The 57,671-nt window shown below is 70.0% G+C and carries 48 protein-coding genes, 1 tRNA gene and 2 pseudogenes (2 of these 51 cut by a window edge); 31 read left to right on the forward strand and 20 right to left on the reverse strand.

What is annotated here, in order from left to right; translation table 11 throughout:
* The 10 genes from E4N62_RS39245 to E4N62_RS39290 form a co-directional block, all read left to right on the forward strand.
* Positions 1 to 1,511, forward strand: the 3' portion of a protein-coding gene (locus E4N62_RS39245) for an FAD-dependent monooxygenase (protein WP_230222363.1). It extends 268 nt beyond the left edge of the window; the window shows 1,511 of its 1,779 coding nt (coding positions 269-1,779); the start codon falls outside the window, past its left edge; the stop codon is at positions 1,509 to 1,511.
* Between the two features lie 18 nt (positions 1,512 to 1,529).
* Complete coding sequence (locus E4N62_RS39250; RefSeq protein WP_230222365.1) at positions 1,530 to 2,426, forward strand: intradiol ring-cleavage dioxygenase; 897 nt, start codon at positions 1,530 to 1,532, stop codon at positions 2,424 to 2,426.
* Positions 2,427 to 2,431: 5 nt separating this feature from the next.
* Entirely contained in the window at positions 2,432 to 3,499 is a 1,068-nt protein-coding gene (locus E4N62_RS39255) for a maleylacetate reductase (protein WP_230222865.1), read from the forward strand.
* A 106-nt stretch (positions 3,500 to 3,605) separates the two neighbouring features.
* A complete protein-coding gene (locus tag E4N62_RS39260) occupies positions 3,606 to 4,517 on the forward strand; it encodes a YceI family protein (protein ID WP_230222867.1) in 912 nt (303 codons plus the stop codon).
* A 64-nt stretch (positions 4,518 to 4,581) separates the two neighbouring features.
* Positions 4,582 to 4,758 carry a hypothetical protein gene (locus E4N62_RS39265; RefSeq protein ID WP_230222367.1) on the forward strand — a complete coding sequence of 59 codons (177 nt, stop codon included), beginning with the start codon at positions 4,582 to 4,584 and terminating at the stop codon, positions 4,756 to 4,758.
* Between the two features lie 47 nt (positions 4,759 to 4,805).
* Positions 4,806 to 4,879 (forward strand) — tRNA-Pro (locus E4N62_RS39270).
* Between the two features lie 293 nt (positions 4,880 to 5,172).
* A complete protein-coding gene (locus E4N62_RS39275; RefSeq protein WP_374117200.1) occupies positions 5,173 to 6,417 on the forward strand; it encodes an ABC transporter substrate-binding protein in 1,245 nt (414 codons plus the stop codon).
* 70 nt (positions 6,418 to 6,487) lie between these two features.
* Positions 6,488 to 7,447, forward strand: a complete 960-nt coding sequence (locus E4N62_RS39280; protein WP_230222371.1) for a carbohydrate ABC transporter permease — start codon at positions 6,488 to 6,490, stop codon at positions 7,445 to 7,447.
* A complete protein-coding gene (locus E4N62_RS39285; protein ID WP_184902218.1) occupies positions 7,447 to 8,280 on the forward strand; it encodes a carbohydrate ABC transporter permease in 834 nt (277 codons plus the stop codon). The genes E4N62_RS39280 and E4N62_RS39285 overlap by 1 nt, the downstream gene beginning before the upstream one ends.
* A gap of 96 nt (positions 8,281 to 8,376) precedes the next feature.
* Positions 8,377 to 9,570: an ABC transporter ATP-binding protein gene (locus tag E4N62_RS39290; protein ID WP_230222373.1), complete on the forward strand. Its 1,194-nt coding sequence runs from the start codon at positions 8,377 to 8,379 to the stop codon at positions 9,568 to 9,570.
* Between the two features lie 76 nt (positions 9,571 to 9,646).
* On the opposite strand, the gene E4N62_RS39295 is transcribed toward E4N62_RS39290, so the two are convergent.
* The 3 genes and pseudogenes from E4N62_RS39295 to E4N62_RS48340 form a co-directional block, all read right to left on the reverse strand.
* Entirely contained in the window at positions 9,647 to 10,381 is a 735-nt protein-coding gene (locus E4N62_RS39295) for a peptidoglycan-binding protein (protein ID WP_230222375.1), read from the reverse strand.
* 421 nt (positions 10,382 to 10,802) lie between these two features.
* Positions 10,803 to 10,958 (reverse strand): annotated as a pseudogene (locus E4N62_RS39300) (helix-turn-helix domain-containing protein); the annotation flags it as partial.
* A gap of 48 nt (positions 10,959 to 11,006) precedes the next feature.
* The gene (locus E4N62_RS48340; protein ID WP_268270315.1) at positions 11,007 to 11,132 is read right to left on the reverse strand and encodes a hypothetical protein; all 126 of its coding nucleotides are present in this window, start codon (positions 11,130 to 11,132) and stop codon (positions 11,007 to 11,009) included.
* A gap of 94 nt (positions 11,133 to 11,226) precedes the next feature.
* On the opposite strand from E4N62_RS48340, the gene E4N62_RS39305 reads away from it, so the two are divergent.
* On the forward strand, positions 11,227 to 11,769 hold the full coding sequence (locus E4N62_RS39305; RefSeq protein WP_230222377.1) for a peptidoglycan-binding protein: 543 nt from the start codon (positions 11,227 to 11,229) through the stop codon (positions 11,767 to 11,769).
* Positions 11,770 to 11,825: 56 nt separating this feature from the next.
* Here the strand turns inward: E4N62_RS39305 and E4N62_RS39310 are convergent, their stop codons facing one another.
* Positions 11,826 to 12,860: a glycoside hydrolase family 43 protein gene (locus E4N62_RS39310; RefSeq protein ID WP_374117185.1), complete on the reverse strand. Its 1,035-nt coding sequence runs from the start codon at positions 12,858 to 12,860 to the stop codon at positions 11,826 to 11,828.
* A 113-nt stretch (positions 12,861 to 12,973) separates the two neighbouring features.
* Between E4N62_RS39310 and E4N62_RS39315 the strand changes: the two genes are divergently transcribed.
* On the forward strand, positions 12,974 to 13,957 hold the full coding sequence (locus tag E4N62_RS39315) for an aldo/keto reductase (protein WP_230222379.1): 984 nt from the start codon (positions 12,974 to 12,976) through the stop codon (positions 13,955 to 13,957).
* Here the strand turns inward: E4N62_RS39315 and E4N62_RS39320 are convergent.
* Entirely contained in the window at positions 13,954 to 14,448 is a 495-nt protein-coding gene (locus E4N62_RS39320; protein ID WP_308186125.1) for a MarR family transcriptional regulator, read from the reverse strand. The two genes, E4N62_RS39315 and E4N62_RS39320, sit on opposite strands and share 4 nt — an antisense overlap.
* A gap of 225 nt (positions 14,449 to 14,673) precedes the next feature.
* Between E4N62_RS39320 and E4N62_RS39325 the strand changes: the two genes are divergently transcribed.
* The gene (locus E4N62_RS39325; RefSeq protein WP_230222382.1) at positions 14,674 to 15,642 is read left to right on the forward strand and encodes an alpha/beta hydrolase; all 969 of its coding nucleotides are present in this window, start codon (positions 14,674 to 14,676) and stop codon (positions 15,640 to 15,642) included.
* Between the two features lie 104 nt (positions 15,643 to 15,746).
* On the opposite strand, the gene E4N62_RS39330 is transcribed toward E4N62_RS39325, so the two are convergent.
* The 3 genes from E4N62_RS39330 to E4N62_RS39340 form a co-directional block, all read right to left on the reverse strand.
* The gene (locus E4N62_RS39330; protein WP_230222384.1) at positions 15,747 to 17,966 is read right to left on the reverse strand and encodes an NADP-dependent isocitrate dehydrogenase; all 2,220 of its coding nucleotides are present in this window, start codon (positions 17,964 to 17,966) and stop codon (positions 15,747 to 15,749) included.
* A gap of 200 nt (positions 17,967 to 18,166) precedes the next feature.
* On the reverse strand, positions 18,167 to 19,249 hold the full coding sequence (locus tag E4N62_RS39335; RefSeq protein ID WP_230222386.1) for a mechanosensitive ion channel family protein: 1,083 nt from the start codon (positions 19,247 to 19,249) through the stop codon (positions 18,167 to 18,169).
* Between the two features lie 268 nt (positions 19,250 to 19,517).
* Entirely contained in the window at positions 19,518 to 20,480 is a 963-nt protein-coding gene (locus E4N62_RS39340) for a lysylphosphatidylglycerol synthase transmembrane domain-containing protein (RefSeq protein WP_230222388.1), read from the reverse strand.
* Positions 20,481 to 20,629: 149 nt separating this feature from the next.
* Between E4N62_RS39340 and E4N62_RS39345 the strand changes: the two genes are divergently transcribed.
* Positions 20,630 to 22,528, forward strand: a complete 1,899-nt coding sequence (locus E4N62_RS39345; RefSeq protein ID WP_230222873.1) for an ABC transporter ATP-binding protein — start codon at positions 20,630 to 20,632, stop codon at positions 22,526 to 22,528.
* A gap of 22 nt (positions 22,529 to 22,550) precedes the next feature.
* On the opposite strand, the pseudogene E4N62_RS39350 reads toward E4N62_RS39345, so the two are convergent.
* The 6 genes and pseudogenes from E4N62_RS39350 to E4N62_RS48985 all read right to left on the reverse strand — a co-directional run bounded on the left by E4N62_RS39350 (position 22,551) and on the right by E4N62_RS48985 (position 26,341).
* A pseudogene (locus E4N62_RS39350) lies at positions 22,551 to 23,240 on the reverse strand (DUF6766 family protein).
* Between the two features lie 87 nt (positions 23,241 to 23,327).
* A complete protein-coding gene (locus tag E4N62_RS39355; protein ID WP_230222391.1) occupies positions 23,328 to 23,708 on the reverse strand; it encodes a hypothetical protein in 381 nt (126 codons plus the stop codon).
* Positions 23,709 to 23,868: 160 nt separating this feature from the next.
* Positions 23,869 to 24,624 (reverse strand): metallophosphoesterase, encoded by a 756-nt coding sequence (locus E4N62_RS39360; protein WP_230222393.1) that lies wholly within the window; start codon positions 24,622 to 24,624, stop codon positions 23,869 to 23,871.
* Positions 24,621 to 25,070, reverse strand: coding sequence for a BON domain-containing protein (locus E4N62_RS48980; RefSeq protein ID WP_308186126.1), 450 nt, complete (start codon positions 25,068 to 25,070; stop codon positions 24,621 to 24,623). The genes E4N62_RS39360 and E4N62_RS48980 overlap by 4 nt, the downstream gene beginning before the upstream one ends.
* Positions 25,054 to 25,671, reverse strand: a complete 618-nt coding sequence (locus E4N62_RS39370) for a nucleotidyltransferase family protein (protein ID WP_230222395.1) — start codon at positions 25,669 to 25,671, stop codon at positions 25,054 to 25,056. The genes E4N62_RS48980 and E4N62_RS39370 overlap by 17 nt, the downstream gene beginning before the upstream one ends.
* Positions 25,672 to 25,846: 175 nt before the next feature.
* Positions 25,847 to 26,341: a beta/gamma crystallin domain-containing protein gene (locus tag E4N62_RS48985; protein ID WP_230222397.1), complete on the reverse strand. Its 495-nt coding sequence runs from the start codon at positions 26,339 to 26,341 to the stop codon at positions 25,847 to 25,849.
* Between the two features lie 216 nt (positions 26,342 to 26,557).
* Between E4N62_RS48985 and E4N62_RS39380 the strand changes: the two genes are divergently transcribed.
* Positions 26,558 to 26,821 carry an SHOCT domain-containing protein gene (locus tag E4N62_RS39380; protein WP_230222878.1) on the forward strand — a complete coding sequence of 88 codons (264 nt, stop codon included), beginning with the start codon at positions 26,558 to 26,560 and terminating at the stop codon, positions 26,819 to 26,821.
* Here the strand turns inward: E4N62_RS39380 and E4N62_RS39385 are convergent.
* Positions 26,808 to 27,173, reverse strand: coding sequence for a hypothetical protein (locus E4N62_RS39385; RefSeq protein ID WP_230222399.1), 366 nt, complete (start codon positions 27,171 to 27,173; stop codon positions 26,808 to 26,810). The two genes, E4N62_RS39380 and E4N62_RS39385, sit on opposite strands and share 14 nt — an antisense overlap.
* A gap of 184 nt (positions 27,174 to 27,357) precedes the next feature.
* On the reverse strand, positions 27,358 to 27,612 hold the full coding sequence (locus E4N62_RS39390; protein WP_230222401.1) for a hypothetical protein: 255 nt from the start codon (positions 27,610 to 27,612) through the stop codon (positions 27,358 to 27,360).
* A 629-nt stretch (positions 27,613 to 28,241) separates the two neighbouring features.
* On the opposite strand from E4N62_RS39390, the gene E4N62_RS39395 reads away from it, so the two are divergent.
* On the forward strand, positions 28,242 to 31,082 hold the full coding sequence (locus E4N62_RS39395; RefSeq protein WP_230222403.1) for an RICIN domain-containing protein: 2,841 nt from the start codon (positions 28,242 to 28,244) through the stop codon (positions 31,080 to 31,082).
* 29 nt (positions 31,083 to 31,111) lie between these two features.
* Positions 31,112 to 32,818: a ThuA domain-containing protein gene (locus E4N62_RS39400; protein ID WP_230222405.1), complete on the forward strand. Its 1,707-nt coding sequence runs from the start codon at positions 31,112 to 31,114 to the stop codon at positions 32,816 to 32,818.
* Between the two features lie 314 nt (positions 32,819 to 33,132).
* Here E4N62_RS39400 and E4N62_RS39405 read toward each other — a convergent pair whose 3' ends face one another.
* The 3 genes from E4N62_RS39405 to E4N62_RS39415 form a co-directional block, all read right to left on the reverse strand.
* The gene (locus E4N62_RS39405) at positions 33,133 to 34,461 is read right to left on the reverse strand and encodes a ricin-type beta-trefoil lectin domain protein (protein WP_230222408.1); all 1,329 of its coding nucleotides are present in this window, start codon (positions 34,459 to 34,461) and stop codon (positions 33,133 to 33,135) included.
* Positions 34,462 to 34,493: 32 nt separating this feature from the next.
* Complete coding sequence (locus E4N62_RS39410) at positions 34,494 to 35,975, reverse strand: arabinofuranosidase catalytic domain-containing protein (protein ID WP_230222410.1); 1,482 nt, start codon at positions 35,973 to 35,975, stop codon at positions 34,494 to 34,496.
* A 71-nt stretch (positions 35,976 to 36,046) separates the two neighbouring features.
* A complete protein-coding gene (locus tag E4N62_RS39415) occupies positions 36,047 to 39,598 on the reverse strand; it encodes a ThuA domain-containing protein (protein ID WP_230222412.1) in 3,552 nt (1,183 codons plus the stop codon).
* Positions 39,599 to 40,182: 584 nt separating this feature from the next.
* Here E4N62_RS39415 and E4N62_RS39420 point away from each other — a divergent pair.
* The 6 genes from E4N62_RS39420 (at position 40,183) to E4N62_RS39445 (ending at position 48,156) form a co-directional block, all read left to right on the forward strand.
* On the forward strand, positions 40,183 to 41,694 hold the full coding sequence (locus E4N62_RS39420) for a sugar ABC transporter ATP-binding protein (protein ID WP_230222414.1): 1,512 nt from the start codon (positions 40,183 to 40,185) through the stop codon (positions 41,692 to 41,694).
* Positions 41,691 to 42,662, forward strand: coding sequence for an ABC transporter permease (locus E4N62_RS39425; protein ID WP_230222417.1), 972 nt, complete (start codon positions 41,691 to 41,693; stop codon positions 42,660 to 42,662). The genes E4N62_RS39420 and E4N62_RS39425 overlap by 4 nt, the downstream gene beginning before the upstream one ends.
* A 1-nt stretch (position 42,663) precedes the next feature.
* Entirely contained in the window at positions 42,664 to 43,635 is a 972-nt protein-coding gene (locus E4N62_RS39430; protein WP_230222419.1) for an ABC transporter permease, read from the forward strand.
* A gap of 22 nt (positions 43,636 to 43,657) precedes the next feature.
* Positions 43,658 to 44,830 (forward strand): substrate-binding domain-containing protein, encoded by a 1,173-nt coding sequence (locus E4N62_RS39435; protein ID WP_230222880.1) that lies wholly within the window; start codon positions 43,658 to 43,660, stop codon positions 44,828 to 44,830.
* A gap of 4 nt (positions 44,831 to 44,834) precedes the next feature.
* On the forward strand, positions 44,835 to 45,713 hold the full coding sequence (locus E4N62_RS39440; protein WP_230222421.1) for a sugar phosphate isomerase/epimerase: 879 nt from the start codon (positions 44,835 to 44,837) through the stop codon (positions 45,711 to 45,713).
* A 136-nt stretch (positions 45,714 to 45,849) separates the two neighbouring features.
* Positions 45,850 to 48,156, forward strand: a complete 2,307-nt coding sequence (locus E4N62_RS39445) for a ricin-type beta-trefoil lectin domain protein (RefSeq protein ID WP_230222882.1) — start codon at positions 45,850 to 45,852, stop codon at positions 48,154 to 48,156.
* Between the two features lie 57 nt (positions 48,157 to 48,213).
* Here E4N62_RS39445 and E4N62_RS39450 read toward each other — a convergent pair whose 3' ends face one another.
* Complete coding sequence (locus tag E4N62_RS39450; protein WP_230222423.1) at positions 48,214 to 48,984, reverse strand: FadR/GntR family transcriptional regulator; 771 nt, start codon at positions 48,982 to 48,984, stop codon at positions 48,214 to 48,216.
* Between the two features lie 159 nt (positions 48,985 to 49,143).
* Between E4N62_RS39450 and E4N62_RS39455 the strand changes: the two genes are divergently transcribed.
* The 8 genes from E4N62_RS39455 to E4N62_RS39490 all read left to right on the forward strand — a co-directional run.
* Positions 49,144 to 50,415 (forward strand): ABC transporter substrate-binding protein, encoded by a 1,272-nt coding sequence (locus tag E4N62_RS39455; protein ID WP_230222425.1) that lies wholly within the window; start codon positions 49,144 to 49,146, stop codon positions 50,413 to 50,415.
* 184 nt (positions 50,416 to 50,599) lie between these two features.
* Positions 50,600 to 51,400 carry a sugar ABC transporter permease gene (locus tag E4N62_RS39460; protein WP_308186131.1) on the forward strand — a complete coding sequence of 267 codons (801 nt, stop codon included), beginning with the start codon at positions 50,600 to 50,602 and terminating at the stop codon, positions 51,398 to 51,400.
* Positions 51,400 to 52,227, forward strand: coding sequence for a carbohydrate ABC transporter permease (locus E4N62_RS39465; RefSeq protein ID WP_230222429.1), 828 nt, complete (start codon positions 51,400 to 51,402; stop codon positions 52,225 to 52,227). The genes E4N62_RS39460 and E4N62_RS39465 overlap by 1 nt, the downstream gene beginning before the upstream one ends.
* 3 nt (positions 52,228 to 52,230) lie before the next feature.
* On the forward strand, positions 52,231 to 53,433 hold the full coding sequence (locus E4N62_RS39470) for a mandelate racemase/muconate lactonizing enzyme family protein (RefSeq protein WP_230222431.1): 1,203 nt from the start codon (positions 52,231 to 52,233) through the stop codon (positions 53,431 to 53,433).
* Positions 53,430 to 53,687 carry an SDR family oxidoreductase gene (locus E4N62_RS39475; RefSeq protein ID WP_230222433.1) on the forward strand — a complete coding sequence of 86 codons (258 nt, stop codon included), beginning with the start codon at positions 53,430 to 53,432 and terminating at the stop codon, positions 53,685 to 53,687. Before E4N62_RS39470 ends, E4N62_RS39475 begins: the two co-directional genes overlap by 4 nt.
* A gap of 115 nt (positions 53,688 to 53,802) precedes the next feature.
* Positions 53,803 to 54,792 (forward strand): RNA polymerase sigma factor, encoded by a 990-nt coding sequence (locus tag E4N62_RS39480; protein WP_230222435.1) that lies wholly within the window; start codon positions 53,803 to 53,805, stop codon positions 54,790 to 54,792.
* A gap of 428 nt (positions 54,793 to 55,220) precedes the next feature.
* A complete protein-coding gene (locus tag E4N62_RS39485; protein WP_230222438.1) occupies positions 55,221 to 56,702 on the forward strand; it encodes a ricin-type beta-trefoil lectin domain protein in 1,482 nt (493 codons plus the stop codon).
* Between the two features lie 223 nt (positions 56,703 to 56,925).
* On the forward strand, positions 56,926 to 57,671 hold the 5' portion of the coding sequence (locus E4N62_RS39490) for a glycoside hydrolase N-terminal domain-containing protein (protein WP_230222440.1). It continues 2,176 nt past the right edge of the window; 746 of the gene's 2,922 nt are visible here — the first part of the coding sequence; its start codon is at positions 56,926 to 56,928; its stop codon lies beyond the right edge, outside the window.

Consider the following 57,671-nt stretch of genomic DNA (forward strand, 5'->3'; position numbering starts at 1 on the left):
GCACCAGCCTCGCGGGGGAGGAGCTGGGCCGGATCCGCTCCTGGGGCAACGACCCGCTCGTCCAGGCCGCGCACGAACTGGCGAGCCCCACCCGGATGTGCGACATGCCGCAGCACCTGATGGAGCCCGTCCTCGTCGACGCGGCCGTCGCGCGCGGCACGAACCTGCGCTTCAGCACGGTCTACAAGTCCTTCGTCCAGGACGACGACGGCGTCACGGTCACCGTCGAGGACCGGCTGCGCGGCGACGAGTACACCATCCGCGCCAAGTACCTGATCGGCGCCGACGGCGGCCGTTCCCAGGTCGCCGAGGACGCCGGGCTGCCGATGGGCGGTCAGATGGGTGTGGCCGGCAGCATCAACATCGTCTTCGACATGGACCTGTCGAAGTACACCGCGCACCGCCCGTCCACCCTCTACTGGGTACTGGCCCCCGGCGCGACCGTCGGCGGCATCGGCGCGGGCCTGGTGCGGTGCGTGCGCCCCTGGAACGAGTGGCTGATCGTCTGGGGCTACGACGTCACCGCGGGCGCCCCCGACCTGACCACCGAGTACGCCGAGTCGATCGTCCGCAGGCTGGTCGGCGACGACGAGATCCCGGTGACCGTCAAGTCGTCGTCAGCCTGGACCGTCAACGAGATGTACGCCGAGACCTACTCCCATGGGAGGGTCTTCTGCGCCGGCGACGCCACCCACCGCCACCCGCCGTCCAACGGCCTCGGCTCCAACACCTCCATCCAGGACTCCTACAACCTGGCCTGGAAGCTCAAGCTCGTCCTCGACGGCACCGCGTCCCCCACGCTGCTCGACACCTACACCGCCGAACGCGCCCCGATCGGCCGGCAGATCGTCACCCGCGCCAACAAGTCCATCGGCGAGACCGCCCCCGTCTTCGAGGCCCTCGACGGTCTCTCCCCGCAGACCCCCGACCAGCTGTGGGCCAACATCGCCGCCCGCAAGGACGACACCGAGGCGGCCGAGAAGCAGCGGGCGCGGCTCCGGGAGGCGATCGCGTTCAAGGTGTACGAGTTCAACGCGCACGGCGTCGACCTCAACCAGCGGTACTCCGCCGAGAGTTCCACGGCGGTCGTCCCCGACGGCACGCCGGACCCCGGCTTCGCCCGCGACCCCGAGCTGTACCACCAGCCGACCTCCCGCCCCGGAGCCAGACTCCCGCACGCCTGGATCACCTCCGGCACCCGCACCCTCTCCACCCTCGACACCGTCGGCCGCGGCCGCTTCACCCTGCTCACCGGCATCGGCGGCACCCACTGGCTCCGGGCCGCAAAGGCCCAGGACCTGGAGATCGCCACCGTCGTCATCGGCCCCGGCCAGGAGTACGAGGACCCGTACGGCGACTGGGCCCGGCTCAGGGCGGTCGCCGACGGGGGAGCGCTCCTCGTACGGCCGGACGGTTACGTCGCCTTCCGCCACGCGACGCCGGCCGCGACCCCGGAGGACGCCGAACGGCTGTTGACCGGGGCGGTGCGGCGCATTCTCGGGCACGGCTGACCGGGGGATCCTTCAGACATGACCACCGAATTCACCACCCGCGTCACGGAGGCCGTCGTCGCCAGCCTCGACGGCACGGCCGATCCGCGCCTGCGCGAGCTGCTGACCGCCCTCACCCGGCACCTGCACGCCTTCGTCCGCGAGACCGAACCCACGACGGCGGAGTGGGAACGGGCGATCGCCTTCCTCACGGCGACCGGGCAGGCCTGCACGGACACCCGGCAGGAGTTCGTCCTCCTGTCGGACGTCCTCGGCGTCTCGATGCTCGTCGAGACGATCAACAGCGACGAGCGCGGCGGCGCGACGGAGTCGACGGTCCTCGGCCCGTTCCACATGACCGAGTCCCCGGTCCGGGAACTCGGCGCCGACATCGACCTGGTCGGCGGCGGCGAACCGTGCGTGATCAGCGGCCGCGTGCTGTCCGGCGACGGCACCCCGCTGCCCGGCGCGACCCTCGACGTCTGGCAGGCGAACGCCGAGGGCTACTACGACGTCCAGCAGCCCGACGTCCAGCCGGCGGGCAACGGCCGCGGACTGTTCACGGCGGACGACGAGGGCCGCTTCTGGTTCCGCACCTGTGTGCCGAGCCCGTATCCCATCCCCACGGACGGCCCGGTCGGCGACCTCCTCCGGGCGACGGCCCGGCCCTCCTACCGCCCGGCGCACATCCACTTCATCGCCTCGGCCGAGGGACACACCCCCGTCACCACACACATCTTCGTGGCCGGCAGCGACCACCTCGACACCGACGCGGTCTTCGCGGTCAAGGAGAGCCTCGTCCAGGACTTCAAGAAGACCGACGACCCGTCGCTGGCACGGCGGTTCGACATCCCGAACCCGTTCCGCCACGCACGCTTCGACCTCGTGCTCAACACGTCGGACGCACCGGCCGAACGCCATCGGGAGCGGTCGTGACGGCGATGGACTTCGTGTACGAGGCCCAGCCGGTCCGGGTCGTGATGCGCCCCGGCGCATCGGTGACGGCGGTACCGGGGGAGGCCGAACGGCTCGGTCTGCGCGCCCTGTTGGTGGTCTGCGGCCCGAGGGGCGCCGAGACCGCGGGGGCTGTCGCGCGGGCGCTCGGTGACGCGTGCGCCGGGGTGTTCGCGCGGGCTCGCCAGCACGTACCCGTGGAGGTGGCCGACGAGGCGGTCCGGGCGGCGCGGGACGCGGGCGCGGACGGCCTCGTGGCGGTCGGCGGCGGCTCGGCGATCGGACTGGGCAAGGCGATCGCGCTGCGCACCGAACTCCCGCTGATCGCCGTACCGTCGACGTACTCCGGCTCGGAGATGACCCCGGTCTGGGGCCTGACCGAGCACGGCGCCAAACGCACCGGCCGCGCCCCGTCGGTCCTGCCGCGCAGCGTCGTCTACGACCCCCAACTCACCCTCACCCTCCCGGTGCCCCTCTCCGTGACCAGCGGCATCAACGCCCTCGCCCACGCCGCCGAAGCCCTGTACGCGCCGGACGCCTCGCCGCTGGTGTCGCTGACGGCGGAGGAGGGCGCCCGGGCCATGGCGGGCGCGCTCCCCGGCGTGGCGTCCGACCCCGGGGACCTGGAGGCGCGCGGCCGCGCCCTCTACGGCGCCTGGCTCTGCGGCACCGCGCTGGGCGCGACCACGATGGGCCTGCACCACAAGCTGTGCCACGTCCTCGGCGGCACCTTCGGCCTCCCGCACGCCGAGACCCACACGGTCGTCCTCCCGTACGTCCTCGCCCACAACGCCCCGGCGGCCCCCGAAGCCATGACGGCCCTCGCCCGGGCGCTGTCCACCGACAACGCCGCCGAAGCCCTCCGGGACCTCGCCGGCAGCCTCGGGGCCCCCCGCTCGCTCGCCGAACTCGGTCTTCACCAGGCCGACTTGGCGACGGCCGCAGCCCAGGTGACGAGCCAGGCGTACCCCAACCCACGCCGGACCTCCATGGCGGAAGCCCTGGAAATCCTGAGAGCGGCGTACACCGGCGACCGCCCTCAGGCTTGGTCCTGACCACGCCCCGCCCAGCGCCCGACGCACGCACAACTGACGCCCGACGCACACACGCCCGACGCACGCACGACTGACGGCCGACGACGAGACTCGAAAGGTGAACACCATGCCCCTCGGACTGCTCCGGCGGCGACGCGGAAATGCCCCCGGAGGCGCCGCGGGCGCCCCGTTCCCGGTGCCGGACGGCGCGGGTGTCGTCCTCCGTGAGGTGCTGGACCCCGTGAACCAGCCCATGGCCGCGGCGGACGTGACGGTGACGGAACTGCGCAGCCACCGCGTGGCGGCACGCGGCGCGACCGACCCGTACGGCTTCTTCGCGGCCGTTCTCCCGCTGGGCACCTACAGCGTGCTGATCATGGCCGAGGGGCTGGAACCGCACCGGGAGACGGTCGAGGTCAGCGCGGACACCGGTGTCTCCCGGGAACGGGTGTGGCTCCAGTCGGCCCGCGCGCTCGAACTCCCGCCGCCCGGAACCTGGCTCTTCGACCCGCCGCACACCGCGATCCGCTTCATCGCCAAGCACGTCGGCATGGCCCATGTGCACGGTCGCTTCGAACGCTTCGAGGGCGGCCTCGTGGTCGACCAGGACATGACGCGGTCACGCGTCCACGTCCGCATCGACGCGTCCAGCATCAACACCGGCAACAACACCCGTGACACGCACCTGCGTTCAGCGGACTTCCTCGACGTCGAACGCTTCCCGTACATCGACTTCAGCAGCACCCGCTTCGCCTACCGCGGCGGCAGCAAGTGGACCCTCCAGGGCAGCCTCACCATGCACGGCGTCAGCCGCTCCGTCGCCCTCGACACCACCTACCTCGGCACCGTCAACGGCGGCTACGGCGAGGAACTCCGCTGCGCCGCCCTCGCCAGGTCCGAACTCCACCGCGAGGACTACACCCTGAACTGGCGCTCCATGCTCGCCCGAGGCATAGCGGTCGTGGGCCCCACCATCCAACTCGAACTGGACGTCCAGGCGATGTACCGCACCCACGACACACCTACGCCGCCGGAGTAGGGCGCCCCGGGGCGCGGTCGTCGGGCGTTCACTCGGTGGTCGCCCGTATGTCTGAGAGCGGCGGGTGCAGGGTGGGACCACGCTCTTCGCCCACCGGTGCGCCGCCGTCAGCGGCTTCCGCAATCCGTCCGTGTGCTGCGCCGACCTGGCCGCGCTGATCCTGCACATCCGGGACCGGGTCCGAGTCGATCTCGCCGGGACGACACGGGGTCTGCCCGAACTCGGCGTCAGGGGTACGTAGGGTAGGGTTTACCTGCGCGTTCACACGGAACACCGTGCCGAGCGCGACGGGACGTGGCGCAGCTTGGTAGCGCACTTGACTGGGGGTCAAGGGGTCGCAGGTTCAAATCCTGTCGTCCCGACTTGTGAAGCAGCAGGTCAGAGGTCATCTCCGATGGATCGGAGGTGGCCTCTTCGCCGTTTCCGGGGACCAGAGCTGATGGACCGAAGCTGATTACGCGCGGGCATATGTGCTTGATATTCCCTTATGTCCTCTTTAGTGTTCGCCCGGGAGGGAGACGTTGCGAGGTCCCCGTCCCGTGCCACAGTCCGGAAGCGAGGTGTGGAGCGCGTGCACGCGAGGTACGGCTGTCGGCCCGTTCCGGGGCGGAAGGGCCGCAAGGGCCCCGAGGGATGCCGCGGACGGACGCGATGGCTGCGGGCGTTCGCCGTACTGCCGTTGCTGGCGTCGGTGCTCGCCGCCTGCGGCGGTGACGAGGGCTCCGGCAGGCCCACCCTCGACTGGTACAACTTCCCGGACGACTCCGGTGCGCTCCAGAAGGCGGCCGACCGGTGCAGCCAGGCGTCGGGCGGCCGCTACAGGATCAGCTACCACAAGCTCCCGCGTGCCGCGGACGGTCAGCGCCAGCAGCTCGTCCGCAGACTCGCCGCCGAGGACGACTCGCTCGACATCCTGGGCCTGGACGTCACCTGGGCCGCGGAGTTCGCCGAGGCACGCTGGATCCGGGAGTGGACGGGGGCGGCGAAGCGGCAGGCCGTGGAGGGCACCCTGCGCGTACCGCTGCAGACCTCGACGTGGAAGGGCAAGCTGTACGCCGTCCCGTACAACACCAACACCCAACTCCTGTGGTATCGCAAGGATCTGGTGCCCACCCCACCCAGGACCTGGGCCGAGATGCTCGACATGGCCGAGGTCCTCGCCAGGCAGGGCAAACCGCACTTCGTGGAGATCCAGGGCGCCCAGTACGAGGGGCTGACCGTCTGGTTCAACACCCTGATCAACAGTGCGGGCGGCTCCATCCTCAACGCGAGCGCGACCGAGCCCTCGCTCGGTCCTCCCGCCGTGCGCGCCGCCGGGATCATGCGCGATCTGGCGAAGTCCCCGGCCGCGGACCCTTCCCTGCCCAACCAGATGGAGGACCAGAACCGCCTCGCCATGGAGTCGGGGACGGCCGCGTTCGAGCTCAACTACCCGTTCGTCTATCCGTCGATGAAGGCGAACAACCCCGAGCTGTTCAAGAACTTCCGCTGGGCGCCGTACCCCAGGGTCGACGCCGGCCGCCCGGCCCGGCCCACCATCGGCGGCATCGACCTGGCCGTGAGCGCCTACTCGCGCCACCCCGACCTGGCCTTCGAGGCGGCGCTGTGCCTGCGCAACCGGGAGAACCAGCTCGCCGCCGCGCTCGAGGGCGGTCTGCCGCCCACCTTGCGAGCCCTGTACGACGAGCCCGCGTTCATGAAGGAGTACCCCTTCTCCAAGGACGTGCTGGCCGCACTGGAGTCGGCGAGCGTGCGCCCGATCACTCCGGTCTACCAGAACGTGTCGATCGCGGTCTCCCACACCTTGTCGCCGCCGTCCGGGATCGAACCGGAGAGCTCCGTCGACACCATCGGGGAGCAGATCGACGATGCCCTGCGATCCGAGGGTGTGATCCCGTGAACCACTGCCCACCGCACCACTCCGCCGGCCCGCGCCGCACCGCGCGGGCGTCGTCCCCGGGCGGCCGGACATGAGCACGCGGGCGCGACCCGCCGGAGCACCGACGCCCCCCGGGGCGGAGACGGGGCGGGTGAAGGCGGGCCGGGCGGCGCTCTCGGCGGGTGCCAGACAGGAGCGGCGGCTCGGCTGGCTGCTCTGCGCGCCCGCGGTCGTCGTCATGACCGCGGTGACCGCCTACCCCATCGGGTACGCCGTCTATCTGTCCCTCCAGCGGTACGACCTGCGCTTTCCCGGACGGGCGGAGTTCGTGGGCCTGGACAACTACGCGGCGGTGCTCTCCTCGCCGTTCTGGTGGGACGCCTTCTGGGTCACGCTGTTCATCACCGCCGTGTCGGTGGCGATCGAACTGGTCCTCGGAATGGGACTCGCCCTGGTGATGCACCGCACGATCTTCTGGCGCGGCGCCGTCCGCACGGCGGTCCTCGTCCCGTACGGGATCGTCACCGTGGTCGCCGCCTTCTCCTGGCAGTACGCCTGGACCCCGGAACTCGGGTATCTCGCCGAGCTGTTGCCCAGCGGAGAGGCTCCGCTGACCGAACAGTGGCCCGCCCTCTGGCTGATCATCCTCGCCGAGGTGTGGAAGACGACGCCCTTCATGGCCCTGCTGCTGCTCGCGGGCCTCGCTCTGGTCCCCGAGGAGACCCTGAAGGCGGCCATGGTGGACGGGGCCACCGCCTGGCAGCGGTTCACCAAGGTGATGCTGCCACTGATGAAGCCGGCGATCCTGGTGGCGCTGCTCTTCCGCACACTGGACGCGTTCCGGATCTTCGACAACATCTACATCCTGACCGCGGGCGCCCAGGGGACCGGGTCCCTGTCGATCCTCGGGTACGACAACCTGTTCACCGCGCTGAACCTGGGCATCGGGTCGGCGATCTCCGTCCTCATCTTCATCTGCGTCGGGATCATCGCCTTCGCCTTCGTCAAGATGTTCGGCACCGCGGCCCCGGGCTCGGAGGTGCGGAACTGATGGCCGAGGCGGGAAAGACGCATGCCGCCCGATGGGGTGTCATCAACCTGGTGGTGGTCCTGTATGCCCTGTTCCCGGTGTGGTGGATCGCCGCGCTGTCGTTCAAGGACCCCGCCACCCTCACGGACGGCGACTACATCCCCAGGGACTGGACCCTGGAGAACTACCGCGGCATCTTCGAGACCTCCGAGTTCACCCGTGCGCTGATCAACTCGATCGGCATCGCCCTGATCGCCACGGTGATCGCGGTGGCGCTCGGCACCATGGCGGCCTACGCGGTGGCCCGGCTGCGCTTCCCCGGCAAGCGGGTGCTCATCGGTATGTCCCTGCTGATCGCCATGTTCCCGCCGATCTCCCTGGTGTCACCGCTGTTCAACATCGAACGGATCATCGGGATCTTCGACACCTGGATCGGGCTGATCATCCCGTACATGACCTTCTCCCTGCCGCTGGCGATCTACACCCTGTCGGCGTTCTTCCGGGAGATCCCCTGGGATCTGGAGAAGGCCGCCAAGGTCGACGGGGCGACGCCCGCGCAGGCGTTCCGGATGGTCATCGTGCCGCTGGCCGCGCCGGGCGTGTTCACCACGGCCATTCTCGTGTTCATCTTCTGCTGGAACGACTTCCTGTTCGCGATCTCCCTGACGTCCACCGAGTCCGCGCGCACCGTACCGGCCGCGATCGCGTTCTTCACCGGAAGCTCCCAGTTCCAGCAGCCCACAGGCTCGATCGCCGCCGCCGCTGTGGTCATCACCATCCCGATCATCGTTTTCGTCCTGTTCTTCCAGCGGCGGATCGTCGCCGGACTGACCTCCGGGGCAGTCAAGGGGTGAACGGGAAGACCGCGGCGGACGGGCCCGGTCCGGGACACCGGACACCGGACGGCGGTACTCGGACCCGGAAGGCATGAAGGCAAGGAGGCACCATCCATGGCCGAGATCATCCTCGAGGGAGTCACCAAGCGTTTTCCCGACGGGGCCGTCGCCGTGCGGGACGTGGACCTCGAGATCGCCGACGGCGAGTTCGTGATCCTGGTCGGTCCGTCGGGATGCGGCAAGTCCACCACCCTGAACATGATCGCCGGACTTGAGGACATCACCGAAGGCACCCTGCGCATCGGCGACCGAGTCGTCAACGACCTCGCCCCCAAGGAACGCGACGTCGCCATGGTGTTCCAGAGCTATGCCCTGTACCCGCACATGAACGTCCGGGAGAACATGGGCTTCCCGTTGCGTCTGGCCAAGGTGGACAAGGACACCGTCGCCGCCAAGGTGACGGAGGCCGCCCGCATCCTCGACCTCACCGATCACCTGGAACGCAAACCCGCCAACCTCTCGGGCGGACAGCGCCAGCGGGTGGCCATGGGCCGGGCCATCGTCCGTGATCCCAAGGCATTCCTGATGGACGAGCCACTGTCCAACCTGGACGCCAAACTCCGGGTACAGATGCGCACTCAGATCTCCCGGCTGCAGCGGCGCCTCGGCACGACCACCGTGTACGTCACCCACGACCAGACCGAGGCGATGACGCTCGGCGACCGCGTCGTGGTCATGCGGCAGGGACTGGTCCAGCAGATCGGCACGCCCGCCGACCTGTACGACCTGCCGCGCAACATCTTCGTCGCGGGCTTCATCGGCTCCCCGGCGATGAACTTCCTGAACGCCACCCTGGAGGGCGGTGCCCTGCGCTCGTCCCTGGGCGACCTGACCCTCGACGACCGGACGAGGCAGGCGCTGGAACGTCAGGACGCGCCCCGCGAGGTCATCGTCGGGCTGCGGCCGGAGGCATTCGAGGACGTGGCCCTGTCACATGGCCAGGACCGGACGGGGCCGGTCTTCACCGCCACCGTGGAGGTGATGGAGTCACTGGGCTCCGATGCGTACGTCTACTTCAGCGCGGAGGGCGGCCCCGCGACGACCACCGAACTGGAGGAGCTCGCCAAGGACTCGGGGCTGCGCGACACCGGCGCCGACACACAGAACATCGTGGCCCGACTGGACGCCGCCACGCGTGCCCGCGAGGGCGAACCGCTGGAGCTGCGGGTCGACATGGCCAAGGCTCATGTGTTCGACCCGGCGACCGGAGCGAACCTCACGCATCCGATGAGGGAGAGCGCGGACTGACGACGCGGAAGGCGGAAGACGGCGCGCGGCGGCAGGCCCGAAGCCGTACCGGTGCGATGGGTACGGCTTTCTCCGTTCAGGCGGAGGGCTCCAAGGCGGAGGGCTTCGAGGAGGGCTCTGCGGAGGGCTTCGAGGAGGAGGACTCGGTGTACGCGCGCTCGCAGTAGGGCCAGTCGCCGAAGTCGCCCGCGCGTTTCCACAGGCGGTGGGCCGCCTGGATGTTCCACTCCGGTTCCAGGGCCTTGCGCGGGGTGCCGCCGAGTTCGCGCAGCCGGGTGTCGGAGATCTGGAAGACGCCCCAGTTCCTGGTGCCGTTGGTGTTCGGCAGGATGTGGAGAGGGTCGAGGAAGGACTGGCAGTCGGCGATCGCGACCGCGTGGTCGGGGTCCTCCGCGAACACCTGCCGGACGCGTTGGCGTACCTTCTTCGGCGACCAACTCCGTATACGCGCCTTCGGGTCGTAGAGCGCCCGCTTCGTCTCGGTGCCGACCACGCCGTCCGGGTCGAGGCCGTGCAGCACCTGGAACGCGGTGACGCGGCGCAGGGTCTGCGGTCCGAAGGAGCTGTCCACGGAGATGTCCGCGCCGGCCGCGGCGAGCAGTCGCTGCACCTCTTTGACGCAGGTGTCGTGCTGGCCCATGCCGACCGGTTCCGCGCACGCGGCGGAGAACAGCAGCCGTCCGTCGTCCGCGTCCTCGGCGGCGTCCTGCTGACGGGTCGCCAGCGTGATCCAGGTCCCGCCGGCCACCAGGAGGAGAAAGCAGAGACCGAGGATCAGCAGCGCACGTCGGCGCCAGGGGGTGACCGCCACCGCCCCGGCCTGTGCCCCGCCCTCCCGTCCGCCGTAGGCACCGTCCCGGCCGTGGTGGCCGCGCTCCCGGCCGCCGGAGGTGCGGTCTCGTCCACGGTCGCCACGGCCCCGGCCGTCGACAGCACGGTCCCGGCCGCCGCAGGCCGGTTTCGGCCGCCGCCGTCGACACGGGTTCCGCCGTCATCGACCCGGGTTCCGTGACCGCCGTCGGAGCCGGTTCCGTCCCGTCCGGTCTCGTGGCGGGCCGACCCGCTTCCGGAGCCTGCCCCTCCCCTTCCGCTTTCCCTTCCCCCTCGGCTTCCCTCTCGCCTTCGCCCTCGGCGCGCATCCGGCTCATGTCGGCCACTGCCCAGAGCCGGTGGAGTTCTCGCAATTCGGTCGGGGAGGCTCCGCAGATCAACGCGAAGCGGTGCACAGGGCCGTAGTCCGGCGGCACGTACGAACCCGAGCAGTAGCGGTGGAGGGAGGATCTGCTGCTGCCGGTGCGTTGGGCGAGCGCCTCGTAACTCAGGCCCGACCGCTCCTTCAACGACCGCAGGAACGCCGCGAATCGTTCCGGATCGACGGTGGCTTTCACAAGTTCCCCTAGCAGTCGGTCAGTTGGAGATCGGACCCTAGAGCATTTTCACCCCGTGCGCATCTTGTGTTCGCCGTGTGCGTGTTCGGTGCATGCCTCGCCGATGTCCCACCGGCGTCCCAGAGCCACGGGAAACGCCCAGGCGGCGCGGACGACGGCATCCCGCTCTCCCATGACCTGCGGTTTTCCTTGCCGCGCCGGCTCCCTCGTCGCCAGAGTCTGCGGTGCTCGCCGGGCACCGGTCCGGTGGCTCGAAGAGAGGACTCCCATGAGCTTGCGCACGCGATTCAAGCTGGCCGCCTGCACCGTCGGCGTCGTGGCCACGGCCACCCTCGCGCTCGGGACCACGCCGGCCGCCGCGAGCGGGACGTACAGCGGGCTCGCCTACGTCTACGGTGCCGACAGCTACACCGACGACTGGGGCAACGAGGGCATCCTGTCGACCGGCACCAACACCAACTCCAACGCCACCTGCCTGTGGCAGAAGATCCTCTGGGCGGACGGCTTCCTCAACTCCGCCGCGCACATCGACGGCAAGTTCGGCTCCAGGACCAAGGCCGCGACCGAGGACCTCCAGAGGTACTTCGCCCTCGGTGTCGACGGATCGGTCGGCCAGGAGACCTTCGGCCACATGGACAAGTGGCTCTACTTCGTGTCCGGCAGCACCGCCGACGGCTACACCGCGAACCTGCGCTACGACGGGATCGTGCGCGACTTCAACCTCAGCCGCAACGCGGACGGCAACTACAGCTTCCCCGACGGCGACGGCAACACGCGGCTCGCCGGCTACAACTACCTGTCCTGCACCTGATCCTCCTGCGCGTCCGGCGGCGCCCGACCGCGGCCAGGGGGGTGTCGCGGTCGGGCTCAACCGCCTCCGTCGAGGTCGTCACGGCGGCGCAGCACGCTGAGTTCGTCGCCGTCGAGCCGCACCTCGTAGAGCTTGCCGCGGGCGTTCTCGAAGGGGCGGTGGACGATCATCATCAACCGGCCGTCGAAGGTGTGGAACAGCATGCCATGGCCGCTGTCCTCCCGGACCAGCGGCCGCCGTTGGTCCCACGGCCCGGTGAAGTCGCCCGACCTGGAGACCGCGTAGGTCTGTACGTAGCCGCCGCTGATCGTGCCGTCGTCACCGGCCACGTTCTTCTCGTACGTCGACCACAGCATCAGCAGGGAGCCGTCGGGCGTCCGGTACAGCTGAGGGCCGTCGGTGATGTACGGCGCGAGCTGGTGCGGCACTCCGCCGGGGATCTGGTCGGTGAGCCAGGACGCGTCGGAGGCCTTGAACAGGAAGACCGGGTCCCCGAGAGTGCGGGCCAGATCCGGGGCCAGCCGGATCGCCTCCATCGTGCCGTCGACGGTCTGCAGCCACTCGTGCGCGTACACCATCCAGGGCTGCCCGGCCGCGTCGACGTACAGCGTGCCGTCGAGGGTCATGAGGTGCTCGGGCGGGGTGGGACGCGTGGGGTCCACGACGGTGAACGGGCCCAGCAGCGAGTCGGACACCGCGGTGACCGTGCCGCGCATATGGTTCGGGAGCTGGAAGGGCGTGCCGTACCGGCCGGCCGGTGGCACCTTGAGCGGCTTCCCCTCGTCGTGCAGCGTGGTGAACAGGTAGTACCTGCCGTCCCACGCGTGCACCTCCGGCGCCCACGCGCCGTCCGTCGCCCAGATTCCCTCCTGCTCCTCCGTCCGGAACACCACGACCGGCCGCGTCCAGTCCCGCAGATCGGTGCTGCGGTAGACCATCGTGCCGGTCCCGTCCACACCCGAGACGGCAGGATCGTTGGACGTGTAGAGGTGATACGTACGGGTCTCGGCGTCGGCGACGACGAACGGATCGTGCAACGGCATGTCGGGAAGCCGCAGGTCCGCGAGGCGAATGGGTTCGGTTTCGGTCACGGTCGAAGGATAGTGACCGGAGATCGGCCGGCGAAGGGCGTTGACTTCGCGTGCGCTTCAAGTTGAAGACTCCCCTTCGGGCCCGAGAGCCGGGCGGAACGGGAGACGGCAGCATGAAGTACCGCACGATAGGCAGTGATCCGGCGACCCGCCGCGAGGTGAGCGTGCTCGCGCTCGGCGCGATGCTGTTCGGCTCGCGGACGGACGAGAAGACCTCCTTCGCCCTGCTCGACCGCTATGTCGAGGCGGGCGGGAACTTCATCGACACGTCCGACAACTACGCGTTCTGGATCGACGGCGGACAGGGCGGCCAGAGCGAGGAACTGCTCGGCCGGTGGCGGCGCAGCCGGGGCGTCGGCGAGGAGATCGTCATCGCCACCAAGCTCGGCGCCCGCCCCCTCGCACCCGGCACCGGCTACGTCGACAACGCCGAGGGCCTGTCGGCGAAGGTGATCCGGGAATCGGCCGAACGCAGCCGGGAACGCCTCGGCGTGGAGCGGCTGGACCTGCTCTACGCCCACATCGAGGACCGTACGGTGACGGCGCGGGAGACCGTCGAGGGGTTCGCGGAACTCGTCGCCGAGGGCGCGGTCGGACTGCTCGGCGCGAGCAACCACGCCGTCTGGCGGGTGGAGCGGGCCCGCGCCCTCGCCGCTGCGGCCGGGCTGCCCGGCTACGAGGTGCTCCAGTACCACCACAGCCATCTGCGCCCGCGCACCGACGTCCCCAGCGATCTCTGGGCCGACGGCACCCTCGGCGCGGCCACCGCCGAACTGCTGAGCTATCTGGAGGCCGAGCCCGGCCTCACCCTGGTCGCCTACTCGCCCCTGCTCAAGGGCGGTTACGTACGGCCGGACACCCTTGCGTCGGACTACGACCACCCCGGCACCCCCGCCCGGCTGAAGGTGCTGGGCCAGGTGGCACGGGAGACCGGCGCGACGGTCAACCAGGTCGTGCTGGCCTGGCAGTTGAGCGGCCGGTTCCCGATCGTCCCGCTGGCGGGGGTGTCGTCGCTCGACCAACTGGAGGAGAACCTGGGCGCGGTGGAGCTGGAGCTGACGGAGGAGCAGCGGGCCCGGCTGGACGCCGCACACTAGCCGTGTCCGGGTCGGCCCTGGCTGACGTTGGCCGTGAGCAGCCGCAGCAACTGCTTGGCCATGGTGTGCTGTTCGGGGGACAGCCCCATGGCCTCGCCGATGTCCACGGGGACGGTCCGGGCCCGCTGCTCCAGCCGGGCGCCGGCGTCGGTGAGGCGGATGGAGACGGAGCGCTCGTCGTCCGTACGGCGCTCGCGGCGCAGCAGGCCGCCGGCCTCCAGGCGCTTCAGGAGCGGGGAGAGGGTGCTGGACTCCAGCTGGAGCGCCGTACCCAGGTCCCGCACGGAGATCGAGTCCTGCTCCCAGAGCACCAGCATGACCAGGTACTGCGGATAGGTAAGCCCCAGCTCGTCCAGCAGGGGCCGGTAGCGGGCGGTCACCGCCCGCGAGGCGGCGTACAGGGCGAAACAGAGCTGGTCGTCCAGGAGCAGTGTGTGCCCCCGTGCCGATTCCGCCCCGGCAGCGGTCGCGATGTCGCCGGCTGTGCTCACGGTGTCGCTCCTCGGTCCCGTGCTCTCGCATGACGATCTCCCACCCTACCCGCGGGTCATCCCACTCTATCGGGCACTAATGGATCGGGCGACAGTGAATCGTGTACATATTAGTTGTGCGCGACTTAATTGAGCGCTACTGTCTTGGCTGTGCCGCCCGTCCGGCGAAGGGCATCGCCTCAACCTGCCCGTCGCACCCGTCGCACCTCTCGCGAGGAGATCGTCATGACCGAGACCACCGCCCCCCGTCCCGTCCTCGAACCCGCCGCCGCGGCCTTCGTCGAGGCGACCGCGAATCCGCCGTACCTCTTCGACCTCGGGCCGGTCGAGGGCCGCAAGGTCGTCGACGAGGTGCAGTCGGGCGACATCGCGAAGCCGGCCGTGGACGAGGAGTGGGTGACCGTGTCGGGCGGGCCCACCGGCGAGGTCAGGGCCCGTGTCGTCCGCCCGGCGGGCGTCGGGGGCGTGCTGCCGGTGATCCTCTACATCCACGGCGCGGGCTGGGTGTTCGGCAACGCCCACACCCACGACCGGCTGGTGCGCGAGCTGGCCGTGGGCGCGCGGGCCGCGGTCGTCTTCCCCGAGTACGATCTCTCGCCCGAGGCCCGCTATCCGGTGGCCGTCGAGCAGAACTACGCGGTGGCCCGCTGGATCGTCGCCGAGGGTGCCGACCGGGGCCTCGACGCCACCCGGATCGCCGTGGCCGGTGACTCCGTCGGCGGCAACATGACCGCCGCGCTGACCCTGATGGCCAAGGAGCGGGGCGATGTGCCCCTGGTCCAGCAGGTGCTCTTCTACCCGGTCACCGACGCGGCCTTCGACACCGGTTCCTACCGCCGGTTCGCCGAGGGCTACTTCCTGCGGCGCGACGCCATGCGGTGGTTCTGGGACCAGTACACGACCGGCGAGGAGGAGCGCGCCGAGATCACCGCCTCACCGCTGCGCGCCACGGCGGAGCAGCTGCGGGGGCTGCCGCCGGCCCTCGTGATCACCGCCGAGGCCGACGTCCTGCGCGACGAGGGCGAGGCGTACGCCGACAAGCTCCGCGAGGCCGGGGTGCCGGTGACCGCCGTGCGCTACCAGGGGATCATCCACGACTTCGTCATGCTGAACGCCCTGCGCGGGACGCACGCAGCCGAGGCCGCCATCGGCCAGGCGATCGCCACCCTGCGCTCGGCGCTCGGCACGGTCTGACCGTCGTACGCCCCCGCGACAGCACGCCGCCCCGGCCGGGAGTGATCCCGGCCGGGGCGGCGGTGTGCGGACCGGATGGTCCGCACGGGGGGTTGCGGCGAGGCTCAGGCGAAGTTCGCCAGCACCTCGTTCCAGGTGGCGGACGGGCGCATGACCGCCGCGGCCTTGGCCGGGTCGGGCTGGTAGTAGCCGCCGATGTCGGCCGGCTTGCCCTGGACGGCGATCAGCTCGTCGACGATGCGCTGCTCGTTCGCCGTGAGGGTCTCGGCGAGCGGGGCGAACGCCTTGGCCAGGTCGGCGTCGTCGGTCTGGGCGGCCAGCTCCTGGGCCCAGTACAGGGACAGGTAGAAGTGGCTGCCGCGGTTGTCGATGCCGCCGACGCGACGCGAGGGAGACTTGTCCTCGTTGAGGAAGGTCGCCGTGGCGCGGTCCAGGGTGTCGGCGAGGACCTTGGCCTTGGTGTTGCCGGTGGCCGTCGCGTACTGCTCCAGGGACGGGACCAGGGCGAAGAACTCGCCGAGGGAGTCCCAGCGCAGGTAGTTCTCCTTGACCAGCTGCTGGACGTGCTTCGGGGCGGAGCCGCCGGCGCCCGTCTCGAAGAGGCCGCCGCCCGCCATCAGCGGGACCACCGACAGCATCTTGGCGCTGGTGCCCAGTTCCAGGATCGGGAACAGGTCGGTGAGGTAGTCACGCAGCACGTTGCCGGTCACCGAGATGGTGTTCTCGCCGCGGCGGATGCGCTCCACCGACAGCTTGGTGGCCTCGACCGGGGCGAGGATGCGGATGTCCAGGCCCTCGGTGTCGTGCTCCGGCAGGTAGGCGTTGACCTTGGCGATCAGGTTGGCGTCGTGCGCGCGGGTCTCGTCCAGCCAGAACACGGCCGGGTCGCCGGTGGCGCGGGCGCGGGTGACGGCCAGCTTGACCCAGTCGCGGATCGGGTCGTCCTTGGTCTGGCAGGCGCGGAAGATGTCACCGGCGGAGACCGTCTGCTCGATGACGACGTTGCCGGCCTGGTCGACGAGGCGGACCGTGCCGGTGGTCGGGATCTCGAAGGTCTTGTCGTGGGAGCCGTACTCCTCGGCCTTCTGCGCCATGAGGCCGACGTTCGGGACGGAGCCCATGGTCGACGGGTCGTAGGCGCCGTTGGCGCGGCAGTCGTCGATCGCGACCTGGTAGACACCCGCGTACGAGGAGTCCGGGAGCACCGCGAGGGTGTCGGCCTCCTGGCCGTCCGGGCCCCACATGTGACCGGAGGTGCGGATCATGGCGGGCATCGAGGCGTCGACGATGACGTCGGACGGCACGTGCAGGTTGGTGATGCCCTTGTCGGAGTCGACCATCGCCAGGGCCGGGCCCTCGGCGAGCTCGGCGTCGAAGGAGGCCTTGATCTCGGCGCCCTCCGGCAGGGCCTGAAGGCCCTTGTAGATGCCGCCCAGACCGTCGTTCGGGGACAGACCGGCCGCGGCCAGCGTCTCGCCGTACTGCGCGAAGGTCTTCGGGAAGAAGGCGCGCACGACGTGACCGAAGACGATCGGGTCGGAGACCTTCATCATCGTGGCCTTGAGGTGCACGGAGAACAGGACGTCCTCGGCCTTGGCGCGGGCGACCTGCGCGGTCAGGAACTCGCGCAGCGCGGCGACGCGCATCACGGAGGCGTCGACGACCTCGCCCGCGAGGACGGGTACGGACTCGCGCAGCACGGTGGTGGAGCCGTCGTCGCCGACCAGCTCGATCTTCAGCGAGCCGGCCTCGGAGATCACCGCGGACTTCTCGGTGGAGCGGAAGTCGTTCTCGCCCATGGTCGCGACGTTCGTCTTCGAGTCCGACGACCAGGCGCCCATGCGGTGCGGGTGGGTCTTGGCGTAGTTCTTGACCGAGGCGGGGGCGCGGCGGTCCGAGTTGCCCTCACGCAGGACCGGGTTCACGGCGGAACCCTTGATCTTGTCGTAGCGGGCGCGGATCTCGCGCTCCTCGTCGGACTTCGGGTCGTCCGGGTAGTCCGGCAGCGCGTAGCCCTGGCCCTGCAGCTCGGTGATCGCGGCCTTCAGCTGGGGGATGGACGCCGAGATGTTCGGCAGCTTGATGATGTTCGCCGCGGGCGTCTTGGCCAGCGCGCCCAGCTCGGAGAGGGCGTCGGGGATGCGCTGGCCCTCCTCCAGGTACTCCGGGAAGACGGCGATGATGCGCCCGGCCAGCGAGATGTCACGGGTCTCGACGGAGACACCGGCCTGCGAGGCGTACGCCTTGATCACGGGCAGGAACGAGTGGGTCGCCAGGGCGGGCGCCTCGTCCGTGTGCGTATAGATGATGGTCGAGTCAGTCACCGGGTGCTCCGCTCCACGTCTGCAACATTGCTCGACATCAAGATATCTCGTACGGGGGAGGTACTCGACAGGGGCGGGAGAGGGCGCGTTGTCGGGTGCGGGGTCGCCGGGGTGGAGAAGCAGGGGCGCAGCCCCTGCTTCTCAGGGGCGCGGGGGACTGCGCGAGAAGCCCCACCGGACCCGCACTCGACAACCGTCCCCTACGACGCGACCTCGACGGAGGACTCCCGCTGATGAGGGATCTCCACGCTCCCCCCAGCCGTCTGCAACGTGATCGCCCGCCGCGGCACCGGCACGCTGATCCCCTCCGCCCGGTACCGCCTGTGCAGGCGCTTGATGAACTCGTGCTTGATCCGGTACTGGTCGCTGAACTCCCCGACCCCCAGGATCACGGTCATCCCGATGCGCGAGTCGCCGAAGGTGTGGAACCGCACGGCCGGCTCGTGGTCGGGAACCGCGCCCTCGACCTCCTTCATCGTCTCGGCGATGACCTCGTTGGTGACCCGCTCGACGTGCTCCAGGTCGCTGTCGTAGCCGACCCCCACCTGCACCAGCAGCGTCATGTCCTGCTCGGGCTGGTTGAAGTTGGTCATGTTGGTGCCGGCGAGCTGACCGTTGGGGATGATCACCAGGTTGTTGGAGAGTGACTTGATCGTCGTCTGGCGCCAGTTGATGTCGACGACATAGCCCTCCTCGCCGCTGCTCAGCTTGATGTAGTCGCCCGGCTGGACCGTCTTCGAGGCGAGGATGTGGATGCCCGCGAAGAGGTTGGCGAGGGTGTCCTGGAGGGCCAGCGCCACCGCGAGACCGCCGACACCGAGGGCGGTGACCAGCGGGGCGACCGGGATGCCCAGGGTCTGGAGGATCACCAGGACACCGATCGCGAGGACCGTGACCCGGGTGATGTTCACGAAGATCGTGACCGAGCCCGCGACACCGGCCCGGGACTGGGCGAGCGTGCGCACCAGACCGGCGATCACCCGGGCCGCCGTGACCGTGGCGACGAGGATGAAGAGCACCGTCAGCGACTGGTTCACGTTGCGCTGCACGGTCTTCGTCAGCGGCAGCACCGCTCCGGCGGCCGCCGCCCCGCCGACGAACGCGCTCCAGGGCACCAGTGAGCGCAGCGTGTCGACGATGACGTCGTCACCGCTCCAGCGGGTCTTCGTCGCGTGGCCGCCGAGCCAGCGCAGCAGCAGCCGCAGCAGGAACGCGGCCAACAGGCCCGCGACCAGGGTGATTCCGGCCACGAGACAGTCGTCGAGGGTGAGGGTCCGGGTCATCGCTCGCCTCCCGTGGGACGCGGGGAGCGGCCGGGGAACCGTATGTCGTGTCCCGAGGGCCGTATGTGATGTGTCGTCACCTTGCCACCTGCTCGAATCAAGAGTGCGTGTACTCGCCCGCCCGGACGCGTGTACGGCGTCGGGCGCGACCGCTCATCCTGCCGTATCCGCACGGCTGATCGGCACCGGACCTGCGCGGATCGGCCGACGAGGGCCCCGCGCCTTCAGGGAATGTCCGGATGTGCTCGGCGGTACGACGGCCTCCTCTTCAGATCACCTTCAGCCGGACCAGCGCACCGAGCGTCAACGCCCCCGGCAGCAACGGCAGCCAGACCGTGACGATCCGGAACGCCAGCACCACCGCGGTCGCCACGGCCACAGGGCCACCGGCCGCCACCAGCGCGACCACGAGCGCGGCCTCCACCGAACCGAGGCCCCCCGGCGTCGGGACGAGGGCGACCGCGACGGTGGCGGCGAGATAGGCGAGCGCCATGTGCGTCACCGGGATGTGCAGCCCCAACGCCAGCCCCACGGTGACCAGTACGCCCGCCTGGAGTGCGGGGAACGCCAGCGAGCCGCCCCACAGCGCCAGCACCCGCGCCGGTCGCGCGTGCACCGCGCGGGCCTCGCGCAGGGCCGTGCGTACGAAACCCGACACGGCCGCACGCAGCCGCCGTACCAGGAGAACCGCGGCCACGGCTCCGCACCCCACGACAACCGCCGTCACCAGCAGGGGAGTCGACGTGCCAGCGGGCAGGAGCGGGCCGAGGCGCAGGGCCCGGGGGAACGCCGTCAACAGGGCCAGCAGCAGGCCGACCCGGGCGACGGACTCCGCCAGCAGATACAGCGCGAGCGCCGCCGACGAACGGGACAGGGGGACCCCGCACACCGTCATGAACCGCAGGTTCACCGCGCTCGCGCCCAGACCCGTCGGCAGCAGATGGTTCGCCGCGCCCGCCGCGAACTGGGTGGCCAGCAACCGCCCGGCGGGCAACCGCTCGACGAGCGCGCCCTGCCGCGTCACGGCCGCCGCGACCCAGGTCAGACAGGTCACGCCGGCCGCCGCGACCAGCCATGGCCACCGCGCGGTCGCGAGACGCTCGAAGCCCTCGACGAGTACGGAACGGTGCCGCACGGCGACCACCAGGACCAGCGCGAGGGGGAGCAGGCAGAGGACCCGCCGTACCGGAACGCGTGCGGTGAGCGGCCGTGGGAGCTGTGTCGCTGTCACACCGGGAGAGACTCTCCGCGCCCGGCCAACAGAGGGTTGCGGGCGCGCGGACGGCGGTCGACCGGCGGCGGACTTCACCGCACTCCGGCGTGCGCCGAAATACGGTTGACCTCAACTTTGGTCGAGGTTCTAGCTTCTTCCCCATGAGTATGGAGACCACCGCCTGGACCCAGCTGCAGGGCATGATGACAGCCCAGCGGCACAGCCGCCCCCTCGCCCGGACCACGCTACGGCGCGTCGGTGCCTTCGCCCGTCCACATCGTCGCCGTATCGCGTGGTTCGTCGGCATCGGCGTCGTGACCGCGCTGCTCGCCGTGGCGACGCCGGTGCTCGCGGGGAACGTCGTGGACGTGATCGTCTCGGGCGGGGACGAGAACCACGTCGTCCGCCTTGCCGTGCTCATCGCCGTCATCGCCGTCGCCGAGGCGGCGCTCGGACTCCTGGGCCGACGCCTGTCGGCGACGCTCGGCGAGGGTCTCATCCTCGATCTGCGGACCGCCGTCTTCGATCATGTGCAGCGCATGCCGGTCGCGTTCTTCACACGTACTCGTACGGGAGCGCTCGTCAGTCGTCTCAACAACGACGTCATCGGCGCGCAACGCGCGTTCAGCAACACCCTGTCCGGAGTGGTCGGCAACCTGGTCACGCTGGTGCTCACCCTCGCCGTGATGCTCACGCTCTCGTGGCAGATCACGCTGCTCTCGCTCGTCCTGCTGCCCGTCTTCGTGGTCCCCGCCCGGCGGATGGGCCGGCGCATGGCCCGGCTCCAGCGGGAGGCGGCCGACCTCAACGCAGCCATGGGCACCCGGATGACCGAGCGCTTCTCCGCACCCGGCGCCACCCTGGTCAAGCTCTTCGGCCGGCCCGACGACGAGTCCGCCGAGTTCGCCGAACGGGCCCGCCGGGTACGGGACATCGGCATCCGCACGGCGATGGCGCAGTCGGCGTTCATCACCGCCCTCACCCTCGTCTCGGCCCTCGCGCTCGCCCTGGTGTACGGCCTCGGCGGCTGGTTCGCGCTGCGCGGCACCCTGGACGCGGGCGCGATCGTGTCCCTGGCCCTGCTGCTGACCCGGCTGTACGCGCCGCTGACCGCGCTGGCGGGGGCGCGCGTCGAGGTCATGAGCGCCCTGGTGAGCTTCGAGCGCGTCTTCGAGATACTGGACCTCAAGCCGCTCATCGCGGAGAAACCGGACGCCCGCGAGGTGCCCGAGGGCCCGGTGGCCGTCGAGTTCGACGACGTCCGCTTCGGCTACCCCTCCGCCGACAAGGTCTCCCTCGCCTCGCTGGAGGAGGTCGCCTCGCTCGACACCCGGGGCGGCACCGAGGTCCTGCACGGCGTCTCCTTCCGCGCCGAACCCGGCCAGACCGTCGCCCTCGTGGGCTCCTCCGGCGCCGGCAAGTCCACCGTCGCCCAACTGCTGCCCCGGCTCTACGACGCGGACGCCGGCACGGTCCGGATCGGCGGCGTCGACGTACGCGACCTCAGCGCGGCGTCGCTGCGCGGCACCCTCGGCATGGTCACCCAGGACGGCCACCTCTTCCACGACACCGTCCGCGCCAACCTGCTCCTCGCCCGCCCCGACGCCGGCGACGACGACCTGTGGGACGTCCTGCGCCGGGCCCGGCTCGACGACCTGGTGCGCTCCCTGCCCGACGCACTCGACACCGTCGTCGGCGAGCGCGGCTACCGCCTCTCGGGCGGTGAACGGCAGCGCATGACGATCGCCCGGCTGCTCCTGGCCCGTCAGCGCGTCGTCATCCTCGACGAAGCCACCGCGCACCTCGACAACACCTCGGAGGCCGCCGTGCAGGAGGCGCTCGCCGAGGCGCTGGAGGGCAGGACCGCCCTGGTCATCGCCCACCGTCTGTCGACCGTGCGGACCGCCGACCAGATCCTCGTCGTCGAGGCGGGCCGGATCGTGGAGCGCGGCCGGCACGAGGAACTGCTCGCGGCGGGCGGACGGTACGCGGAGCTGTACCGGACGCAGTTCGCGAGGTCGACGGACCACGAGCCCGGCGAGGAAGCACCGGTGGCGGCGGCCTAGGGACCGTGCGGTCTCCCGGGGTTCAGCCGCCCTCGACGCCGGTCGTCGCGTGGGCGGCACCGACCGGCTTGGACTCCGGGGAACCGCGCTGGCGCAGATAGATCGAGAGGATCGCCATGGAGGCGATGGCGAGGAACTCGGACTGCCAGTTCTGCAGCGTACGGTTCCAGAAGTCGGCGGAGACGACGTACTCGGACCAGCTGTCGGGCGCCTGCAGCTCCCGCAGCTGTTCCTCGTTGTACGCCGCCACACCCGTGATCGACTGGGCCGGCCACGACAGCACGAACACGGCCCCCATGACATACCCCAGCGAACTCGCGTACAGCTTCAGGCGCAGGCCGCCGGCCGCCGCCCAGCGGGGGGAGTCGGGGCGCGCGTGCGGTCCCACCCGCTGTTCCTCGTCCGACTCGACCCCGATGCCGTCCGGGGGCTTGGACTCCGGTGAGCCGCGCTGCACCAGCCAGACCGTCAGGAAGACGTACAGGAAGAACTGCAGGTACTCGGACTGCCAGTTCTCCATCACGTCGACCGCGAAGTCCGACGATGTCACTTACTCGCCGAGCGAGATCCGCTGGAGGTCCTCCGCCGCGAGCCGGTTGTCGAAGTCGGCGTGACCGGCGAACGCCTGGCCGACCAGGGCGAGGGCGAACAGCGTCAGGAAGGTGAGCCCCAGACCGTTGTCCCGGAAGAACCGCCGTACGGATCCGGTCATCGGTGCAGCACCCCCAGCGTGACGCAGTAGGCCAGACCGCCCGCGATCACCAGCAGGCACAGGGCGAACATGACGCGCACGACGTCCTCACCCACCCTTCAGCAGACACTGGTACGGCCGCTCGGGACGCGGGGCGCACCCGGCGGCGAGGACCTTCCACCCGTCGGAGAACCGCGACAGGAACAAGGTGTCCGCCGAGAACTCCACCCGGGCCTGGCGTCCGGCGACATCGACGCCCTCCACCTCGTCCTCGGCCGCCGCGACGAACGGAACGTCCTCCTCCAGGACGGCGTCCTCGCACGGGGTCCCCGAGTACTGTTCGAGCTCGTCCCGGACACCCGGCGCCAGCACCGCGCACACGGCGGCCTCGTCCTGCGCGCCCAGCGCCCGCTCGAAGCCGACGGCCGCGTCCCGGGCCGCCGTACGCCGCTGCTCGACCGATCCGCAGCCGGCCGTCAGCAGCACCACGGCACCCGCAGCGACCCCCCCACCGCCACCGCCAGGGCATCCGGGACCTCCCGTCCGGCCGTCCGCACGCATGTCGACGGACGGTAAGCCCGCCGCCGGACCCGCACCCGGGTGCCGCGCGTCGGACCCGGACCGCCGTCCCCGGCCGGGGCAACCGGCGCTACGAACCCTCCCCGCCCGCGCCGCGCTCCCCGTCCACCGGCAACCGGTACACGGCGAAGGCACGCCGGATCACCGGCTGGGCCACATTGCGCACCCGCACCCCACCGCTGGTGATGCCGTGCTCGGTGCCCAGATGGGCGTGGCCGTGGACGGCGAGGTCGGCACCGGACTCGTCCATCGCCTCGGCCAGCAGGTAGCTGCCCAGGAAGGGATAGATCTCCAGCGGTTCACCGACGAGCGTGTCCGGGACGGGGGAGAAGTGGGTGAGCGCGATACGGACCGCGCAGCCGTCCTCCGCCAACTCGTCCAGCGCGCGACGCAGACCGTCCGCGAGCCCTCGGGTGTGACGGACGAAGGCCTTCATCTCGGGTTCGCCGAACTCGCTGCCGCTGCGCCCGGCGAAACCGCCGCCGAACCCCTTGGTCCCGGCGACCCCCACCCGTACGCCGTCGACCGGAACGACGGTACCCTCGCCCTCCAGCACGGTCACCTCCGCGTCCCGCAGCACGGCCGTTACGTCCTCGGGGCGCTCGGCGTGATGGTCGTGGTTGCCGAGGACGGCGATCACCGGCACCGGCAGCCCCGCCACCTCGTCGGCGACGACCCGCGCCTCCTCCGGTGTGCCGTGCCGGGTCAGGTCCCCGGCGAGCAGCAGCAGGTCGGCGTGGTCGGGCAGGGTGTCGAACGCCGGGCGGAGCAGACCCCGGCTGTCCGGCCCCAGATGGATGTCCCCGACGGCCGCGACCCGGATCACGACAGCTCCTCGGGACGGTCCGGGGCGGTGACGTCGGCCAGCGTGATGTCCGCCCGTACGGGCACGCCGGGCAGCTCCTCCGCCGCCAGCCGCAGGATCGCCTCGCGAACGGCCGCGGTGGACGCCGTGCCGGTGATGTGCACGGCGTCGCCGCGCGCCTCGATCCGCATCCCGAGCTCGGCCAGATCACTCCGGGCGAGCCGCTCCTCCAGGTGGGCTATGCGGTACTCGGTGTGCGCCGGCGGGTGCGCGGCGGGGTGTTCCGGGCCGCCCACCGATGGTTGTGCGCCGCCGTCGCCCGGTGGGTGTGGGGCGCGGTGCCCCGGCCCGTCCGCCGGTGGTTGTGCGGCGGGGTGTGTCGGGTCGTCCGCCGGTGGTTCTGCGGCGCGGCGTCCTGGGCCGTTCGGGCCGTTCGTCCGCGGGTGGTGGTCATGTCCTGTCGCCATCGCCGGTCTCCTCCGGCTCGATCACGTTGAGGCGCTCCAGCAGGAAGAGGAAGGCCGCCGGCATCGGCTCGCCACCGCACTCCTGCCGCACCCGGCCCCAGTCGATCTTCTCGCGCAGGGTCCGGGCGAGCGGCAGCACGGCACCGAAGTCGCAGTAGTGCTCGGAGAACGCCAGGAGACGCCCGATGAGCAGATCCGTCACCGCCAGCACGGGCATCCACACGGACTGGACCGACAGCACCTCCGCCCGGTCCAGCAGCTCACGGCTGACCGGAGCCCGCGACGGCCGGAAGATCAGGTCGACCTCCTGGCCCTGGCTCCGGGTCTTCACCAGCCAGTCCTCGGGCGGCTCGACCACGGTCAGCCCCGCCGCCTCCAGTGTGCCGGTGACCGCCTCGACGTCCTCCGGCAGCACACAGAAGTCGACGTCGTGCTGGAGCGTCCCGGGGCCGCCATGGGCGTACACCGCGACGCCGCCCGCCAGCGCGAAGGGATGCCCACCGGCCTTGAGCAGGGAAGCGACCTCCTTGGCCGCTTCGAGGATGGCCTGGGTCCGATCGGGAGGGAGCCCGTCGTCGTCCGGGCCGGCGAGATCGCCCATGCCCTCCACGATAGTGCGACCGGGGCCGACGGCCAGATGTGCGGGTGCGCGACCTGAAGCCGCTGGTGACCACGTACCGCGAGGGGCTACCGACCTGGATCTCGCTTTCCCTTCCACACCGGCGATCATCACGAGCCTGCTTCGGTCGGGGCCCCGTGGTCCGGCGGCCGGTGCCTCAGAGGATCCTGACCTTGTTGATGCGCACCCCACCGGGATGGTTCGGCCAGGTGTAGACGGTCCACCTGTCGATGGCCTGGGCGGGCTGCCACCTGCCGTCCCCGTACCACTGGACGCGGTTGTCGCCGGTCGAGATCCGCGTGACCCCCCAGTTCGTGGAGAGCGGGTCGGCCTCTCCGGCGTTCGCGCAACACCGCATCCGCGAGGTCTCGCCGTCCGCCGTCTCGATCCGGGCGGGCTCGGCCAGCGGTATGACGAGCATGGTGACGGTCAGCCAGAGCGCGTCGGGATCCTCGCCGTCCGGGGGATACGCGAGGCAGCCCACGTACACCGGATGGCGACCCGCGGGGACGCGATGGCTGAACCCGCCCTCGGTGTGCCACGGGGTCTCCCAGGTGATGGGGCCGTCCACCACGACGAGTTCACCGGCGTGGTCGAACCACGTGGGCCGGGCCGCGACGGAGTACGCCGCAGGGGGACAGCCGCCCCGCACGTCACCGCCACCCGTTGTACTCCGTCCGCCTCCTGACAGCCGCCACCCGGCCGCCCGTGCCCGGTGGTGGCTGAACGGCCCATCCGGTCGGGACGTCCGGCCCCAGCGCGCCGCCTCCCGGCCGAGGGACGATGCCCCTGAGGACACAGGCTCCCCAGGGCGCCGGGCTCCGGGCCCGCACCCGATCGCCGAACGATCCGAAGCAGGTGCATGGCGATGTTCTGGTACGGCCACGACGTCAGCGGATGGGGCTGGTTCGCGATGTCCGCCAGCATGATCCTTTTCTGGGCGCTGGTCATCGCGGCGGGCGTGCTGCTCTTCCGCGCTCTGAACCGGCCCCAGGAACACACCCACGGTCCCGCCGCGCCGCAGACACCCGAGGAGGTTCTCGGACAGCGGTTCGCCCGAGGGGAGATCGACGAGGAGGAGTACCGGCGCCGCCTGAACGTCCTGCACGCCGGCCCTCTCACCAAACCCTGAACGCCGCCCGCTCCGGCTGCGGCCCCTCCGCTTGGCGGATCGCCCGGTCGCCTCGGCGAGGGGAGAGCTCGGCGTCATGGCCGCGCGCACCTGAAGCCGCGGTGTGCGGATGCCCGGCCGACGGGCCGTCGATCCGCAGATGACGCAGCAGCAGAGCGGCCGGCACCGCGGCCACGCACATCACTCCGGCCGCCGTGCCGCAGGCGATCCGCATGCCCTCGGTGAACGCCTCCCGGCTCGCCGTCAGCAGGAGTCCGGAGAGGTCCGCCGGCAGCTGTCCGGTGACCTGGACGGCCCCGCCCAGCGTCTCGTGCGCGACCTCGCGCGCCGCCTCGGGGATGCCCGACGGCATGTCGTCGTCATGGACCGGCGGTACCCGGCGGCACCGATGCTGCCGAGGACCGCGATACCGAGAGCGCCGCCGAACTCGGCGCGGGTCTCGGACAGTCCGGAGACGGAGCCCGCGCGCTCCGGTGGCGCGGCGGCGATGATCAGGTCGGCGGCGAGCGACAGTACGACTCCGACACCGGCCGCCGTCATCGTGGCACCCGTGATGACGAGGGCGAGGTCGGAAGCGGCCTCCACCCGCGCGATGACCCCGAACCCGGCCGCGGCGAGCAGGAGGGCCGCAGACCGTACACGAGCTGCAGGTACTGCGAGCTGAACAGGCCGAAGCCGACCATGGCGAACATCGCCAGGACGTTGGTGACGAACACGATGCCCACCAGCAGCCCGACACCGATCGCCGCCGACGGCACGGCCTCCACACCGTCCTCGGGGTTCTTCTTCATGCCGTCAGCACGGCGAGGCTGATCCACTCGGCGATGTCGATGCGGCGCCTCCCGGCGTCTACTTCGGGACGGCCGGGGGGCCGGGGTGTGAGCCCTGGAACGCGTGCGGACCGCTGACCGTGCACGTGCATCGCTGCGGTCTCCAGGGGCCGCCCTTGACCTGCAGAAAGCGGGCAGGGAGCAGACCATTCGGGAGTGGTTGCGTGCTGCCTCCAGGTCGGCAAGCGGTCAGCGTCTGTGGGAGAGCGCCGTGACGCTTCCTCGGCCTCCAACTCGCTCGTCCTCGTCGGGGTGGCCGATGGCCACGATCTGCACAACGTGGTGACTCACTCGGGCCCTTCGTGACCGGCTCCACAACGGACCAAAAGCCTGGCTGGTCCGGAGGGGAGTATGGACGTGGTGGGCTGAAGCCCTCTAGCCTTGTCGGTGTACCGTCACGGTCGTCGATGTGACCCGACAGCGCGGTAACCATCGACTTCTCCTGCTTCCGAGCCGTTGCCCCTGCTCGGCGTAGTGGCCTGCTGAAGCACGCCCAGCGGGCCGAAGCGACGCATCCCGCTACGGCATCGGCGCGGCAGCGCGCGCCCCAAGCCTGGCAGCCACCTGTTCAGGAAGGGGACCGCATTGTCATGTTCGCGAAAATAAAGAGGGCTCCCGCGCGTTGGCCCGCCATCGGTTCGGCTCTGCTCCTGATCGCGGCCGTTCTCACAACGGCCCTGTCCAGTGCGACCCCGGCCTCGGCGCACCCGATCAACGCCGCCGACTTCCAGCAGGTCCAACTGGCCCGCGGGGTCGCGGAGGTCGGTGAGCCGATGTCGCTGGCCGTACTCGCCGACCGGTCGGTGCTGCATACCGCTCGCAACGGGACCGTGCGTCGCACGGACGCGGGCGGCACCACCACGGTGATCGGCAACATCCCCGTGTACGCGCATGACGAGGACGGCCTGCAGGGCATCGGCATCGACCCGGGCTTCGCCACCAACCGGCACATCTACCTCTACTACGCCCCGCCGCTGTCCACGCCGGGAGGCGACGCACCGACCACCGGCAGCAACTGGTCGGCGTGGCAAGGCGTCAACCGGCTCTCCCGGTTCACGCTCAACGCCGACTTCACGCTCAACCAGTCCAGCAAGGTGGACATCCTCGACGTGGCGGCCGACCGGGGTATCTGCTGCCACGCCGGCGGAGACATCGACTTCGACGCGGCGGGCAACCTGTACCTGTCCACCGGCGACGACACCAACCCGTTCGAGTCCGCCGGATATTCCCCGATCGACGAGCGGACCAACCGCAACCCGGCGTTCGACGCGCAGCGCACCGCCGCCAACACCAACGACCTGCGCGGCAAGATCTTACGGATCAAGGTGAACGAGAACGGGTCGTACTCGATCCCGGCAGGCAACTTGTTCCCGCCCGGCACGGCCAGAACCCGCCCGGAGATCTACGCGATGGGCCTGCGCAACCCGTTCCGGATGAGCGTGGACAAGGCCACCGGCATCGTCTACGTCGGCGACTACGGCCCCGACGCCGGCTCCACCTCGGCGCGCGGGCCGCAGGGCCAGGTCGAGTTCAACCGCGTCACCGGCCCGGGTAACTACGGCTGGCCCTACTGCACCGGCACGAACACGAACTCCGAGACGTACGCGGAGTGGGACTTCGCCAGCAACTCGGCGGGCGCGAAGTACAACTGCTCGGGCGGTCCGACGAACAACTCGCCCCGCAACACCGGCCTGAGCGTGCTGCCCGCAGCGAAGCCCGCCTGGATCCGGTACGGCGGCGACGCCGGCAGCCCGTCGGCGTTCGGCAGCGGCTCGGAGTCGCCGATGGCGGGCCCGGTGTACCGCTACGATCCCGCCGTCACCGCGCCCACGAAGTTCCCCCAGTCGTTCGACGGGCAGTTCTTCGCCACGGAGTTCGGCCGCGGCTGGATCAAACCGATCCACCTCAACACCGACGGCACCCCGGGGACCATCGACAGCTTCCCCTGGACCGGCAAGCAGGTGATCGACTCGGCGTTCGGACCGGACGGCTCCTACTACGTGCTGGACTACGGCTCCGGCTTCTACCAGGGCGACCAGTACTCCGCCCTCTACCGCTTCGACTACGTCGGCAGCGGCAACCGCGCGCCCACGGCGATGGCCGGCGCCAACCGGACCTCCGGCACGGCACCGCTGACCGTGACGTTCTCCTCGGCCGGCTCGTCCGACCCCGAGGGCGGGGCACTGACCTATGCGTGGAGCTTCGGTGACGGCACCAGCTCCACCGCCGCCAACCCGACCAAGACGTACAACACGAACGGCGAATACACGGCCACGCTGACCGTGCGCGACCCGCAAGGTGCCACCGGCACCGCCGACGTGCGGATCACCGTCGGCAACACCGCGCCGACCGTGAAAATCAACAGCCCCGCCGCGGGCGAGATCTTCGCCTTCGGCGACACCGTGCCGTTCAGTGTCACCGTGACGGATCCGGAGGACGGCACGGTCGACTGCGCCAGGGTCAAGATGACGTACATCGTCGGTCATGACAGCCATGGCCACCCGATCACCTCGAAGACCGGTTGCTCCGGCACGATCACCATCCCGGTCGACGGTGAGCACGACGACGCGGCGAACATCTTCGGGGTCTTCGACGCCGAGTACACCGACGACGACGGGCTCACCACGCACACGCAGCACACCCTGCAACCGAAGCACCGGCAGGCCGAGCACCACAAGACATCGTCCGGCGTCACCACCTACGACAAGTCGAGCGCCGAGGGCGGCAAGTCCGTCGGCGACATCGAGAACGGCGACTGGATCGCGTTCGAGCCGTACAAGCTGAGCAACGCCACGTCGTTCAGCGCCCGGGTGGCGTCAGCCGGTGCGGGCGGCACCCTTCAGGTCCGGGCAGGCTCGCCGACCGGCACCGTCCTCGGCTCCGCCACCGTCCCGGTCACCGGCTCGTGGACGACCTTCACCACTGTCAACGGCACGGTCTCCGGGGCGCCGGCCGGCACCACCACGCTCTACCTGACCTTCGCCGGCGGTTCCGGATTCCTCTTCGACGTCGACGCGTTCACCTTCGAAACCGGCGGCGGCCCGACACCTGGCGTGGGTCCGATCACGGGGCTGGCGGGCAAGTGTCTGGATGTCCGGAACGGCAGTTCGGCGGATGGGACGGCGGTGCAGATCTCGTCGTGCACGGGTTCGGCGGGGCAACGGTGGACGGTGGCGCCGGGGTCGACGGTCAAGGCGCTGGGCAAGTGCCTGGACGTCAGTGGCAACGGTACGGCGGACGGCACGAGGGTCGTGCTGTGGTCCTGCAACGGGGGTGCCAACCAGAACTGGCAGGCGAACGCGGACGGCTCGCTGCGCAACCCGCAGTCGGGCAAGTGCCTGGACGTGTCGGGCGCCAACTCGGCGGACGGCACCCTCGTGCACCTGTGGACCTGCAACGGCGGAGCCAACCAGAAATGGACCCTGCCGTGATCCCTGTCACCGAGAAGAGAGCGACGGACATGCGCAGAAAACCCCGATCCCTGCTCGGTGGGGCGGTCGCGACACTTGCCGCCCTGGCCCTCCTCGGGCAGCCCAGCCCCGTCCATGCCGCCGACACGGCCTACGACGTCCTCGTGTTCTCCAAGACCGCCGGTTTCCGGCACGACTCGATCCCGGCGGGAACCCAGGCCATCCGCGACCTGGGTGCGGCGAACAATTTCACGGTGACGGCCACGGAGGACGGCAACCAGTTCACCACCGCCAACCTGAGCCGCTACGAGGCGGTGATCTTCCTCAACACCACCGGCGACATACTGAACGACGCCCAGCAGTCGGCGTTCCAGTCGTACATCGGCGCGGGCGGCGGCTTCGTCGGCGTCCACTCGGCCGCGGACACGGAGTACAACTGGCCGTTCTACGGGGAACTGGTCGGCGCCTACTTCGCCCAGCACCCCGCTGTCCAGCAGGCCAACATCAAGGTGGAGGGGCGGGCGCACGCGGCGACCGCCCACCTGCCGCAGACATGGACCCGCACCGACGAGTGGTACGACTTCCGCACCAACCCCCGTACCACCGCGCGCGTGCTCACCACGCTCGACGAGTCGTCGTACTCGGGCGGCGTGATGGGCGCCGACCACCCGCACAGCTGGTGCAAGACCTTGTCGGGAGGCCGGTCCTTCTACACCGGCGGCGGGCACACCCAGGCGTCGTACGCGGAGCCGGCGTTCCGGGCGCACCTGCTCGGCGGCATCCGGTACGCGGCAGACCGGACCAAGGCCGACTGCCGGCCCGAGACCGGCTACACGGCCCTCTACAACGGCTCGACCACCGGCTGGTCGCAGGCCGGTCCGGGCGGCTTCACCAACTCGGATGCCACCCTCGCCTCCTACGGCGGCATGGGCATGCTCTGGCACAGCGCCCGGCAGTTCACCAACTACTCGCTGAAGCTGGACTGGAAGATGCCCGGCGACGACAACTCCGGCGTGGTCGTGGGCTTCCCCCCGACGACCGACCCGCAGTCGGCTCTGGACAACGGCTACGAGGTCCAGATCGACGCCACCGACGCGCCCGACCGCACGACCGGCTCGATCTACGCCGTCAAGGGCCCGGACACGGCCGCCCGGGACATGGCGCTCAACCCACCGGGCGAGTGGAACACCTTCGAGTTGCTGGTGGAGGGCGAGCGGCTCCAGGTCTGGCTCAACGGCGTGAAGATCAATGACTTCACCAACACCGACCCCGCCCGCTCACTCGCCGGCCACATCGGCATCCAGAATCACGGCACGGGAGACGACGTGTCCTTCCGCAACATCCGGATCAAGGAGCTGGGCGGCGGCCCGACACCTGGCGTGGGTCCGATCACGGGGCTGGCGGGCAAGTGTCTGGATGTCCGGAACGGCAGTTCGGCGGATGGGACGGCGGTGCAGATCTCGTCGTGCACGGGTTCGGCGGGGCAACGGTGGACGGTGGCGCCGGGGTCGACGGTCAAGGCGCTGGGCAAGTGCCTGGACGTCAGTGGCAACGGTACGGCGGACGGCACGAGGGTCGTGCTGTGGTCCTGCAACGGGGGTGCCAACCAGAACTGGCAGGCGAACGCGGACGGCTCGCTGCGCAACCCGCGGTCGGGCAAGTGCCTGGACGTGTCGGGCGCCAACTCGGCGGACGGCACCCTCGTGCACCTGTGGACCTGCAACGGCGGAGCCAACCAGAAATGGACCCTGCCCTGAGCTGACGCGGCATGACGGAAGGGCCACCGCCCACTGGGCGGTGGCCCTTCCGACTTCCCAGGCCGGGACGCACGGCGCAACGAACGTCGGGTCCCGTCCGACGGCCAGGTCGGTGTGTGGCTGGAAGGACCACATGCAGCCGTACCGGTCCGCCGGCGAGGCGTACCCGCCTTCCGTCGTGGAAAGCCGCGCCATTTCCCCCGCAGCAGTGCGAGGCGACCACGACGGGTGGCCGCGCCGCCGGGCGGTCCGGCTCGCCACGGAGGGAGTGAAGGCGGCACGTGACATGTCACGTACCGCCTTCACTCGTGCGCCTATGCTCGCGTCCAGCGCTGGTTGGCGCCGTCGTGGCAGTTCCACACGATGACCGCGGAGCCGCCCGCGGTGCTCGCGCCGTTGACATCCAGGCACAGCCCGGTCTGAGCGTTGCGGATCGTGCCGTTGCTGTTGAAGACCCACTGCTGGTTGGCGCCACCGCCGCAGTCCTGGACCTGTACCCGCGTGCCCGCGGCGGCGCCGGGCGGGACGTGCGCGCACTTGCCCAGCACCTGCAACGCCGCACCGTTCTGGGTGAACTGCTGGTTGGCGTTGCTGTGGCAGTCCCAGATGATCAGCGGTGTGCCGTTGGCGGCGTTCGCCCCGTCGACGTCCAGACACCGGCCCGAACCCTCGTTGCGCAGCCGGAACGTGGTCGGGGTGGGCGTCGTGTCGTCGAACTGCGTGAAGAAGTTCCACACCACCGCCCGGGTCCACGACCGCTCGCCCGGTTCGTAGTCGCCGGCCGACCCATCGACAGGACCGGGGGTATGCCCGGCGTCGAACGCGGCCCATGCCACCGGGTAGCCGGCGCGGCATCCCGAGTAGGTCGTGACGACATGGGTGAGGCTGCCCCGCGCCGGCTCCGGCGGGTTCTGGGGAGTGCAGCCGTTGTTCCGCACGAACCTGTCACGCAGCGAACGTCCGGTGGAGATCGGGAGCACCGGGTCCCGCAAACCGTGCAGTCCGATGTACGCGACCGGCTGGGTGCCGCCGTTGCACCCGCTCAACTGCCCGCCCGCGTAGACGGCGACCGCGCGGAACACGGTCGGCCGGGCGCACGCGAGGGCGAAACTCATGCCGCCTCCGTAGCTGAAACCCCCGGCGAAGCGCTGGTTCGTGTCGACGCACAGGCCCGCGTCGAGCTGCCTGATCATGTCGTCCACGAAGGTCAGATCCTCGCCGCCTGAGTTGGCCCAGCCATTCCCGAGGCCCTGGGGCGCGACGAAGATCGTGCTGTTGTTCGAGAGGGCTCGCAGGCCGTAGTACGACCAGGGGTATCCGCTCGTTCCACCCGAGTCGACGTCGCCCGCGGTGCCGCCGTTCCAGTGGAAACCGAAGACCAGGCGGTACGGGCGGTTGTTGTCGTAGTCGGCGGGCACCCGCAGGATGTAGTTCCGCGTCTTGCCGCTGCTCTGGATCGAGCGGGGACCACTCGACAGGGTGGGGGGCTTGCCGCATCCGGCGCTCCCGGCGACGGAGCGGGCGTCGTCGGCGGCGGCGGCGGGCGTCGGCGAGATGCCGCTGATGCCGACCGCGGCGAGTAGGAGCGCGGCGGCCACGGCGATCGGCGTGCGCCATCGGAGACGGTTCCTGCCTTGTCGCATCACGTTTCTCCCTCCTTCATGGATGGCGCGACTCAGCGGTAGCCGGCGGCGACGATGTTGGCCTGTACCGCGCTCTCGGTCGCGTCGGACGGGTATCCGGACACCATCGCGCCCTCGTAGAACGTGCCGGCGCTGAGATTCGCGCCGCCGCCCGGCTTGCAGCAGTCGCCACCGCTGCCGAGGATGATGGCGCCCTGCTTCTTCATGGGGCTGTAGCCGGGAGGAAGCGCGCCGTCCCAGAGCGTGGTCAGGCTTCCGGTCTGGGCGTTGCCCCCCTTGAGCGCGAAACGGCTCGTCCCGTTGTTCTTCAGCATCGCCGTCACGAACTTGCTGGTGAAGGCCCGCTGGTTGGGGTTCCAGGTCTGACTGCCACCGGAGTAGAGCCCCCATTCGAGGTCGGCCTGGACCCAGGGGCCCCTGCCGACGCACCCGCCGAACCAGCACTGGGTGCTGAAATTGATCGCGTCCATCGCCCCGGCCGCGTCGGCCGCCCGGGTGGTCTCACTGTTGCCGTAGTCGAAGCAGCAGCCGCTGTTGACATGGGTGCCGCTGGTCACCATGTACATGCCTTCGGGTGCGCTGCCGGTCGGCACGCCGGTCAGGTGGCCGTCCCGCCAGTAGCTGTTGCCGGGGTTGATGTAGAGCGAGTAGGCCTTGCTGCCGCCGACCGCCAGCGACTCCGACGTCGCGATCGCCGGGCGGCTCTGGGGGGAGCCGGGAACCACACTCGATCCCTGGTACCACAGGTCGTTTCCGCGGCCGGACTGGTCGTAGACGACGGTGATGACACAGGTGGTCCCCGCGCAGAACGAGTCCTGCGTCGTCGCGTCGGCGGCACCACCCGCGCTCAGGACGCCGATGTTCCGGGTCGTGCTGTCGGACGAGCGCCGGACCTGGTAGAGGTTGCCGTTGTAGGTACCGTAGAGCGCTCGTACGGTGCTGTGCGCGGCGATGCAGGGGGTGCCGCCCGAGGCGTAGATGTCGCACGTGCCCGCGCCGCCCGGCACCGGCGGGGCCGGCGAGTTCCACTGCTGGTTGGTGCCGCCGTTGCAGGACCAGAGGATGATCCTGGTGCCGCCCGCGGTGCCGCCGGCGTTGGCGTCGAGGCACAGTCCGGACTGGACGCCGGTGATGGTGCCGTCGGGGTTGACGTTCCACTGCTGGTTGTTCTGGCCGTTGCAGTCCCAGATGATGACGGCGGTGCCGTTGGTGGTGCCGCGTCCGCTGGCGTCGAGGCACTTGTCGCCGTGGACGGTCAGTTGTCTGCCGGCGGTGTAGGTCCAGGTCTGGCCGGTTGCGTCGGTGCAGTCCTGGAGTTGGGTCTGGGTGCCGTTGGTGGTGCCGGCGCCGGGGACGGTCAGGCAGCGGCCGGACTGCACGCCCACCACGGGGGCGCTCTGCCCGGGCTCGATCGGTGCCGCCACCGCGGTGGCGCCGACGGCGACAAGCACCAGGGCGGCGCCCAGTGCGGACAGCCGTCCGTACCGGCGGGGCCGAATTCTCCGAAACACCATGGCGGTTCCTCACCTGTTCGTAGGGGGGATGCCCGGCGCGCGACCGCGCCGGGCATCCCGTCCGGACCGGGCTACAGGGCGGTGAACCGCCACTGTTGGTTGGTGCCGTTGTGGCAGCTCCACTGCAGGAGTCGTGCTCCGTCGGCCGTCGAGCCGCCGTTGACGTCGACGCACAGTCCGCTGGGCAGGCTTTTCACCGTGTACACGCCCGCCGTGGTGGTCGGTGTGACGACGAACTTCTGCGCATTGCCGCTGTCGCAGGTGGACTGCTGCAGGAACGCGCCCTGGGCGGTGGACCCGCCCACGACGGCGAGGCACTTGTCGCTGTGCGCCGCCTTCAGGTGGACGGCGCCACCACCGGCGTCGACGGCCTGCCACTTCTGGTTGTCGGCGCCGGTGGCCGGCCACTGGACGATCTGGGCGCCGTCGGCGGTCGAGGCGCCGTTGACGTCCATGAATTTGCCGCTGTGCTGTGCTGCGACCGTCCAGGTCCGACCGGCCACGCCACCGCCGCCGCTGCCCGGCTCGCCGACCCCGTTGCCGCCGAAGGTGAGCGAGTCGAGGTCGAACCAGTTGTTCGAGGTGCCCTTGAACACCAGGTAGAGCTTGTGCGAGCCGGCGAGCTCGGCGGTGTTCACCGCGGGCGTGGACCGGTAGTTGTTCCAGCCGCCGGTGCCGGGCACCGGTGTCGTGGCCAGGAGTGTCCCGGTCGGGGAATCGGCGCGCAGTTCGATCGATCCACCGCCGCTCGGCGACGACAGACGGTAGCTCACGCTCGTGATGCCCGACAGGCTCATCGGGTTGAAGGCGATCCAGTCGCCGTCGGAGATGTTGCCGACCCGCTTGCCGCTCTCCGCGCCGGCCTGCTCGACGACCTGCACACCCGACTGGTCCGTGGAGAACTCGGCCTGCTTGTGCTTGGGCTGGAGGATCGCTTGAGCGTAGCCGGTGAGCGGGTCCGCACCGCCGGCGCCGCCGTCGTCGGTGTAGCGGGCGTTGAGGACGTAGTAAAGGTTGGCGCCCTCAGGGTGCCCGCCGAGCAGCGTGGTGTCGATGGTGCCCGAGCACCCCGGGTAGTCCCTGGTCTCATGCTGGTGGTCGTCGTGGCCGAGAGCGGGGTTGACGAACACCTTGGCGCAGTCGACGGGCCCGCCGCCGGGGTCCGAGACGGACACCTTGTACGAGACGCGGTCGCCGAAGTCCAGCATGCCGCCGTTGGACGGAATGGTGAGGGTGACGGTCGGTGCGGTGTTGCCCACGGTGATGGGCACGTTGGCGAAGGCCGTCCTGCCGGTGTTGTCGGTGACTTTGAGCTGGGCGGTGTAGTTGCCGTTCGCGGTGTAGGTGTGTGACGGGTTGGCCGCCGTGGACGTGGTGCCGTCGCCGAATGTCCAGTGGTGGCTGAGCGTGCTGCCGGGATCCGGGTCCGTGGACCCCGCGCTGCTGAACTGCACGGTCAACGGCGCGTTCCCGCTGGTGGGCGTTCCGGTGGCTTTGGCGATCGGCGACCGTCCGCCGTGGTTGTAGTCGATGCGATAGAGCCCCGAGTCGTTGTTGCCACCGGAGAAGTTGTTGCCCCATTCGAGCAGGTACAGCGAGCCGTCGGGCCCGAACTCCATGTCCATCGGCTTGAGGAACTTGGCGGCGGGCATGAAGGGGTTGGTCCGGGTGACCGCGGTCGCGGAGTCGAAGTGGACCTCCTTGACGGTGTGGCGCGACCACTCGTAGAAGAAGTGGACCCCGTCGTAGTAGGGCGGGAACTTCGTCTCGGACGGGTTCGCGGCGTCGTAGCGGTAGACCGGTCCGCCCATCGGCCCCGAGCCGCCGGAGCCGAGTTCGGGGAAGTTCGGCGAGACGCCGTAGCCGTACCACATGTTCGGCGCGACGATCGGCTTGAGGCTGGTCAGGCCGGTGTTGTTCGGTGAGTTGTTGACCGGCGCGTTGCAGTTGAACTTGGGGCCGACGACACGGGTGTCCGGGTTGTAGGGCGCGTAGGCCTGGTTGTCGCCGTGGCAGAACGGCCAGCCGTAGTTGCCCGGGGCCTTGATGACATTGAGCTCGACGAGCCCTTCGGGGCCGCGGTTCGTCGTGGGCGGGTTCCGGTCCGGGCCGTAGTCGGCGAGGTAGACCCACCCGTTCTCCGGGTCGATCGAGAAGCGGAACGGGTTGCGGAAGCCCATCGCGTAGATCTCCGGCCGGGTCTGCGCCGTGCCCTGCGGATAGAGGTTGCCGGCCGGGACGGTGTAGCCGCCGTCGGCCGACGGCCGGATGCGCAGGAGCTTGCCCCGCAGGTCGTTGGTGTTGCCGGCGGTGCGGGCGGCGTCGAGGTTGGCCTTGCCCTGCCGCCAGTCCAGCGGGGCGTAGCCCTGCCAGTTGGAGTCGAGGTTCGGCGGGACGTCGTCCCCGGTGCCGATGTAGAGGTTCTTGTCGGGGCCGAACTCGATGTACCCGCCCGTGTGTCCGGGCTCGGCGAACGTGCGGTCCCGGGTCGCGGGGATGTCGATGATCGTCACCTGGCTCGACATGTTCAGGGTGTCACCGGTGAGCGTGAACCGGGAGACCCGGTTGATGTCGTTCGGGACTCCGGCCGGGGAGTGATACAGGTACACGTAGCCGTTGTCGGCGAAGTCGGGGTCGAGCGCCAGTCCGGTGAGGCCGTCCTCGCCACCGGTGTAGACGCTGAGCGTGGCGGCGGTCACGGTCCTGTTGGTGGTCGGTTTGAAGATCTTCAGCTGCCCGCCCCGTTGGACGTAGAGCACCCGCCCGTCCGGGGCGACCGCCAGGGCCATCGGGTCCGCTGTGTTGTCGTCGAGGGTGCGCTTCTCGAAGTTGCTCCACACGGTGCCGCCGCAGTCGCCGGGCTCCTTGCCGGCCGCCCACTTGACTCCCCCGAGGACGTGGTTGCGGAAGTGCGTCTCGCTGTAGGCCGCGCTGGTGTGCCCCATGCCGGTGGCCCACACGCGGCCGCCGCCGGTGTTGCGGCACCAGGAGATGGGGTGGTCCGGCCCCATGGCGCGGGGGCCCGGGTTGTACGTGCGCTCGTCCGCGGTGACCAGGACATGGACGTCGCCCCGGGGATTGCGGTCGAAGTTGTACCACTCCTCGCTGCGGTTCCACCGGTCCGGCAGGCCGGCCGTCGACGGGTGCTTCTTGTCCGCGACGATGGCGGTGCCGCCCAGTACGCCGGGGGAGTGCTCCGGCATGTGCGCGCCGCCGTTGATGGTCTGGTCCCACCATGGGTACTCGTTCTCGATGCCCATGTCCGTGGCGTTGTGGATCGCGACGATGCCCTTGCCGCCGGCGAGGTAACCCTCCACCGCCTGACGCTGGGCCGCCGTGGTCCACACCATTCCCGAGGTCTGGAACATGATGAGCACGTCGAAGGTGGCGAGGTTCGCCGGGGTGAAAACGCTCGAATCCTCGCTGTGGACCAACTCGAAGTTGTTGGCCGCCGCCTGCTCCCGGAACATCGTGAGGCCGGCGGGGATCGAATCGTGCCGGTAGCCCGCGGTCTTCGTGAAGACCAGGGCTCGGAAGGCCGGCGCCGCTGACGCCGGTTGGGCGACGACGAGCGACAGGAGCACGCTCGCGATCACCCCGAAGACAAAAATGATGCGACGCATGCCGTCTCCCATTTCGGCGGAGCAACGATGGCATGACCACGGGCACGCGCCGGTCGCACCTGCGATGCGTCAGAGTGCCCGAGCGCGTCGTAGGCACACGTGTGCCGTCAGCTCGTCGTCCGTCCGCCGTGACGGACAGTCAAGTCCCTACGGAAGCAAGGGGAGTCACACCAGATGCGACCGTCTCCCGTGGTCTGCGGGCCAGCATGCAGCGGCGTGTCGCAACAGTCAATATGAATCGGGTGCGGCCGATTCCATAACACATTTTGTGCATCAATCGTGGTCGGTTCGGCGCGCGACTGCCGTCGGGTAGATTCCATAACGCATTTTGTGCATCGGTTTTCGTGGTTCGGCGTGCGACTGCGGACGGACCGATTTGATAACAGATTTTGGCGTATCAATCGCTGCCGACTGATCGCCGGTCCGCATTGAGCAGTTCGAACGGCGAATATCCTGCTGCGATGTCCGGTGGTATTGCCAGGTGCTGATCGAGGCATTTACCCTCGGGGCCGCGATGTCGCCATCGCGTCCGGCGAAAGTTCGCGGTTATTCGACCTGACGACGCGAATGCAGAGGTTTCCACGATGTCTGGCCTGCCGCCGTCGCCGCTGCTCGCTCTGCGAGGCATCGGCAAGTCGTTCCTCGGCGTGCGAGTGCTCGACGGCGTCGACCTCCAGGTCCGGCCGGGCGAGGTGCACGCGGTCGTCGGCGAGAACGGCGCCGGCAAGTCCACGCTCATGAAGGTGGTCGCGGGCGTCCACCAACCCGACGAGGGAACGGTCGAGTTCGCCGGCGCACCGCAAACCCTCCGCAGCCCGCGTGAGGCCCAACAGGCCGGTATCGGCATCGTCCACCAGGAACTGACCCTGCTGCCCGAGCGCACCGTCGCGGAGAACGTCTGTCTGGGCCGTGAGCCCCTGCGCCGCGGGCTCGTCGACCGCAGGGCGATGCTCAGCCACACCGCCGAGCTGCTCGCCTCGATCGGGGAGGGCTCGATACCGCCCGACGCACGCGTGGGACGACTCGGCGTGGCACAACAACAGGTGGTCGAGATCGTCAAGGCGCTCGCCCTCGACGCGCGGCTGCTCATCATGGACGAACCCACCGCGGCTCTCGCCGACCACGAGGTCGACCAGCTCTACGCGCTCGTACGGCGGCTGCAGGCGCAGGGGATCGGCGTGCTGTACGTCTCGCACCGCCTCAAGGAGGTCTTCGACCTGTCCAGCCGGATCACCGTGCTCAAGGACGGCCGGGCGGTGGCCGCATTGGACACCGCGGACACCGGCGCGGATCAGCTGGTGCGCCACATGGTCGGCCGCGAGCTGTCGAGTTACTACCCCGACCGGGCGACGCCGCAGGAGCTGGGTCCGGTGCGGCTGACCGTCCGGGGCGGAGGCAACCGGAAGCTGCGCGGCATCGACCTGCGGCTGCGCGCCGGCGAGGTGCTCGGTGTAGGCGGCCTGCAGGGGTCCGGCCGGTCGGCGCTGGCCCGCGCACTGTTCGGCGCCGCACCGTTCAGCACCGGCCGGGTGAGCGTCGACGGAGCGCCGGTCCGGCTGCGCTCGCCCCGCGCCGCGATGCGGGCCGGTATCGCCTACGTCTCCGAGGACCGCAAGGGCGAGGGGATCGTCGCCGAGCATTCGGTGCTCGACAACGCGCTGTTGGCCGGCCGCGCCGTCCGCCCGGCCTGGGTCGGCCGCGGTGCCCGGACCGCGCGAATCCGGGACCTGCTCGCGGCCGTCGAGCTTCGCGCCGCAGGGGAGGACCAGGAGATCCGTTTCCTGTCCGGGGGCAACCAGCAGAAGGTCGTGCTGGCGAGGTGGCTCGCGCTCGCCCCGGGAATCCTGCTCTTCGACGAGCCGACCCGCGGCATCGACGTGGGCGCCAAGTCGGCGATCCACGATCTCGTCCGTCGACTGGCCCGCGACGGCGCCGCCGTGCTGATGGTCTCGTCCGAACTGCCCGAGCTGCTCGGCATGAGCGACCGGATCGTCGTCATGCGCGACGGCCGGATCGCCGGCGAGCTACCCGCCGGCGCGAGTGAGGAGGGTGTCGTCGCCCTGGCGGTCGGCACCGCGCGGGAGGCGGCCGGATGAGCCGCGCGCTGTCCCTGCCGACCCGGCGGACCCCGCCCGGCGTGTTCGTCGCGCTGATCCTCACCCTGGCGATCGGCTGGATCGTCGTCACGGTCGACGGCGGCCGGCTGTTCAGCGTGCCGACGACGGTGAGCCTGCTGCACGTCGCCGCCGGTCTGGGCCTCGTCGCGGTCGGCCAGACGCTGGTCGTCGTCGGGGGCTCGCTGGACCTGTCCGTCGCGTACGTGGTCAGCCTGAGCACCCTCGTCGCCGCCGAGACCATGGCCGGTGACGACGGTGCGCTGCTGCCGGCGATCGGCCTGACGCTCGCCGTCAGCGCCACGATCGGCCTCGCCAACGGCCTGCTCGTCACCACAGCGCGGATCAACCCCTTCATCGCGACCGTCGGCGTCGGACTGCTGCTGAAGGGATACCTCGACAACGGATACGACGGCCCGGCCGGCAAGACCGCACCCGCCCTGGTGCAGGGCCTGGGGTACCAGCGCATCGGCCCGGTGCCCCTGTCGTTCCTGCTGCTGCTCGCCGTCGCCGCCGCGGCCTGGTTCGTGCTGGCGCGCACCCGCTTCGGCCACCACCTGATCGCCGTGGGCGGTGACCCGGAGGTCGCCCGGCTCTCCGGCGTGCGGGGCGGCCGGGTCCTCGTCACCGCCCATGTGCTGTGCGCCCTCTGCGCCGGCCTCGCCGGGGTCTACCTCGCCAGTCGCCTCGGCGCCGGCGCACCGAGGGTAGGCACCGAGGGACTGTACGACCTGGAGTCGATCGCCGCGGTGGTGCTCGGCGGCACCGCCCTGGCCGGCGGGCGCGGCGGCGTGGCCGGCACGGTCGGCGGCGTGCTGCTGCTCGCGAGCATCGACGCCATCTTCAACCAGCTCGAGGTCGACGTGTTCTTCAAGCAGGTGATCCGTGGCGTGATCATCATCGCGGCGGTCGCCGTCTACGCCCGCCGGGCGATGCGAAAGGCGTCATAGCATGCGGATCGCGCGCCCACTGCGGCTCCTTGAGTTGCGCTCCGGCGGCCTCGCCCCGATCATCGTGATCCTGGCGGTGTTGCTGGTTCTGCTGACCGCCCGCCAACCGGACTTCCTCTCGCCGCCGTCGCTGATGTCGTTCCTCGGCCGCTCCGCGCCGGTCATCCTGCTCGCCGCCGGCCAGTACTTCGTGATCGTCTCCGGCGAGTTGGACCTGTCCGTCGGCTCTCTGGTCACCGCGCAGGTGGTCGTCGCCGCCCGGCTGATCGACGGTGATCCATCGGCCGGCTGGCCCGTCGTGGTACTCCTGCTCGCGTTCGGCATCGCCGTCGGCCTCGTCAACGGCCTCGTCACCACGTGGCTGCGGGTGCCGTCGTTCATCACGACCCTCGGGATGTTCCTGATCCTCGTCGGTGCCGTGTACCTGTGGTCCGACGGTGCCCCGAAGGGCGGCCTCTCCGAGGGGTTCCGCCGGCTCGGCCGGTCGGCGTTCGAGGACGTGCCCGTGCTGGGCCGGATACCGTACGCCCTGGTCGTCCTGCTGGTGGCGGCCGCCGCGGCGCTGGTGCTGACGCGTTCGGACTTCGGCCGCACCCTGGTCGCCGTCGGCGGCAACCCGCGGACCGCCGAGCTGAGCGGCGTGCGCGTGTGGCGCGCCAGGACCCTGGCGTTCGTCCTCAGCGGGCTCGCCGCCACGCTCGCGGCGGTCCTCATCGGCGGGTACAGCGGAGTGTCGTTCCAGGCCGGCGCCGGCCTGGAGTTCGGCGCGATCACCGCGGCGGTCCTCGGCGGTGTCGCTCTGGGCGGGGGCCGCGGTTCGGTCGTCGGCGCGATGCTGGGCGCGCTGACCCTGGAGACGCTCTTCACGCTCATGAACTTCTACGGCGTCTCCGGCGCCCTCAAACCGACCGTACAGGGCGCGATCATCCTGTTCGCCGTGGCGGCGGCGTCCTTCCGTCTCCCGTCCAGATAAAGGGGATTCAGTGAGGCATTCCATGACGGTGCTGGCCGTGAGCACCTTACTGGTGCTGGCCGGCTGCTCCACCGACGAGCCCACCACCGGCGCATCGGGTTCGCCCTCCGCGGGCACCGGGTCGGGCACCGGGAAGCAGTCGAAGTTCTTCGTGCGGGCCGACTACGACAAGCAGCTCGCGCTCCTGGACTCCACGCCCACCGGACCGGCCGGCAAGCCCTGGGAGCAGGCGCTCGACCCGGCGATGGTGGAGACCGCGAAGTTCAAGAAGCCCGGACCGTACAAGATCTGCTTCTCCAACGCGGGGCTGAACAACCCCTGGCGCCAGGTCGGTTTCAAGACCATGCAGGCCGAGGTCGACACGCACCGCGGCCGGATCTCCGAGTTCGTCCACGTCGATGCCGAGGGCAAGGACCAGAAGCAGATCGCCGACATCAACGACCTGCTCGGCAAGGGCTGCCACGCGCTCATCGTCTCGCCGAACACCACCGCGACGCTCACCCCGGCCGTGGAGGCCGCCTGCGAGAAGGGCCTGCCGGTCATCGTCTTCGACCGCGGCGTCGACACGACCTGCCCGGTGACGTTCATCAACCCGATCGGCGGCTACGGATTCGGCCACGTCGCGGCGGAGTTCGTCACCCAGAGGATGAAGCGGGGTGGCAAGGTGCTCGCGCTGCGCATCCTGCCCGGCGTCGACGTGCTGGAGACCCGTTGGTCCGCGGCGAAGGTCGCCTTCGACAAGGCGGGCGTCGACGTCGTCGGCGTCGAGTTCACCGACGGCGACCCGGCCAGGACGAAGAAGATCGTCAACGACTACATCCAGCGGTACGGCACGATCGACGGCGTCTGGATGGACGCGGGGGCGGTCGCGGGCGCGGCGGTCGAGGCGTTCGAGGACGCCGGCAAGCCCGTGCCGCCGATCAACGGCGAGGACCAGCTCGACTTCCTGAAGCTGTGGAAGGACAAGAAGCTCACGGCGATCGCCCCGACCTACCCGACCTACCAGTGGCGCACCCCGATCATCGCCGCGCTGAAGATCCTCGACGGCGAGCAGGTGCCGAACCCGTGGAAGCTGCCACAGCCGACCATCACCCAGGACAACCTGGACGAGTACGTCGACCCCGCCATGCCGCCGCTGCACTACGCGATGTGCGGCTGCACCGACCTGCCCGGCTACCCCAAGCGCTGGAAGTAGCCCGGTGTACAGCATCGGTGTCAACCCGTGGGTCTGGGCCTCGCCGGTCGACGACGAGGCCTTGGCCGAACTGGTGCCGCGGATCGCCGCGTTCGGTTTCGACGCGGTCGAGCTGCCGATCGAGCGACCCGGCGACTGGGACCCGGCCCGCACCCGGGACCTGCTGGCGGCGTACGGCCTGCGCGCGGTCGGCGTCTGTGCGGTCACCTCGCCCGGACGTGACCTCGTGAACGCTCCGCCGGAGGACGTCGCCTCCACCGTGGCGTACCTGAAAACGTGTGTGGACAGTGCGGTGGCCGTCGGCGCGCCCTGTGTCGGCGGCCCGGTCTACGCCGCGGTGGGGCGGACCTGGCGCATGTCACCGCCTGAGCGTGCGGCCTGCTACGCGGACGTCCGCCGCGCCCTGCGGCCCGTGGCCGACCATGCGGGGGAGCGGGGCGTGAGCATCGGCGTGGAGGCCCTCAACCGCTATGAGACGAGCGTCGTCAACACGGTCGAGCAGGCGGTGGAGCTGATCGACGGCCTGCCCGCGAACGTCGGTCTCATGATCGACACCTATCACATGAACATCGAGGAGGCCGACCCCTACGAGGCGCTCGTCACGGCTGGTCCGCACCTCAAGCACGTCCAGGTCAGCGGCACCGACCGCGGCGCCCCGGGCGCCGACCACTTCGACTGGCCACGCTTCCTCGCCGGCCTGACCAAGACCGGCTACGGCGGCGCGGTGTGCATCGAGTCGTTCACCGCCCAGAACGAGGCCATCGCCACCGCGGCCTCGATCTGGCGGCCGCTCGCCCCGTCGCAGGACACCCTCGCCCGTGACGGGCTGTCCTACCTCCGAACTGTCCTGCGCGGACTGCAGGACGCTCCCGTGACCGGGTGACGGGGTGAGGTCGCTTGTGCCGTCCTCCCCTTCGGCCCGGGAACCCCCACAAGGAGAAAACGTGTTCACAACTCTCGCGATACCAAGGCGGCTTCTGACCGGAGTCGCCGCAGCCGGTCTGGCCGCGACCGCCGTGATGGCGTCCCCCGCGCCCGCGCCCGCGGCCGCGGCTCCCGTCACCGTGCATGTCTCGCCGTCCGGCACCGGCACGGACTGCTCCAGCGCGCAGCCGTGCTCACTGACCGCCGCACAGGCGATGGTGCGCTCGCTCAACGACGCCATGTCGGACGACATCGTCGTGCAGTTGGCCGACGGCGTGTACCGCCTGGCCCAGCCCCTGCGGCTGACGGCGGAGGACTCCGGCTCGAACGGCCACACGGTCGTGTGGCAGGCCGCCCCCTCCGCGCGTCCGGTGATCACCGGCGCCCGCGCGGTCACCGGCTGGACGGTGGCCGACGCCGGCAAGAACATCTGGAAGGCCGACATCCCCGCCGGCCTCGACACCCGCCAGCTCTACGTCGACGGCGTCGTCGCCACCCGGGCCCGCACGCAGGTCAACAGGGCGGACTTCACACCCTCCGGCACTGGAATGAGGTTCTCCAGCGGTGCGTTGAGCCACCTGAACAACCTGGCGAACCAGAGCCGGATCGAGGTGGAAGGCGTCAACTCCTTCACCGACCGGTACTCGCCGGTGCAGAGCATCAGCGGGAACTTCATCACGATGCAGCAGCCGGCGTGGAACAACAACAACTTCGGCTACGACACCCTCATGCGGCCACACCGGGCCGGCCCGTTCTACCTGTCCAACGCATACGAATTCCTGGACGCGCCCGGCGAGTGGTATCTCAACCCGACGACCAGATCCCTGTACTACATCCCCCTGGCCGGGCAGAACATGAGTACCGTCAGTGTGGAACTGCCGACGCTCCAGTCGCTGGTGAACCTCGGGGGCACGTACAGCGAGCCGGCGCACCACCTCACGTTCAGCGGGATCACCTTCACCGGTACGAGCTGGCTGGGCCCCAGCAGCAACCAGGGTTACGTGGACCAGCAGACCGGCGCGTACATCTCCGGCAACTGGAGCTGGCCGAGCTTCGACTCCTGCCACAACGGCTGCACGCAGTTCGAAGCCGCCCGGCCGCACTGGCAGCAGATGCCGGCCGCCGTGCAGATCTCGGCCGCCAACACCGTCACCTTCAGCGACTCCCGGTTCGTCAACCTGGGCCAGACGGCCATCGGTATCGGCAACGACGCAGGCGCGCACGCCAGCGGCGTCGGCCTGGGCGCCGCCGACATCACGGTGACCCGGTCGGAGATCGCCCGGAGCTCAGCCGGCGGCATCCTCGTGGGCGGCGTGCGCGCCGACGCCCACCACCCCGGCGACCAGCGCATGGTCAACAGGGACATCACCATCAGCAACAACCGCATCCACGACCTCGGGGCGGACTACCGGGGCATCGTCTCCGTCCTGACCACGTACGTCACGGGCAGCACCGTCGCCCAGAACGAGGTCTACAACATGCCGTACTCCGGCATGTCGATCGGGTACGGCTGGGGCGCCAACGACGCGGGCGGCAGCAACCACTATGCCAACCGCGGCCTGTACAACTACCAGCCGCGCTACACGACGCCGACCACCGCGTCCAACAACCGGATCATCGGCAACTACATCCACGACGTCATGCAGCAGATGAACGACGGTGGCTGCATCTACACGCTCGGATGGAACCCGAACGCGCAGATCAGCCGGAACCACTGCCTGCGGACCAACGGACACTTCGGGCTGTACTTCGACGAGGGCTCGAAGTACTACACGGCCACCAACAACGTCTTCTCGAGCACCGGTACGTGGGCGACGGCCAACTACTGGGGTGGCGAGAACATGGGGAACTGGACCGTCACCGACAACTGGTCGACCAACGGCAGCACGAACATCACCAACGGGGACCGCGGCAACGTGGTCTCCGGCAATGTCACGGTCACCAACGGCAACTGGCCTTCCGGTGCCCAGGACGTGATGGCGTCCGCCGGACCGCAGGGCACCACCCCACCGCCCACGGGTCAGCAGATCGTGGGCGCGCAGTCCGGCCGCTGCCTGACCGTCCCCGGCGCCGGCACCACCAACGGCACCCAGACCCAACTCCAGGACTGCACCGACGCAACCGGCCAGACCTGGACCTACACCGCCGGCAGACAACTGACCGTCCACGGCGACAAGTGCCTCGACGCCAGCGGACGCGGCACCACCAACGGCACCGCCGTCATCATCTGGGACTGCAACGGCCAGAACAACCAGCAGTGGAACGTCAACCCCGACGGCACCATCACCGGCGTCCAGTCCGGACTGTGCCTCGACGCCAACGCCGGCGGCACCGCGGGCGGCACCAGGATCATCCTCTGGTCCTGCAACGGCGGCACCAACCAGCAGTGGGCACTGCGATAGCGGCACGCGTCGGCCTCGCTCGCGGCAGGACCTGTCGGTCGCGAGCGGGGCTCGCCGCTAACGCCGCAGCCAGGTCGGCTCCCCCGGCCCGCTGCGGCGTACCACCCACGCCTCGGTGATGTGGGTGAACATCGCCTCGGCCGCACCCTTGGGGTCGTGCGCGGCGATCCGCTCGTAGATGCGCCGATGGCCGTGGTTGGACGCGACACAGAAGGCGCGGCCGGTTCGGCCCGTGTAACGGGCGGAGTTGATGACCTGCCGCTCCAGCGAACGGACCACGGCACGGCCGATGCGGTTCTCCGACGCCTGCATGACGATGTCGTGGAAGGCCCGGTCCTCTTCGTGGTACGAATCGGGGTCGTCGACGAGCTCGTCCATCCGCTCCACGAGTCTGCGCAGCCGGTCGATCACCTCGGCGTTCGCCAGGCGGGCGGCGACGTTGGCCATGTCGGACTCCAGCACGCGGCGGGTCGCGACGAGGTGGTCGAGGATGGCCAGGCTCTCGTCCTCGGCGATGGTCGCGCCGAGGACCAACTCGTCCAGCATGTTCCACATCGCCGGCGGGGTGACCATCGTGCCGGCGCCCTGGCGGACCTGCACCAGCCCCTTCTCCTGAAGGATCTTCACCGCCTCGCGGACCACGGTGCGGCTGACCGAGAAGGTCGCGCAGAGCACGGGCTCGGGGGGGAGCGGCGAACCGGACGGATGGACTCCACTGACGATCCGCTCCACCAGCTCAGCCGTGACGGCGGCGGCAAGGTTCGCCGGGCGCCGGCTCCAGGCGGGAGCATCGGAGGCCTCTGCGGATGACTGCGGTACTGCCGTCATGACACCCCCCGGGGGCCGTGCCGTACCACGGATGCTCGCCAACTATACGGCATCCCTGTTGACGTCATACGTCATACGAGTTACATACGTCATACGAGTTGCGTTCCTCCTCAACCTCAATTGCCGGACAGCCGGCCACCTCAGGAGAGCGGGGCAGCAATGAAGCAGCGAACACTGTGGTCGGCGATCCCGGTTGCCGGGCTCGTTGTCTTATCCGGCTGCGGAAGCGCCGCCGACCCGGATGCGGCGTCCGGTGGTTCGAAGGGCAAGCTCGTCGTCTGGGACTGGAAGTCCGGCGACGCCGCAGCGTCCACCTACGTCAAGAAGGCCAAGGCCGACTTCGCCGAGCAACACCCCGGCGTGACGGTCGAGTTCGTCGCGCAGCCGTTCGAGCAGTACTACACCCTGCTCGGGGCCGCCATCCAAGCCGGCAAGGGGCCGGACGTCATGCTCTTCAACGGCGGCGGACAGATCCGGGACCGCGCGGACTCCCTTCTGCCGTTGGACGAGTACGTGCGTGACGACAGGAAGCGGCTGGCCGGGTGGGAGGCCTTCACCAAGGACAACAAGACCTACGCCGCTCCGGTGACCTTGCAAGGTCACCCGATCTACTACAACAAGTCGCTCTACCGGAAGGCAGGGCTGGACCCGGATCAGCCGGCCACCAGCTGGGACGAGTTCGTCGCCAACTGCCGGACCATCAACGAGGCGACCGGTGCCAGATGCTTCGCGCAGGGCAACAAGGAAGGCATCGGTATCCAGTTCTTCCTGTCCGGGCTCGGCTCGGGCGTCCTGTCGCCCACGGAGTACGACGACTGGATCGCCGGCGAACGAGACTGGTCCTCACCGGCGGTCAAGCGGGTCTTCTCGCTCTGGAAAGAGGCCGACGCCAAGGGCCTGAACAACGACGGGGCGAACTCGACGGCGATGTTCAACGACGCGTTCGCGGTGTTCCAGTCCGACAAGGCCGCCCACGTCATCGGGTTGATGTCGGACATCGGGCACTGGAAGGACTTCGCCGAATTCCTCGGCCCCGACGATGTCGGCGTCATGAAGTCGCCGATCGTCACGGCCGGCGCCACGCCGAGCCTTCCCTACGACGGAGGCATCGGCTATGCCGTCGCGAAGCGGACCAAGGACCCCGAGGCCGCCGCCGACCTGGTGCGCTCCCTGACCTCGACCGACGCACTGAAGTCGTTCCACGCCGACGCGGGCGCCATCGCGGCCGACCGCACCGTGGACGTCTCGAGCGCCGGCCCGGCGGTCGCCACCATCGTGTCCGAGATCGCCCGTGGCAAGCCCGCCCTGCACGTGGCCCTGCCGTCCAGGACCGTAGACCTGATGGGGCGGCTGTCTCAGCAACTGCTGAGCGGATCGGTCACGGTCGACGCGGCGGTCGAGCAGCTGGCGGCGTCCGACCAGGCGGGCTGAGGCCATGTCACCCATGGGTTCACCGGCCCGCGCTGCTCAAGCAGAGCGGCCCGGCGGGGCACGAACAGGCGAGGCGGTGGGTGACCGCGGCCCTGCGCCGACATCTCCGCGAGTCCGCAGCGGCCGGCGCGCCGAACGCCTCGCCCCCTACGTCCTGGTCGCTCCCGCCGTCCTGATCATCGTGCTGCTCCGGCTCTGGCCACTGGGACTCGGCGTCAACTTCTCCTTCACCGGTGACGGCGAACACAACGGCGCCACGGTGGGGCTCGGCAACTACGCCGAGCTCATCGACGACCCGCTGTTCCGCACCGCGCTGGGCAACGTCGGACTGCTGGTGCTGCTGCTGCCGGTCGCGGTCGCCATCCCCGGACTGCTCGCCACCTTCATCTACCTGCGGGTGCCGGGACACCAGGTCTTCCGGAGCGTGTACTTCTTCCCGGCCGTGCTCTCACCGGTGATCGTCGGCGCGATCTTCAACCTGCTCCTGGCCTTCGACGGACCGCTGAACGCCGTGCTCGGCGGCTCGGGGCTCGGCCCGGTGGACTGGCTCGGCGATCCCGACGTAGCCATGTTCACCGTCGTCGGCGTGCACATCTGGGCGACGTCAGGGATGGCGCTGGTGGTGTTCCTGGCCGGGTTCTCGACCCTGGACCCCGCGCTCCTGGACGCCGCCCGGGTCGACGGCGCCTCGCTCGCGCGGACGATCTGGCACGTCGTCATCCCGGGTCTGTCCCGCACCATCCAGTTCGTCGTCGTCACCACGATGATCGGGATGCTGACCTCGATGTTCGGGCTGCTCTACGTCATGACCAGTGGTGGCCCGGAAGGGTCGACCTACCTGCCGGAGTACTACATCTGGGTCCAGCAGGGGCAGATGAGCCGCCCGGCGCTCGCGTCGGCCGCGTCCACCCTCCTCTTCCTCATCATGCTGGTCGTGGGCCTGCTGCAGGTCGGCCTGCTGCGCCGGGCGGGGAGGGAGGACTGATGTCCCGCCTGGGACCGAGCAGATGGCTGATCGCCGTGCCGATGGCGCTCCTCGCCCTGGCGACGATCTACCCGCTGCTGTTCACCGCCAACGTCGCGATGAAGACCCGCCGGGAGTACATCCTCGACCGGTTCTCCCTGGCAGGCACTCTGAGGTGGGACAACCTCGGCACGGCGTGGAACAGCGACGGCATGGGGCGGTACTTCCTCAACTCCGTGATCGTGGTGACCTGCGCCGTGGCGCTGTTGCTGCTCTTCGGGTCCATGGCCGGGTTCGCGCTGGCCCAGGTGCGGTTCCGTGGCTCGTCCGCGCTGACTCTGGTCTGCCTCGCGGCACTGTTCATCCCCTTCCAGGTGATCATGGTGCCGCTGGCCAGGATCATGGCCGACGGCGGTCTCATCGACACCTATCCGGGGCTGGCCCTCGCCTACGTCGCGCAGTTCCTGCCGTTCACCGTCTTCCTGATGACGAGCTACTACCGAGCGGTGCCCGCCGAACTCGTCGACGCCGCACGGATCGACGGCAACACCCTGTACGGCGTCTACCGGCGGATCATGTTGCCGATGGGTGCCCCGGCACTGCTGTCGGTGGGCATCCTCGACGCGCTGTTCTGCTGGAACGACGTGCTCATCTCGCTGCTGATGATGCCGTCGGCCGACCATCGCACCCTGATGGTGGGCGTCACCGCACTGCGCGGCCAGTACTCCGCCGACATCCCCACCTTCGCAGCCGGCGTCCTGATCGCCGGGCTCCCCGTGTTGGTGACCTACCTGTTCCTGCAGCGCCAGATCGCCGACGGCGTGACGGCCGGCGCGACGAAGGGATGACGCATGCGCATCACCGGGTACAGAACCCTGACGACGGCACAGCGATGGGGCCGACCTGTCGGCGACGCCAACGGCGTCTACACCGACGGCGTCGTGCCCGTTCCGGTCGTCGTCGTCGAGACCGACGAGGGGATCACCGGAGTCGGCCTGGGACCGCACGTGGAAGCCGAGGCGATCTTCGCCGCCATCGACGGCCGGGACCCGCGCGCGGTGACCGCTCTCTACGACCGCATGCTGCGGCACACCTTCAAAGCCGGGCATGCCGGCGTGGTGTTCGGCACGATCGGCGCGTTCGACACGGCGTTGTGGGACATCAAGGCACAGGCCGTGGGCGAGCCGCTGTGGCGGTTGCTCGGCGGCAACGACCGCATGGTCCACGCCTACGCCTCCGGCCTGGACATCGGCCTCACCGACGACGAACTCGTCGCCACCTACCAGGCCTATGCCGAACGCGGTCTGAGGGCGGCGAAGCTCAAGGGCGGCCTGGACATCGAGCGCGATCGGCACCGACTGTCGCTCGTACGCGAGGTACTGACCGAGGCCGCGCACGGGGCCCGGCCGGGGCTCATGCTGGACGCGAACGAGTCCTGGAGCCGCAAGCAGGCGGTACGCCACGTCGGTGAACTGGAACGCACACTCGACCTGACCTGGATCGAGGAGCCGGTCCGGCGCTGGGACGCCGACGGCCTGGCCACCGTCAGCCGTGGCGTACGGACGGCGGTCGCCAGCGGGGAGAACCTCACCGGCCTCGAGCAGTTCCGCCCGCTGATCGCGGTGGGAGGCGTCGACATCGTCCAGACGGCCGCGGTCTGGGGAGTCACCCACTTCCTGCGTGTCGCCGCGCTGGCGCACGCCTACGACCTGCCGGTCAGCCCGATCGGCAACACGCCTGTCGCGCTGCTGCACGCCGCGACCTCGGTGCCCAACCACCTCGTCAGCGAACTGCAGGGCCTGCAGCCGCCGCTCGGCGTCGCGATGGACCTGCACGTCGAGGACGGCGCCTTCGTGCTCGGCGACACACCAGGACTGGGCATCCAGATCGACGAGACGGTGATGACCGGGGCCCGTCAGCGAACGGCACACGCACCCGACGGACCGCACATACGGCCGGAGCAGGCCGGCCGACGGCTGCTCGCGGTCACCCCCGGACCATGCCCATCCACCGCGGAAGGGACGTTCGACACCATGAGGCTGGAGGACCGATGAAAGCGGCTGTCCACCGCCGGGCCCGCGCCCTCGACGCCGACGCCGTCGCACCGGGCCGCATCGCCACCGACGACACCGAGGTGTCACGCGCGGACCCCCAGCGCGACCGGGCGATCCTCGGCCGGATCCCGGCCGGTCGCTGGAGACCCGCCGACGATCTCGCCGGGGCCACGGTGTTCCTCGCCTCCCCGGCGTCGGACCATGTCGACGGCGTCGCTCTTGCCGTTGACGGCGGACGGCTGGGGCGATTATGAGCCGCCGAGCATTACCAGCCGGTCACGCCCGCGTCGATCGTGCGTGCGAACCCGAGGGTGGCGACATGCGCGGCACCTGGGCGGCCCTGCCCGCGGCACCATGTACGGACCCGTGATGCGAGCCGGCCGAGTCGACGAGACGAGCCTGGTCGTCGCCGCACAGGCCGGCGATCCACGAGCGCTCGACGAACTGGCCGCGACGTACCTGCCGCTGGTGTACGCGATCGTGCGCAGGGCACTGGGTGAGCTTGCGGACGTCGACGACGTGGTGCAGGAGACGATGCTGCGGGCACTTCCCGAGCTGCGCACGTTGCGCGACCCGGAGTGCTTCCGGCCCTGGCTGGCCACGATCGCCACACGACAGATCAGCACCCATCTGCACCGGCGGCGGACGGACGCCGAACGGACGGCCCCCCTCGACGAGATGACCGACCCGCCGGACGCCGACGCCGACGCCGAGAACCTCGCTCTGATCCACGTCGAGCTGTCCGGTCATCGCCGAAAGACCGTACGCGCCAGTCGATGGCTCGACCCGGGCGCCCGGGCGCTGCTGTCGCTGTGGTGGCTGGAGACCGCGGGCCGACTGACGAGGGCGGAGCTCGCGGCGGCGCTGGGAACGAGCGTGGCTCACGCGGGTGTGCGCGTCCAGCGGATGCGCAACCAGCTGGAGCTGAGCCGGTCACTCGTCGCCGCGCTGGAAGCCAGCCCCCGGTGCCCACAGCTGACCGCCGCGCTGGAGGGCTGGGACGGCGTACCGAGCACGCTGTGGCGTAAGCGCATCACCCGGCACACCCGATCCTGTGCGGACTGCGGCCTGGCCGCCGACGAACTGGTACCCCTCGAGCGGCTGATCGTCGCCTTGGCGCTGCTCCCCGTCCCGCTGGCACGGCAGGCCACGGTGCTCGACAAACCCGCGCGCGCCGGGGCGACCGAGAATGCCGTCGTGAGGGGAGCCGAGTCGGCACCCAGGTCATCGCGTTCGGCGACGGCGCCGTGCTTTTCGACGCTACGGCGACTGCGACTGTTCAAGCCGATCGCCGATAACGAAAACCGCCGCGATATACACGCGTCCTTCACTCAAATTCGCCGCCTGGAAACGTTATGAGAGGAGGCCGTCAATAGTCCCGCTTCTCCGGTTGGTTGTACGACGACTCAGGCCTATATGTATCGACGATTTCCTCTTGAATAGGCCATGGCAATCTGTCAATCTTCTAGTCGTTCGACGCGTGACGTTCCCCATTCATGACCTGTGAAAGCGGAATCCGAAATCGATCTACGGATTGCGAGTCGCGGTTTCCGTACCAGGGCATGGACCCCGACGCCGGCGGCGGAGATCCGGGCGAAGCCGGGGAGCGAGGCTTTCCAGGCGCCACGGCAGCGGCATGACGCTGACATGCTCGCTGCGCGAGCGATCTGGGAGGGGGCCGGCGCGGAGAGGGCAAGCTCCGCGCCGGCTCGGCCGGCTGCCGGCAGGCGTCAACAGATCCCGCACAGCGCATACGTGACCACACCGCCGACCGGGAAGACACGACCATGCCCCACGCTTATCGCCGACGCTACCTCGCCCGGGCGCTCGCCTGCGTCCTGACCGCGCTCGGCGCGCTCGCGGTCGTCGAACCCCAGAGCGCCTCGCCGGCCGCCGCCGACACCGCCCAGTTCCGTGGTGTCAACTGGGCCCGGCTCGGTGACAACTTCCACGGTGGCCCGCTGGTCCTGCACGGATTGAGCGGTTCCGACAGCTACCAGACGGTCGTGGCGAAGGCCAACGCCGTCTACACCGGCTTCGAGAACAACCTCGGGGCCAACACCGTCCGGCTCCCGATCAACACCTACACAGTAGGGACGAGTTGGTGGAGCGCGTACACAGGCGCGATAGACGCGGCCACCGCGAAGGGATTCAAGGTCGTCCTCTCCTACTGGGAGGACGGGGTGGCCGCCCGCGGCGGTCGCATCGTCGACCCGAGCGCCTTCGACACCATGTGGAACACCGTGCTCGCCCGGTACGGCACCAACAGCCTCGTCCACTTCGAGCCGATGAACGAACCGGCGGGGCACAGCGCCGGTGAGTGGGCGAACCTGGTGAGCAACTGGATCAGCGGCCACCCGTCGATTCCGCGGAACCGTATCTTCGTCAGCGGCGCCGGCCTGAACACCGACATCAAGTCCATGTGCGCCGACCGCCGCCTCGACGGGACGTTCCTGTCGCTGCACCACTACACGTTCTTCAGTGGTGCGAAGACCTACGACCAGTGGGTGGCGTACCTGCGGAACGCGATCGGCTCCTGCGCCGACCGCACTGTCGTCGACGAGTTCGGCGCGCCGATGGACACCGGGCTCAACTACCACGACACCGGCAGCACGGACAACTTCGTGCGCTACTTCCGGGCCACCACCACGGTGCTCCGGGAACTGCGGATCGGCTCCGTCTACTGGCCCGGGCTGGGCGGAAAGATACGCGCCGGCCAGGGTGACGACTGGTATGCCATGCAGAAACTGCATGGCACCGGTACCGACCTCACGCTCAGCACCCCCAGCGCCAGCGGTCGCGAGCGCCTCCGGTACGGCTGGGGCCTGGACGGCGACGCCCCGGCCCCGACCAGCCTGCTGCGCAACGTCGGCACCGGGCGCTGTCTGGACATCCCCGGCGGGACCGCGGCGAACACCCAAGTCCAGGTGGACACCTGCGCCGACACGGTCGGCCGGCAGTGGACCTTGACGCCCGGCGGACAGGTCACCGCACTGGGGGGCCAGAAGTGCCTGGACGCGTACGGCAGCGGGACGACGAACGGCACCGTGGTCGGCACGTGGGCGTGCAACGGCGGCGACAACCAGAGGTGGACGGTGGGCACTGACGGCACCATCCGCGGCATTCACTCCGGCCTCTGCCTCGACGTGAACACCACCACCTTCAAGGTGCAGTTGTGGGCGTGCTGGGGCGGCGACAACCAGAGATGGCAGATCCAGAACACTGACGCGCGACGCGACGCCCGACTCGGCGGACACGGTGGACGGTGACCGCCGACCGCGGCGCGCTCCGCGTGGAGATCAACGGACCGTTCCCAGTCGAATGGGAGGACGCCGGCAGGGACCGGCTGATCCGAGCGCCCGAGGCTCCGGCGTTCGTCCGGAAGTCGGCGCCCGACGCGCCGGCCGCCCCGCGTACGGCCGTCGCCTTCCCCCCGGCGGTTTGTCATCACCCAAGTCAATGACCTGCTCCAGTCCGTGAAGGGAGTACGACATGTCCGAGGTGACACGCAGACGGTTCCTCGCCGCCGGGGCGGCGGCCGGAGCAGGGATCGTGCCGGGTGGGTGGACGGCCGTCGCCAGGTCCGGCACGGCCGCGCCGCCGGAGGTTCTGGCCGCCGACGACCTCGCCCTGTGGTACGACAAGCCGGCCGGCGCGGACTGGCTGCGGGCACTGCCGATCGGCAACGGACGCCTCGGCGCGATGGTGTTCGGCAACGTCGACACCGAACGGCTGCAGCTCAACGAGGACACCGTCTGGGCCGGCGGCCCGTACGACTCCGCCAACACCCGCGGTGCGGCCAACATCGCGGAGATCCGGCGGCGGGTCTTCGCGGATCAGTGGGGACCGGCGCAGGACCTGATCAATCAGGCGATGCTGGGCAGCCCGGCCGGGCAGCTGGCCTACCAGCCGGTCGGAAACCTTCGGCTCTCCTTCGGCAGCGCCACCGGTGCGTCGCAGCACAACCGGACGCTCGACCTCACCACCGCCACGGCCACCACGACCTACGTGCTGAACGGCGTGCGGTACCAGCGTGAGGTTTTCGCCAGCGCACCCGACCAGCTGATCGTGACCCGGCTGACGGCCGACCGCGCCAACTCCCTGACCTTCACCGCCACCTTCGACAGCCCACAACGCACCACGGTGTCCAGCCCGGACGGGGCCACGATCGCCCTCGACGGCACCTCCGGCACCATGGAAGGCATCACCGGGCGGGTCCGATTCCTCGCCCTGGCCCA

The sequence above is a fragment of the Streptomyces sp. MNU76 genome (assembly GCF_020982545.1).
Classification (GTDB): Bacteria; Actinomycetota; Actinomycetes; order Streptomycetales; family Streptomycetaceae; genus Streptomyces.

Coding starts and splice junctions, on each gene's coding strand:
- E4N62_RS39250 (WP_230222365.1), top strand. CDS start 1,530: ATGACCACCGAATTCACCACCCGCGTCACGGAGGCCGTCGTCGCCAGC.
- E4N62_RS39255 (WP_230222865.1), top strand. CDS start 2,432: ATGGACTTCGTGTACGAGGCCCAGCCGGTCCGGGTCGTGATGCGCCCC.
- E4N62_RS39260 (WP_230222867.1), top strand. CDS start 3,606: ATGCCCCTCGGACTGCTCCGGCGGCGACGCGGAAATGCCCCCGGAGGC.
- E4N62_RS39280 (WP_230222371.1), top strand. CDS start 6,488: ATGAGCACGCGGGCGCGACCCGCCGGAGCACCGACGCCCCCCGGGGCG.
- E4N62_RS39285 (WP_184902218.1), top strand. CDS start 7,447: ATGGCCGAGGCGGGAAAGACGCATGCCGCCCGATGGGGTGTCATCAAC.
- E4N62_RS39290 (WP_230222373.1), top strand. CDS start 8,377: ATGGCCGAGATCATCCTCGAGGGAGTCACCAAGCGTTTTCCCGACGGG.
- E4N62_RS48340 (WP_268270315.1), bottom strand. CDS start 11,132: ATGGGAGAGCGGGATGCCGTCGTCCGCGCCGCCTGGGCGTTTCCCGTG.
- E4N62_RS39305 (WP_230222377.1), top strand. CDS start 11,227: ATGAGCTTGCGCACGCGATTCAAGCTGGCCGCCTGCACCGTCGGCGTC.
- E4N62_RS39315 (WP_230222379.1), top strand. CDS start 12,974: ATGAAGTACCGCACGATAGGCAGTGATCCGGCGACCCGCCGCGAGGTG.
- E4N62_RS39325 (WP_230222382.1), top strand. CDS start 14,674: ATGACCGAGACCACCGCCCCCCGTCCCGTCCTCGAACCCGCCGCCGCG.
- E4N62_RS39335 (WP_230222386.1), bottom strand. CDS start 19,249: ATGACCCGGACCCTCACCCTCGACGACTGTCTCGTGGCCGGAATCACC.
- E4N62_RS39345 (WP_230222873.1), top strand. CDS start 20,630: ATGGAGACCACCGCCTGGACCCAGCTGCAGGGCATGATGACAGCCCAG.
- E4N62_RS48980 (WP_308186126.1), bottom strand. CDS start 25,070: ATGGCGACAGGACATGACCACCACCCGCGGACGAACGGCCCGAACGGC.
- E4N62_RS39370 (WP_230222395.1), bottom strand. CDS start 25,671: ATGGGCGATCTCGCCGGCCCGGACGACGACGGGCTCCCTCCCGATCGG.
- E4N62_RS39380 (WP_230222878.1), top strand. CDS start 26,558: ATGTTCTGGTACGGCCACGACGTCAGCGGATGGGGCTGGTTCGCGATG.
- E4N62_RS39385 (WP_230222399.1), bottom strand. CDS start 27,173: ATGCCGTCGGGCATCCCCGAGGCGGCGCGCGAGGTCGCGCACGAGACG.
- E4N62_RS39390 (WP_230222401.1), bottom strand. CDS start 27,612: ATGAAGAAGAACCCCGAGGACGGTGTGGAGGCCGTGCCGTCGGCGGCG.
- E4N62_RS39395 (WP_230222403.1), top strand. CDS start 28,242: ATGTTCGCGAAAATAAAGAGGGCTCCCGCGCGTTGGCCCGCCATCGGT.
- E4N62_RS39400 (WP_230222405.1), top strand. CDS start 31,112: ATGCGCAGAAAACCCCGATCCCTGCTCGGTGGGGCGGTCGCGACACTT.
- E4N62_RS39405 (WP_230222408.1), bottom strand. CDS start 34,461: ATGCGACAAGGCAGGAACCGTCTCCGATGGCGCACGCCGATCGCCGTG.
- E4N62_RS39410 (WP_230222410.1), bottom strand. CDS start 35,975: ATGGTGTTTCGGAGAATTCGGCCCCGCCGGTACGGACGGCTGTCCGCA.
- E4N62_RS39415 (WP_230222412.1), bottom strand. CDS start 39,598: ATGCGTCGCATCATTTTTGTCTTCGGGGTGATCGCGAGCGTGCTCCTG.
- E4N62_RS39420 (WP_230222414.1), top strand. CDS start 40,183: ATGTCTGGCCTGCCGCCGTCGCCGCTGCTCGCTCTGCGAGGCATCGGC.
- E4N62_RS39425 (WP_230222417.1), top strand. CDS start 41,691: ATGAGCCGCGCGCTGTCCCTGCCGACCCGGCGGACCCCGCCCGGCGTG.
- E4N62_RS39430 (WP_230222419.1), top strand. CDS start 42,664: ATGCGGATCGCGCGCCCACTGCGGCTCCTTGAGTTGCGCTCCGGCGGC.
- E4N62_RS39435 (WP_230222880.1), top strand. CDS start 43,658: ATGACGGTGCTGGCCGTGAGCACCTTACTGGTGCTGGCCGGCTGCTCC.
- E4N62_RS39445 (WP_230222882.1), top strand. CDS start 45,850: ATGGCGTCCCCCGCGCCCGCGCCCGCGGCCGCGGCTCCCGTCACCGTG.
- E4N62_RS39450 (WP_230222423.1), bottom strand. CDS start 48,984: ATGACGGCAGTACCGCAGTCATCCGCAGAGGCCTCCGATGCTCCCGCC.
- E4N62_RS39455 (WP_230222425.1), top strand. CDS start 49,144: ATGAAGCAGCGAACACTGTGGTCGGCGATCCCGGTTGCCGGGCTCGTT.
- E4N62_RS39465 (WP_230222429.1), top strand. CDS start 51,400: ATGTCCCGCCTGGGACCGAGCAGATGGCTGATCGCCGTGCCGATGGCG.
- E4N62_RS39470 (WP_230222431.1), top strand. CDS start 52,231: ATGCGCATCACCGGGTACAGAACCCTGACGACGGCACAGCGATGGGGC.
- E4N62_RS39475 (WP_230222433.1), top strand. CDS start 53,430: ATGAAAGCGGCTGTCCACCGCCGGGCCCGCGCCCTCGACGCCGACGCC.
- E4N62_RS39480 (WP_230222435.1), top strand. CDS start 53,803: ATGCGAGCCGGCCGAGTCGACGAGACGAGCCTGGTCGTCGCCGCACAG.
- E4N62_RS39485 (WP_230222438.1), top strand. CDS start 55,221: ATGCCCCACGCTTATCGCCGACGCTACCTCGCCCGGGCGCTCGCCTGC.